The sequence below is a fragment of the Campylobacter sp. IFREMER_LSEM_CL2101 genome (assembly GCF_025771825.1).
In the GTDB taxonomy this organism is placed as follows: Bacteria; Campylobacterota; Campylobacteria; order Campylobacterales; family Campylobacteraceae; genus Campylobacter_D; species Campylobacter_D lari_C.
Window position 1 is genome coordinate 1 of the sequence record NZ_JAKMQZ010000002.1, and the last position, 57,671, is coordinate 57,671.

Consider the following 57,671-nt stretch of genomic DNA (forward strand, 5'->3'; position numbering starts at 1 on the left):
TCTTTTCTTGTATTTTATCTACATCAATACTTCCAACAATTATTTTGCTTATTGAGTTTTGCTAGCTTTTTTTCATCTTCTTTACAAGGTACAAGCCCTATAAATACTTTATTTTATCACAGTAACCACCCCTAGTTAAGTTAAAAATTCATCTTTAGAGCGACATCTATTATCTTTTTCCATTAAAGATAAAAATTTGTCCTCCACAAGAACCATCATCTTCCCAACCATTATTATTTTCATCATTAATACCAACTTGAGTATCTTCATCTTCGATATGGCTAGTACCATCTATACAAGGAAATGGAGTGCATTGATACTTATTATCCGTTAAAACCATCATTATTAGAATCTATCGCTAAATTATCTCTAAGCTTTTGGAATGGTAATTTCAATAAACGATATATTGTCACAACATATACTAAAAATCCAAAAGAAAGTAATATATTATAATGCAACATAACACTATTTAAAAAATTTTTAACTACATTTTTTATACTTCATTTGGTATTTGCACTTTTTGAATTTGTATTTTGGTTAATACTTGTGTTTTACTCCCACAGTCTATCAAGCATAGCATTAAAAAGCTTAGTGGTATTAGTTTCATTGCTTTTGGATATATAGTTTTTAACATCATCAACCCTTGTTTTGATTTGGTTTTTTTGAGTATTTACATGAAAGAGTGCTTTTAGCTCTTGTTCGTGTCTTGTTTTAAGCTCTTGAGTAATCCTCGTGAGTTCATTATTTACACTCAAAGCTAAATTTAAATCACTTTGACTTTTTTCTAATTTTGCGTTTGTGCTATCTAGCTTAAGATATAAAAATACATTAAGCATAAGCATTAATGCTAAAGCAATATAAAGCTTTGTATTGTTAAATAAAAATGACATATTGTTTGTAGTTTAAAGTAGGTTTTTGTATAATACTTTCAAGGGTTAGCCGTAGGTCTGACCCCCTCTATGGCTTAATCTAACCCTAGAAAGTAGGTGATTAAATTTGAGCTATATAATCCACATAATCTTTATAATTATACTACTAAGTATGATTATAGTCAAGGCTTATTAACCTTGTCCCCTTTTTTAGGGGGGGGGATTATGTGGTAACCTACTCTAAGCTTACTCCTTTCTAAAATTTATTCGTGATTTCTAATTTTATATTTGATAAATCTTGCTGATATAACAAGTCATATAATTTTTTACAAGCTTGTCTGCTTTGACCGATACTTTCATCACTCTTAGTTAAACCTAGTAAAATACAACCTTTTGTATTTTAATAATTACATATTTATCATCTTTTACTCTCAAACATTGTTTTCTAAATAAACTTTCATTTCCAAACTATAAGTTTTGCAGCGTTTATAAACTAGACTTTATTTGTTTATAAAGCAATTGTTGTTAATATTTTGAAAAAATTTAGAGAAAAATCATGAAAGATCTTAAAAAATACATTGCAAATTCCAAACTAACACGCCTTGAAGTTTTATATGAAAAATTAGTAAAGTCTGAAAATGGCATAACTATAAAAGAACTAGCCCAAGAACTCAATGTAAGCGCTAAAACCATAAAAAGAGATATGCAAGGGGTTTTTGAGCCTATGGGGCTTATTAAAAATGGAAGAAAATGGCGTATCGATACAAGCAAAGATACACAAGAGCAAAATGATGAAAAAATAATCCTTGAAGTGCTTGATACTATGGCAAAAAGTGCTGGAAACAGCTTTTATGCTAAGGCTCACCCTCTACTTTCTAAACTTTCTCAAAACATTTCTAATCCCATCCACACTAGTCTAGATGCAGAAAAACTAGAAGAAAAAGATTTAAGCAATTTTCAAATTCTCGAACAAGCCATCAACACCAAAACACAAATTGTCTTTAAATATGAAAATAAACTTTTCCAAGTAAAACCTCTAAAACTAGCCTTTTTTAGTGGGTTTTGGTATTTGCTTGCTTTTGATATGAAAAAACGTGATATTTTCAAAAAATTTTATTTAAAAAATATCCAAAACATCACCCTAACCCAAGAGCATTTTCAAACCGATGAGAGTTTAGAAGTAAAACTTCAAAGAGTAAATTCTATATGGTTTAGCCTTGATAAGCCTTTTACAGTAAGGCTTTTAATAGAAGAACCTATACGAAAATACTTTGAAAGAAAGCCTCTAAATTCACAAATCATCACCGGTAAAGACAAAGATGGCTCCATAGAAATAGAGCTTGAGATAACTCATGAAATGGAAATTTTACCTTTAGTGTATTATTACATACCTTATGTAAAAGTTTTAGAACCTGATTTTATAGCAAATAAAGTCAAAGAAGTAGTTGGAGAATACCTTGATCAAATAAGCAAATGATTGCTTATTTGTTTGGTTTTAATTCATTGTTTATATTTTCTAAAGCGCTTTTTATGGTATTCTTGTCTAAAAATTCTTTTAAAATTTCACAAAATTTTTTCGTCCATTCTCCATAATTTTCTATAAGCCAATACGCAAAAGCATATTTTTCTTTAAAGTTAAAATTTTCAAATTTATTATAGTAATAATGATCACCACTTCTGCGGATATTATCAGATTTTTCTACATTTGATTTTTGAAAATGCTTTATGCATTTATTGTATATTTTTTTATTTTTTAAATAATTCATTTTAAAAGTCAATCCAAAGCCACTATAATCACTTTTTCTAAAATAAACACCCACGCTAGGCCACACATCATTACCATCATCTTCATAAATTTTTGGATAAAAATCAAACCAATCGTAATTAACTCTTTTCTCATCAAGCTTACATCCAAACCATTTTATACCACATATAGTTCGTTCTTTTTCAAATTCTTTTTCAAGTTCATTAAAAAAATCACTTACTAATTCTTTGCAAATTTCATCCCATTTCTCTTCTACTATTTCTTTTGCTTTTTTATATTTTATATCTTTAGAATCACTTTCATCTTTTAATTTTATAGCATTGTTTAAATTTTCTTTACTCGATTTCAAAAATTCCATGACATAATCTTTAGCCACATAATCATCTATAGCTACATACCAAGTTAAAAGAGTTTTATACTGATTTAAAGTAAAAATCACATTTTGCATATCATTTTTAAATTTTTTATCAATTTCATTGTTTTTAACTTTATTCTCACATACACCTATACAAGCATTAATCCACTCTTTTATCCATTTATAATCTAATTTTAAATAAAAACTCATTTTTTTATCATAGCTATCATATATAAGATCATCATTTATTTTAAATCCATTTTTTGTGCCTAAGCTATATTTACTAGGCTCGGTATCTTCATTTTTATGCAAATAAATAGTAAGTATATTTTCATGAAAATCATCTATATTTTTAACTTTTTCTTTTATGTGTTTTATGTAGTCTTTGAGTTGATTTGGTTGATCTTTTGCATAAAGTTTATTTTCTATGATGATATATCTTTTATCTTTTAAACTTATAAGTATATCGATTTTTCTATTATCTTTAGCACAAGCTTCTGTTTCTACGCTTTCTATGTCATGGGCTGTAAGATTTTTAAATTTCTTAGCTTTTGTGTATCTTCCAAGCTTTTTTAAAAACTCATTTGCAAAAAGCTCTTGATAATGATCACCATGTGGATCTATCAAATAAGCTATAAATTTAGAATGATAGTTTTCTTTATACTCAACTCCCAAAGCTTCAAAAATATTTATATCACTCATGCCTTTTTTGGTATTTTCTTCAAATTTATCATTAACACTTAATAATTCTTCAATAAAATTTTTCATTCACAAAGCCTTTAAGTATTTTTCACTATTATACTACAAAAATATAGACTACCATTGTCTGCTTTTTTTAGCTATGATTTTTCAAATCATTCAAAAAAAGGATTAAAAATGCTTCAAACCATGAAACACATCCTAACTCACACCGATGAGACTTTACTTGCAAAGAAATTTGGCTATAACAATGTAGAAAAATTTACTAAAACAAAAACTTTGTTTTTAAAATGCGAAAGCATACAAGAATGGCTTTTGAAAGGACATTATGACATGGTAAATTCCTCTTTAGAATTTATACAAAAATTTGATTTTATTTTAGATAAAGAAATTTTAAATTCAATTTTAGAACAAAATGTTTTATTAAAAGATAAACACATAAAATTACAAGAAGCAAAAGCTATCATAAAAACAAATTTTAAACGCAAAAGCGAACCTTTGCATACTTTGATGTTTTTATCTCACTTACGCGTGCTTAAATTTCCTATTAGCAATGATATGCTCTATCTTGATAAAACACAAGTCATGCAAAAGCTCAAAGAACTAGCTATAAAGCATTATGAAAATTCACAAGGCAAATTAAAACTTTGGGGAGATATCTTACAATATGACATTATTTATGATGATGAGTTGTTAGTTTTAAGCATGCTAAAGAGCGATGAATGATAGCCATTTCTACACTTTTATCATCAAAACATAAAAGAATTTATCAAAATCTTGTGCGAAATTTTACTAAATTTAACATCGCTTTTAAAGAAATACCAAGTAATAATATATGGTTAAGAGATTTCATGCCTTTAGTGTATGAAAATACAGCGACAAGTTATATTTATAATCCTGATTATCTTAGAAACTATCCGCATTTAAAAACCACTATAAAACCTCTAAAAAATCACTTAAATTTAATCCTTGATGGAGGTAATTTCATAAGAAAACATGATGTTGCCTTTATGTGTGAGAAAATTTTTAGCCAAAATCCAACGCTTAGCAAGGAAAGCATTATCCATACTTTAAAACAAAGCCTAAATTTAAAACGCATAGTCTTTTTACCAAAACAAGCTTATGATAGATACGCACATAGCGATAGTATGGTAAGATTTATAAGCAAAGATCATGTGCTAATCAATGATTTTTCTTTAGAAAATGTGCAATTTTTTGAGAAATTAAACACCGCTTTAAAAGATTTTAAAGTTACAAAAATGAGCTATTCTAAAGAATTTATGCAAAAATACAAATGGGGTGCGTATTTAAATTTTTTAGAGTTTGATAAGGTGATTTTTGTGCCAACTTATGATATAGATGAGGATGAGAGAGTTTTAAGCTTTTTACAAAATATCTATAAAAATAAACAAATCATAGGTATATATCTAAAGCCTATTATCAAAAAAGGTGGAGCCTTGCATTGCATTAGTGCTAATATTTTACAATGATTAAATTTATTTAAAGGATTAAAAATGGAAAATCAAGAAAGAGTTGAATTTATCAATCGATTAAATGATGATACTAAAAAGAAATTTCTAAAACTTTATTTAAAAGGTGTTTTTGGAAGTAAGGAAATTACAAAAAAACTAATCAAAGCAAAATCATACAATCTTAACATTGAAGAAATAGTAAGAGAAGAATTAGAACCAAAATCAAAAGATAAAAACTATGTGGCAAATTTAAAAAATCATTATGAAGTGGTAAGAAAGAAGTATAGAATCAACAAAAAATGGAAAAATGAAAATGAAAAATTTAGTGCAATCGATAAAATGGTTGAAGAAAAATTTGAAGATATGAAAAAATTTGCCATGTGGTATGAAAAAGCGTATTTGAAAATCGATGAAAAAAATCGAACATGCCACTACTGCGGTATCGAAGAAGATAAGTTAAAAAAACTATTTGAAAACAAACTTATAAATTCCAAAAAACCATCTTTTAATAGCTCATTGCAAATTGAAAGGCTAGATCCAGATAAAGGCTACAATGAAGAAAATTGTGTTTTAGCCTGCTGTATTTGCAATAATGCAAAAAGCGATATGATAAGTGCTAGTGATTTTAAAGATTATTTTAGTGATAGTGTTAAAAATTTCTATAAAAACCTGTTAAAAAACATAAAACCCAAATAATTCTCATAACTAGACAACTAAAGTCTAGTTATTTTGTTTATAATTGCATTATATATCTTAGTTTAAAGGTTTATAATGCAAACAAATACTTCTACTCTTACTCACATTGCGGATTTTGATTATTACTCACATAATGTAAAAGTCATCTCACTACACGCACAAATGCTCTCAAACAGCAAACAAATCAAAAAAGATTTTTACAGCGAATTTGAAGATACACTAGAAAAAGATAGTAAAATCCCTAGTTTTATCTACAAACAATACTCCAAATTTATCTATCCTAGCTTTTTAAAGAAAAATCTAAGTTATCTTAAAAAATACTTAAATTTTACTCAAGCAGAATGTGATGTGTTTGCGTTTTTTTACTATGCAAACAAAGGTAGATTTGCTTTACACCAAGGTTATAGCACTGCTTTGGGCAAAAAGATCATAGAAAAAATTTTCAACCACACTTCAAAAGATGTCAATAAAGCTTTAAGTGATGATTCTATGCTTTTTAAACTAGATGCCTTGTGTTATTATGATAGCGATGCCTTTGGTATAGATATAAATAATTTTGATAGCATTTTCACTCAAGATATTAGCAAAACTACACTTATGAGTGAGTTTTCGTATTTTTTACCTAAAACTAGACTAAATTTGAGTGATTTTGACTATATACAAGAGGAATTAAATACTATCATTACTTTTTTAAAAAAACGCCAAAAAGGAAATATTTTTATATATGGAAAAGCAGGCGTAGGCAAAAACGAACTTAGCGCACTCATAGCTAAAGAGCTTAGTAAAGAAGCGTTGTGTGTTAAAGATTGCGAAAATGATAAAAAATCAAGTAGAATTTCAAATTTTTACGCACTTAAAAAGATACTCAATCCAAAAAAACAAATGATAGTCTTTGATGAGTGTGAAGATAGTCTTTGCTATGATTCTTTAAAAGAGAAATTAAAAATCAATAAAATCTTAGATGAAGAAAATGGCATTTGTGTATTTTTATCAAATTCTAAAGACATGGATGAGGCGTATTTGAGGCGTTTTGATGTGATTTTAGAGCTTGAAAGTATGCCTAAAGAAAAGAAAATTCAAAATATAAAAAAGTTATTTAATAAGAAAAATATAAAAATAGATGAAGCCATTATAGAAAATATAGCTTCTCATCCTGAACTTTCTCAAGGGGTTATTTTAAAATGTGCAAATAATGCTAAGATCTTTAAAAGCAAAAGCCAAGAAGTATTTGTAAGATTGATCAATGAAAATTTAAAAGCAAGATCACTTCAGGGCATTTCAATGCCAAAAAAAGACAAAAAATACGATTTAAGCTTGATAGAATGTGATTTAAATTTACAAGAACTAATAAACAATATCGATAAAAATTCAAGTTTGAGAATTTTAAGCTATGGCATAGCAGGTAGTGGAAAAAGCGAGTTTGGCAAAGAACTAGCTAATGTTTTAAACAAAACTTTACATTCTTATAAACTTAGTGATATTTTAGATCCTTTTGTGGGCAATAATGAAAAAAATATCGCAAACATTTTCAAAAAAGCTTCTAATGATAATGCTATCTTACAGCTTGATGAAATCGATGCGTTAATTTATAGTAGAGATGAAGCAAATAAAAGCTGGGAAAAAAGCTTAGTCAATGAAATGCTTATGCAAATGGAAAATTTTGAAGGTATTTTCATAGCTTCTACAAACTACCTACAAAACCTTGATAAAGCTAGCATAAGAAGATTTGATCTAAAGATAGAATTTCAAGCATTAAAGCAAGAAAAACTTTTAAAGGCTTTTGAATTTTTTGCTAAAGAATTAAATTTAAGCTTTGATAAAAAGCAAATTTCAAAAAGGCTCTTAAGACTTCAAAACATTTGTTTGGGCGATTTTGCGCTAATTCTTAGACAAAATAAAATTTTTAAAATCAAAAACGCCGATGAGTTTTTAGAAAAATTAGAAAAAGAATCAAAACTCAAATCAGATGATGAAAAAATCAATATGGGATTTTTATAAAAAGGATAAAACTATGAACATAACACTTCAAGGAACAATACACAAAAGCTTTGTATTTGGATTTAATGATATAAAAGCAAAAGAACACATTAAAGCATTATATAAAACAAACAATGATGAGTTTAATTTCCAAACACAAATTCAAAACGTAGAAAATATACAACTACTAAGCCAAAGTTATCATTTAGAAAATGGATATTTTTTAGATGTAAATACTCAAAGCAAACTTTTGTCTTTTGAAAATTTTTTAAGTCAAAATTATGTGGATTTTAAATATTTTTGTGTTGTTGATTTTATAAAACATAATGCAAAAATACACTATAAATTAAAAGAAACAAACACAAAAAGCAAACTCTATCATCTTGCAAGTGCATATGCCTTTCCTAAAAATGGCTGGATAGATAAAAAAGTGCTAAATATCAACGACATCTCACCTTATCAAAACATGCTTATAGAAGGGTTATTTTATATTAAAGAGCAAGAATTGCTAGAAATTATAAAACAAAATGAAAATTTGATAAGAAATAATTTTTATTTAAAAGATTATGATTTTTCAAAAGGTTTAAAAAAACTTTTAGATGTGAGTTTGGATATTTTATTTGCTAATATTAGCACGAAAAATTTTAAACCCTATAAACTAGAAATAAACTCTATCGCTCACGAGGATATAGAAAGAAAAATTTCTTTTGTTAAGCTACTAAAATGATTGTTTTAGTAGCTCTTTGATCCTTTCTATAAATTGCGTTTCTTTTTGGGTAATATACTCAAGAGTAATTTCTTTATCTTGACTATCTTCAAGAAAAATTCCATCAACTATAAATTTATACTCATCTGAAAGGATAGAATTTTCACTATGACATTTTGCTTTTTCAAATTCTTGCATAGGATATAAAAGTCCACCTAAAAGCACTTTGCCTATCTTTTGATAATACCCCATATAAGTATGAATTTGAAACAAATCATTTCTGTCTAAATCTCCCATGCCATTTTGGCTTCTACCTTCCATTTTCATTCTTTTATATTTAGTATCAAAAACCATGTATGTATCATCTTTAGACAAAACAATATCAGGTATTATATAGCGTTTATAAAAGCTATTTTTATAAATTTCAAGCTTTGGAGAATCAACCATATATTCTTCAAAATTATTTCTTAAAAGCTTGCTTATATAAATTTCAAAAAGCTCTGCTATATTAACGATAAAACCATAACTTTTTTGATCATTTTTATTTTTACTAGTAAAATTTTGACTTTCTATGATCATTTTTGCATATTTTAAAAGCTCTTTGTAGTTTTGATAGTTTTGATTTCTCAAGGCTTTGCTAGAAAAGGCTTTGTTTAAACTTTCTTTTATAAAACAATGCTCGCTTTTATTTTGCACTAAATAGGTTTTTATATGCTTTACATTTTTTAAAAAGCTTGAATTTTTCTTTTCTATGACTTCTAATGCTTTATATAATACATTAATAATATGCACATCCTCTATTTGCTCTCTTGTTTTTGTAGCAACCTTTGCTTTTAAAGGGATATTGTGTTTTATAAATTCAACCATATCGATATTTCCCTTAAAACGCAAGTCGTTGTATTTTTTACTTTGATAATTTTTAGGCAAACCTATCAAAAAACTTTTTTCAAGTTTTTGCACAAAGATGTAAAAAAGTATAAACTCACTTATATTGCTTTCTTTTTTTACATCTTGATAAATACTCACATCATCAACAAATACATCATTAGCATAATTTAGCATTCTTTCTAAGAACTTCTTGCCAAACCTGGAATTTATCTCAATTTCCAAACCATTATAAGAAATTTTTCCTATATAATTTCCACTAGCAATTTGCCTTTTATTTTCTTCAATCGTTCGTAATGAAATGATAGGATTTTTAGCATTTTTGCTTAAAATTTTTTCATCATCATTGAAAAAAGAAAAGAAATTTCCATTTTTTATAAAATCTTCAAAATACAGATCAAAATCTTGTATTATTGAAGATTTTTGATCTATTTCTATAAAGCTATTATCATTTATTTTTATCATCGTTTTTTTCTATAACAAAAAGTTTTTTTAATTTATCCAAGGATGCTTGTATGTCTTTTTCACTATATTCGCTTCTTAAATACTCTTTTAAAAGCGCTTCAAAGCGGTTGCTAAAAAGTTTTTTCATATCACTATCTTTAATCTCATCATTTTTAAATTCAATTTTTAGAAAATAAGAATGCCCAAGTTGATACTTTTCACCTATATCTTTACTAATTTTATCGTTTAATTTTTTACAAGCTTGTGCGTATTCTTCAATATTATTTGCATAAATTTCATCTCTTATTACATTATAATCACACTCCATTTCTTGCCATATAAAGCGTCTTCTAAGCGCTAAGTCAAAGCTATCTATACTTTTATCTAAATCATTCATAGTTCCTAGTAAAAACATATTTTCAGGCACATAAAAATCCTCATCATCTCTCATAGAGGCATATTGTGTTTTTATCTTGCCTTTTTCTCCTCTATACTCAAGTGCATAAAGTAATTCTCCAAAAACCCTAGATAATTCCGCACGGTTAATCTCATCAGCTATGAAAAAATACCCATGATCACTTAGAGCTTCATTAAAATTTCCTTTTTCTAGTTTTTCTAAAAATCCTTTTTCTTCTTCTTTTGCTTTATCACAAAATTCTCTAAAAATTCCATTTTTAAGCTCAAGTTTCAATTGTCCATTTTCAATCCCTGTAGGTTTAATACCTTCTATAAAATCCTCATAAGAAAAACTTGGGTGAAATTGAGTAATGAGCATTTGATTTTCATTTTTAATGATATTTTTTACATTATTTACTATAGTGTAGGTTTTTCCAGTTCCAGGAATTCCATGAAAAATGATGTTTTTATGCGTTTTTAAAAGCTTTTTAAAGCCTTCTAAATCATTGCTTTTTATATCTGCTTTGCCACATAAATTTGCAAAATCATAAGCTGCTTGATAAAGTTTATAATACGCACTTTGCTTTATATCTTTACTTTCATCTTTTTTATCTAATTTTTCTTTTGTAATTAAAGCCAAATCAGAATTTTTTATCTTATCAATCAAATTTAAAAATTGATCTAAAATATAGTATTGTGGAAGATTATCTGTTCTTTTTACATTAAGTTTTTTCAAAACAAAATCAAAATATACTTGTTCGTTATTTGAAGTATTTTCTTTTTTTCTTTTCTCAAGTTCATCTTTTGAATTTTTATTTAGCATTTCAAAGATATACTTAGCGGTATTTACAGAAGCATCATTTGCAAGTGGAAATTTATCATCTTTAAGTGGAAATTTATCATCTTTAGGTGGAAATTTATCATCTTTAAATTGCATCCAATACGCTAATTCTCTGGCTGTAGCTTTCATACCTTCTACATTTTCAAGCTTATCGAGTAATTGTGTCAAGTTTCCACTTTCATCTGAAGCATCATTTATTATTTTAAGATTATCAACTAATTTTTTTTCATCTTTTAATAAATTCGTAGCATTGCCTTGCATTTTAGCACTATTTATACTTTTATCCCACCATTTTTCAAAAATATCTTTTTTAAAATTACCTTGATTGAAATCTATCTCGTCTATTTTTTCTTTACCAAATGTTTCGCTAAAATTATCCACAATTTTGCTTTTTGTTTTTAAAAATTCACCATTTTCATCAAATTTAATATGCATAGTACTTTTATTACTATAATCGTTTAAATATTCCTCAAAAGCACCTTTTAATTTATAAAATACCTCACTATTATCTTCATAAATTTTCTTGGTTAAATCTTCAAATTTCGATTCAATATCATCATTTTCTAAAATTACACTATTTCTTTCTCTACCAAATTTAGTATGATAAATATAACATTTTCCATCTTTATCAAAAAAATAACCAAAATTTTTATCTTTAATTGCATTTAAACTAGTTTTTAAATCACTCATAGTTTTCCTTAGTTTTGATTTTTATAATTATAACTTAATTTTTGCATTGTTAATTATACCAAAATAAAAAATTTAAAATAGACAAACACAGTCCACTAAAATAAACTACAATTGTAAAATAAAAAATATCAAGTCATGGAGGTGTTAAAAAATAAAAATCAACATAAAAATTTAAAATAACAAATCAAAAAACAAAGGAATAAAATGAAAAAACTATTTTTAATTTTAAGCATATTAATGTGTATATGCTTTACTTTTACTAATGCTGAAGTAAATTATACAACAACACAACAAGATATAACAATAGAAAAAACCATAGATAACAATACAAGCACAAAAATAGCTCAAGAAGATTATACCAATACAATAATCATCACCATAGCTATCTTGATATATATCATCATAGCTGCAGTGCTTGTGTATTATGGATTAAAAGGCAAGGTAGTCATATATAGAAATACAATAGATCTTAGCTTGTGTGTTGGATTATTTGCTGTATTGCCTTTAGCCTTTATAATCTTTATGACATTATTTCTAATGCGAATAGAAAGAGATACTGCGCTAATGATTATGGGTGTCATTGCTTTTATATGGGCATGCGTTGTATTATATATAGCATACACAACACTAAGAGATAATCGTAATAATCCATCACTAATGATTTTAATACTACCTTTAAAAATAACATTAGGATTATGGTATGGACTTAGTATTTTTGCAGTTTTGAGAAAAAGCAATCTTAAAACCGTAGCGCAAAGAAGAGAAGAAAAACAAAATGCGTTAGCACGCTTTGCTTTTTCAAGCGGACTAATTTATGCTCTAATGCGAGATAAACCTTTGAAAAAATAATACTCTAGCCTATTTTAATAAAAATAGGCTAAAATTCAAACAAAACAACAAAGAAAGGTAAATAATGTTTTTTTCAAAATCAAGATACACAAGAGGCACACAATGTGCTAAGTCTTTATGGCTAAAAACTTACAAAGATGAAGTACTAAGTACCCCAGAGAATACTTCGGATAAATTTAAAACCGGTAACAAAGTAGGCGATCTAGCCTGTGAGCTTTTTCCAAATGGAGTAAAGATAGAATTTGAAGGTAGTTCTTTGAATGAAAAATGCGAACAAACTAGAAAACTATTAGAAAATAACCAAGAAGTGATTTACGAAGCTACTTTTTGCTATGATGGCATTTTGATCATGATAGATATTTTACAAAATACTAAAGATGGTATGATCATTAACGAAGTAAAAAGCTCTACATCTTTAACAAAAACACCTACTTCCAAAGTAATTAAAAAAACATATATAGATGATTGTGCTTTGCAATATTATGTTTTGTCAAATTTGGGTTATAAAATCAAACAAGTTAATCTAATCCACTTAAACAATAAATACTATAGAGGTGATTTTCTTGATATAAATCGACTTTTTAAGTTCAATGACATCACAGATAAAGTTATCCAAAACCAAGAAGAAGTTAGAAAAAATTTAAAATACTTTGAAGAAATTTTAAGTAAAAATGAAGAGCCAGATATAGACATAGGAACACATTGTTTTGATCCTTATGATTGTGATGGATATAAGTATTGTTGGGTTGAACAAAGAAATTTATGTGAAAATGAGAATATATTTAGCATTTCAAAATCTAATAAAATTTTTAATTTGTACCGTAAAAACATAATCAATTTTAAAGATATAAAAGATCTGTCTACTTTTACCGAGAATCAACAAATCCAAATCAAAGCTTCACTTAATAAAGAAATCTACATAAACAAAGAAAATATCAAAAAATTCTTAGATACACTAACCTATCCCATATATCATCTAGATTTTGAATCCTTTACGCAAGTCATACCTGAATACAGGGTAGTCAAGTCTTATATGCAAATTCCTTTTCAATATTCTTTGCATATAGACTATAAAAACAAGTTAGAGCATAAAGAATTTTTAAGCGAATGTGGGATCGATCCAAGATATGAACTTGTAAGAAATTTGATCAATGATATACCAAAAGATGTTTGTGTGCTTGCTTATAATGCAAGCTTTGAAAAAAGTGTTATAAGAAATTTAGCGCTTGCTTTTCCTGAATTTAGCGAGCATTTGTTAAATATAGAAAAAAATATCAAAGATCTTATGATACCTTTTCAAAATAAAGATTATTATCATTATAAAATGCAAGGGAGTTATTCTATAAAAAAAGTCTTACCAGCTCTAATCCCTGATATGGAGCAAGCTTATAAAAATTTAGGTTTAATCCAGAATGGAAGCGAAGCTATGAAAAGTTTTGAAACTATGCAAAATATGGATGAAAACAAAAGAAAAGCTCTCCGCCAAGCCTTACTAGAATACTGCAAACTTGATACTTTAGCTATGGTAAAAATTTTAAAGCATTTAGAAGAGCTTGTAAAATAATAACTATATTAAAAGTTACTGCTTAGAGTTTTTATATCAATCTCTAAGCAAAAATCATCAAACTAGACAGCAGTAGTCTATAAAAATACATTATAATAAAATATTATATCAATCAAAAAAGGAAAACATGTGAAAACAACACTTTTAAAACTAGATAAAAATCTTGCTAATAAAAAAATAATAAATTGTGGTGTTATAAAAAAAGATGAAATGTATTATGCAAGTTTTGAAGAAGATTCGATCTTATTTGACATCAATGGAAATATACTAAAAAAAATCGCTGGCAAGATTTATCACTTAAATGATGATTTATATGGACTTTGCTGCACAAAAGCAAAATGTGGTCTTATAGATAAGCAAGGAAATTTAGTCTTAGAAGCAAAGTATGATGATATTTATGATTTTAGCGAAGGTTTAGCTAGAGTTGAGCTTAATGGAAAATGGGGATTTATAGATAAGCAAGGAAATTTAGTTATAGAAGCAAAGTATGATGATATTTATGATTTTAGCGAAGGTTTAGCTAGAGTTGAGCTTAATGGAAAATGGGGATTTATAGATAAGCAAGGAAATTTAGTTATAGAAGCAAAGTATGATGATATTTCGTATTTTAACAAAGATTTGGATAAAGTTAATCTTAATGGAAAATATGGCTTTATAGACAAAAAAGGAAATTGTATCATAGAAGCAAAGTATGATGATATTTATGATTTTAGCGAAGGTTTAGCTAGAGTTAAGCTTAATGTAAAATTGGGATTTATAGATAAGCAAGGAAATTTAGTTATAGAAGCAAAGTATAAATTTGCTAAGAGTTTCAGCGAAGGCTTGGCCGGAGTTAAGATTAATAGAAAATGGGGATTTATAGATAAGCAAGGAAATTTAGTTATAGAAGCAAAGTATGATGATATTTATGATTTTAGCGAAGGTTTGGCTGGAGTTAAGCTTAATGGAAAATGGGGATTTATAGACAAGCAAGGAAATTTAGTTATAGAAGCAAAATATGATGATGCTTTAAGCTTTAACGAAGGTTTAGCTGGAATTGAGCTTAATGGAAAATGTGGTTTTGTAGACAAGCAAGGAAATTTAGTTATAGAAGCAAAATATGATAAGGTTTGGATTTGTAACGAAGGTTTAGCTAATGTTGTACTTAATGGAAAATGGGGTTTTGTAGACAAGCAAGGAAATTTAGTTATAGAAGCAAAATATGATAATGCTTTAAGCTTTAACGAAGGTTTAGCTGGAATTGAGCTTAATGGAAAATGGGGCTTTATAGATAAGCAAGGAAATTTAGTTATAGAAGCAAAATATGATGATGTTTTTCCTTTTGTTGAAGGTTTAGCCGAAGTTATGCTTAATGGAAAATATGGCTTTATAGACAAAAAAGGAAATTTAGTTATAGAAATAGAGTATGATGTTGTCTTGAATCTTGTTGGTGATTATGAATATGATTACATGGGTTTTGCAGATATAGATGAAAATTGTTGTTATAGTGAGATACTAAAATTTGGTACGAATTTATTTTTACTTAAAAAAGGCGAAGAATTAAAACTAAAAAACCTAAATTAATTTAAAATATTTGTGTGCTTGCTTATAATGCAAGCTTATAATAATTTAGATTTAATCCATAATAAAAGCGAAGCTATGAAAAGTTTTGAAACTATGCAAAATATGGATGAAAACAAAAGAAAAGCTCTCCGCCAAGCCTTACTAGAATACTGCAAACTTGATACTTTAGCCATGGTGAAAATTTTAAAGCATTTAGAAGAGCTTGTAAAATAATAACTATATTAAAAGTTACTGCTTAGAGTTTTTATATCAATCTCTAAGCAAAAATCATCAAACTAGACAGCAGTAGTCTATAAAAATACATTATAATAAAATATTATATCAATCAAAAAAGGAAAACATGTGAAAACAACACTTTTAAAACTTGCCAATAAAAAATCTATTATGCAACTAAAACAAAATAATAACAATTTAAACAATGCTCACCACTAAACAACCTAAAAGCACCTTCACATATCAAAACTTTGATATAGAATATCATGGTTTTGGAGTGCTAAATGCAAAGAAAATATATTATATAAATTTAAAAATACACAATACAAAAAATCAGCATATTGTTTTTAAATCAATTCTAATTGATTCAAACGCACAATTTATAAAAGAATTAAAAGGAAGTATCAATTCCAAAAGCTTTTATAATGGTTTATTTAGAATATATAATGGAGATGAAAATAGCTTTGTAAATAAAAAAGGAAATATTATAAAAATAAATTTTCCTTATAAAATTGATGAAAATATTACAACACAAACTAAATTTAAAAACATAAAAAAATATAAAGAAAATTTAACAACTATTTGTTTAAAAGATAAATGGGGTTTTATAGATAAAAAAGGGAATTTAATCATAGATGCAAAGTATGATAATGCTTATGATTTTAACGAAGGTTTAGCTAGGGTTGAGCTTAATGGAAAATGTGGTTTTATAGATAAAAAAGGGGAAATTGCTATAGATACTAAATACAATAAAACCAAAGACTTTTTTCAAGGAATGGCTGCAGTTGAAATTGATAATAAATGGGGTTTTATAGATAAAAAAGGGAATTTAGTCATAGAAGCAAAGTATAATTTTATAGATGGTTTAGATGATGATCTAGCTTTTTTTGACATACAAGGTGCTTCAAAAATTGGATTATATTTAATATTAAACAAAGAAAATATCGTGAGTTATTTTCACGATGGATTAGCTTCAATCTTGATTAATAAAAAATTTGGTTTTATAGATAAAAATGAAAAGCTAATTATCAAAGCACAATACGATGAAGTAGGTCATTTTAACAAAGGTTTTGCCAAAGTTAAACAAAGTGATAAATGGGGTCTTATAGATAAAAAAGGAAAGATTATTGTAAAAATCAAATATGATCAAATCATAATACTAGATAACAATCTAATATTAGCAATAAAAGATAAGATAGTTAATATGATAAATTTAAAAATCAAAAAAACCATAAAAATAAATGTTTTAAAATACATTAACTTTGATTGTTAAATGTATTTTAAGCACATTCTTTTAAGATCAAATTTTACTCTTTCAACTCTAGCAACCTTAAAATTCTCCAGCCTATATCCTTGCTTATACATGCAATTTGTCTTTGAGAAAAAGGATTAAGGGTTATTTTTCCGTTGTATTCTAAGTAAAATTTATGTCCATTTTTACTAAGCTCATAAATTCCATTGCCCAAATCATTTACATTTTCAAACTGCAAATCAAGCACAAATTCTCCATTTGTATCAATAAAACCCCATTGATTATCTATGCAAACTTGTGCTAAACCTTCTTTAAAATCAAACGCCTCATCAAAATGCTCTTTTATAACAATATTTGCATTTTTATCCACATAAATAAAACCATCACTTGTTAAAACTAATGCCAAACCACAGCTAAAACAGGACATATACTCATACTCATGCTCACAAAGTATCTCATCATTTTGATTGATCAAAAAATATCTATTGTCTTTTTTTACACTTGCTATGCCTTCGCTAAAGCTATTTGCCTCATCGTATTTTGCTTCTATGATGATTTTTCCTTTTTTATTAATATAGCCGTATTTACCATCTTTTTTTACTACAGCTAAACCTTCGCTAAAATTATTTACATCATCGTATTTTGCTTCTATGATGGTTTTTCCTTTTGTATTGATAAAACCCCATTTTCCTCTCACACAAAAGGCTGCTAAATTCTCACTAAAAAACCTAAGCTCATCATACATCACATCGATGATGATTTTGGCATTTTTATCTATAAAGCCGTATTTATTAGCTATCTTTACGCAAGCTAATCCACCAACAAATTCTCCAACTTCATCAAATTTAGCTTCACAAATTAACATCCCATTTTGATCCATGAAACCAAATTTAGAATTTTCTAAAAACAAAACAAGCTCATCATCAATAATCTTCATAAAATCAAAACTATTCTTACTAAGCTCATTTTTGTTTTTATCTACCAAAGTATATTTAGTCCCTACTCTCACTTTGATCATATCTTTGGCTATAAATTTCACATCCTTATACATAGGTTTAAAAATGCAATTTAAATTTACATCAAACAAACCATACAAAAACCCATCAAACACTAACAAATACGCATCATTTATCAAGCTAATATCATCAAATTTAGCCTCTAAAACAAGCTTTGCAAATTCATTTAAAACTCCGCATTTAACCTTGCCATTGATCTTTTGCTTGCATAAAAATAATCTTTCATTTAGTCTTTTTATACTTAAAAACTCAAAATCACTTAAAAAATTTCCATTCTGATCAATCAATGCAAACACATCGCCTTTTTTGATCTTAAAAAGCTTATCACTAAGTCTTATAATGCCATCATATTCAGTCTTTAAAATGATATTTGCTTGAGTATCTATGATGATATTTTCATTTCCTTGTCGCAAAAGCGCATAATCATTTGAAAAACTACAAACATCATCATATATAAGATCCACCACCACTTTAGCTTTAGTATCTATAAAACCCCATTTGTCATTTATCATAACACCTGCTAAATTTTGACTAAAATTTAAAACCTCATCATATAAAAAATCACAAATTAATTCTCCACTGCTATTTATAAAGCTATACTTACCAGCTTTTTTTACCGCTGCAAAGCCATTTTGAAAATCTCTTACATGATCAAATTCATCATCGATAATAATCCTAACTTCTTTCATCACTTTTCTTTGTAAAATGAAATTATATTAGAATTTTATAGACTAAGATTGTCTATAATTTATGCTAGAATATCATTTTAAAAATATGGAGGAAAACATGAAAAAGAAAAAAATACCAAATCAGGTTCCATTTAGTTTTGAAGAATCTCCCTTTGAAAGCAAAGAAGAGTATCTAGAATTTATCAAAAACATGCCTAAAATAGCTACTTTAGATAAGACTTTGATAAAAAAATCAAGAGAGAAAAATTTAGCAAATAAAGCCATTTCTTACATACAAAGAAAAACTAATCTAAGCTACAACAATGCTAAAATTTTAAAAGATATCTTATCAAAAGAGTATTTTCGTAAGATAAGAAGCAAAAACAAAGTCCTTGCTAAATTTATGAAAAGATAAAGCCTTAGGCTTTATCTTGATCGCTTTTGAAAGAATTTTTTAGAATTTTTAACATTTGGATTTTGTGTTTTTTAGCTTTTACAAAAGTCCAAGTAATTTCATCATTATCTTTAGCTAGTGCATATATAAGCCATAGTTTTAAAGATATAACTGCTTTTTTAGTATCATCTATATATCTTTTTTGAAAATCTCTATACTTACTTGGCACATCTTGGTTATTCAAAGATGAGTTAAAACTAGAGCTAATAAGAGCTAAATTTCCAAAATTGTCTACTTCTCCCCATCCTTGTGCTTTACTTTGCGCTTGCACATGCTCTATGGAATTTAAATTTCTAAAATAAAAATTATCAAATTTTTTCTTATCCATTTCTTTATCACATATTTTAACTTTATTATTATTAGCTTCAGCATTTTTCCACAAATAATACTCCAAACGATAAAACCAATAATGTAAAGTTGCAGTGCCTTGATCTAATATGCATTTTTGTGTTTCATGCTCTTTTATATAAAATTTATTTAAGTCAACATTGCCAGTTGCTTTCAAATTATTTTCCGAATTTAGAATTTCATTAACTTTATCAATTAAAACTTTATCTTGCAATTGCTCTTTAGCTAAAGCTGTGTCTAAAATTTCTAGGAAATGTATTAAATCTGATTGTGTGTTTTTATAAAATTCTTTTAGATTATCATTATTTATTAGTAATTTTATATAATATTCTACATTATTCTCAAATTTTTCGCTAGTAATATTAAAATCACTAGAAAAAAATTTTACAATTTCAGATATTATATTATTACTTTTGAAATTACTAAAATAATTATCTAATTTTTTCAAAAACGGAGTAAGCCAGTGATGATGATTATTAGACATACCACTTCTTGCTACACGTAGATAATTTTGCACCATAGCAAGTTCAGGCATGGCATTAGAATCTTCGCTGATTGTGTATGTATTATCGGTCAACCTTCTAATCTTATAAGAATTTTCCACATCATCTATACCCTTAACAACAAAATAATCAAATAAAATTCTATGTTTTAAAAGATTTTCTATGAATTTTTTAACTTTTTGTTCTATTTCTTTTTGTTCTATTTCTTTTTGTTCTATTTCTTTTTGTTCTATTTCTTTTTGTTCTATTTCTTTTTGTTCTATTTCTTTTTGTTCTATTTCTTTTTGTTCTATTTCTTTTTGTTCTATTTTTATAATTTCTAAAAGCTTATTTTTATCTATAGTAATATCTTGTTCATTACAAATTTTATAAACATGCAATAAAAAAGTAGGAAAATCCACTATAGATTTAAATTTACCTTGGTTTTCCTTGTCTTGATTTGGTTTGTCAAATGATTTTTTAGGTTGTATGATATTATTTATAGAATCTCCACTACTTTCATTTGACTTAGAAATCACTCTATCGCTAGCTTTTTGAAAGATATAATTATCCATTTGTGAGCAAATATCCCATATATGAGCATAAAAAGCTCTTTCGTTTTCATTAATATTTGAAAGCAGTCTTGCTTTTAAAATTTCATGTTTTTCTAATTGTTTGCCGCGGTTATTCATACGGATAAAAAAGCGATTTAAGTCAGTATTTTGGGTTAATTCTACAAAAACAAATTTTACTTTTTCATAAATAAAATTAGAAAACTTTACAATATCATCATTATTTTTGATATTCTCTTCAAACCAATTTACTATAGTTTCTAAAGCTTGCGGTATGTTTTGGCATATATCTTGTGGAAATTTTTTAATTTCTTGTAAAAAAATATCATTTTTTCTCTCATTATTTTGATTATCTTTACAAAATTTAGCAAATTCTTTTAGAACTTCTTCTTCTTTTTCTCTTATAGGCATGGAGATTCTAAGTTTATCACTTTGCATTATAAATTCTTTCCACTTTGGCTGATCGCTTGGATTTTTATAAGTTGGATTTTTATAAGAAAGAAAAAATCCTATCAAAAACAAAGTTGTTAAGCGTTGTTGGCCATCTATGAGTAGGTATTTATCATCTTTTTTACTTACTACTACATTACCGATAAAGTATTCTTTATTCTTATTTTCATCAAATTTAGTTTTTATATCATTAAGTAAGGTTTGTATTTGCTCTTTATTCCACTCATATAGTCTTTGATAAGGTGGAATTTCAAAAAAGATCTTATTATTATCCGCCACTTCACTAATATTTTTAATATTTGCTTTATTACTCATTGTTTATACCTTTATTTTTTATTTTTTTACATAATGTGATGGGATGTTTTTATATAGAGCATCTTCACCTTGATAGTATTTTTTAACAATTTCTATATAATCACCTCTTCCACCATCTAATTCTTGTGTTGATTTTCTTTCTTCTTCGTTTTTTATAGCTATAAAATCAAGTAAATTTTGCTCTAATTCCTCTTCAAAAGATACAAAATACACTTTTTCTAAAAATTCCAAAGCATAATCTCTTTGAGTAGCCCTATAAATACTTGGTCTATAAACTCTTAAGCTAAAAGCAGCTCTTGCAAGTAAGGCTAAGAAATAATCACTATTACCATTTGGAAATTTAGAAAAATAAATCATCACAGCAATGGCATAAATGTATTTGTTGTAAATAAATCCTGTGTAATATATTTCATCTAGCTCTTGGTATAAAGCATTATTTGATAACTTATCAAAAAACTCATTGTATTTAAACAAATACTCAAAAAAATCCACCCCATTAGCAAAACTACTTAAAATTCCTAAATCTTCCTTGCTATAAAGGAATTTATCGCTAAAAAATTCTTTACAAAACTCTTCGTATGCTTTAATATCATTAGCATTAATGCTTTTGTGCTTTAACCATGCTCTAGCAGGTGCTAAAAGCTCATCAAATAAAATAGTGATTTTCCTTTCATCTTTTGCAAGATTTTCAAATTTCCTTGCATAATAACCTAGCATACCACCTTGATTTTTCTCTAAAGAATGCAAATGAAAAGCCTTTATAAGATCGTATGATTTTAAGCCTTTGCCTTTTGAATTTGCACTATCAAAAAATAAAAACGCATCATCTTCGCTTGGAGCTAAAACACAGATAAATTCTATTTTATATAAAAGATATCTTAAAAATTTACATTTTTCATTATAACTTTCAAAATAAGCTTTTATATATTCGTAATTTTCTTTGATATGGTATTTTGACTCATTATGAGAGTAATTAACTTCACCTAAAAAATTACCTATTTTGCATTCTTTGCATTTTTCTTGATTGTTTTCGCATAAAACTCTTAAAACCAAAGCCAAGGTGGTAAGGCGTTGTTGGCCATCTACTATATTAAACTTTTTTTCTTTGTTTTCTTTGTTTTCTTTGTTTTCTTTGTTTTCTTTGTTTTCTTTGTTTTCTGTATGTAATATCAAACTTCCTAAAAGATATTTTTGGTTTTTAATATCTTGTTTATTTTGATCTTTATCTATTTGTTCGCTTATATCTTTTAAAAGAATTTTAACATGCTTTTTCTCCCAAGCATAAGGGCGTTGATAATCAGGTATGTTTAAAGAAAAAGCTTTATCAAAAATACCGCTACCATTAATTATATCTCCACACACCAACTCATTCAAACTCACAACACAAGATTTTACTTCTGTATTTTCACCACTCATTTATAGCCTTTCTAAATTTTAAACTTATTATATCAAACTATCTATCATTTCCAAAGCTTCCAAAGCTTTCATCTTAAGCCCTATGCCATTTCTAAAAAACTTTGGAAAATCACACTCATTTGGATTGATCCTTAAAAGTGTTCTAGCTTTGCTTTTTTTACAAAAATCCTCGCCAAACATACGCATACTAGGCACAGCTTTACCAGCTCCAAGCTCTATAAGCAAGATGTTTTTATCCTCTAAGGGTTTAAGCCAGTTTTTATAACTTTGCTTTTGTAAAAAATAACGGCTATCATTAAAACTACCATCATTAAACATTAAGATATTTGGCCTTGCTAAGCCTTGACATCTAGGACATTTTGGCAAAGATAAAGCTTTGAAATTTTCCATATCTATATCTAATTCTTCTTGCATTTGCCAAATCAAATCACCACATGCATAATTAAAACATTGTAAATAATTTATATTTCCATGAAATTCATAAATTTTATTCTCATCAAAACCAGCCTTTTTAAAATGCCCATCTACATTAGTCGTAACGACATAATAATCTTGTTTGCTTTTTGCAAGTTTTAAAAGTATCTCATAACCTTTATGTGGCTTAGTATCTTTGTATAATTTAAATCTATGTCCATAAAAAGCCCAAGCAAGCTGTGCATTTGTATAAAAATTTGTAGGATTAGCCATGCGTTCAAAGTCTATGCCTAGTTTTTGCAAATGCGGATAAGCTCTCCAAAAACCTTCTTTTCCTCTAAAATCAGGCAAACCACTATCTACTCCCATGCCAGCTCCAGCTGTGATGATGATTACCTCTGCTTTGTCTAAAGCTTCTTTTATATAAGTTTGTATTTGCATTTTTTACCTTTAAAAATTTTCATAATCAAATTTCCTAGCCTCATGTAGTTCTTTAGCTACTTCAAGGCCCATTTCCCAAAAAACTGCATTCATAGATTTTGGCATGCAATTTTCATCTTCGTATTTTTTGTTTATAGCCTTATAAACCTCATCATTTTCCTCACAATCAACAGCAAGACTACCTAAATAAGGATACGACAAATACCCCACCGGAGCCGTATCAAATACCATAGTTAGTTTTGTTTTTGGAAAATTTTCTTTCATAAAAGCTAAAAATTCATCTCTAGCTTTATAATCTGTCTTGTCTTTATCAAACAAATCACTATGTTTTGTTTTATTGACATGAAAATCATTGTTTGGAGTGTTAAAACACATCCAAAAAGATTTTTTACCTTTTTGGATGGTATAATCTTGAATAGTCTCAACCGCTAAAGCCATTTTTCATCCTTTTTATATTGTATTGATATAATTATACTATATAAAATGGACTTTTGCTGTCTATATTTTAACCTTTACATTTTTGAGCTATCACATCCATAGCTTCTTGCGAGAGAACAAAATTTGTATGATAAAGCAAGCAACTACCCATATCAAGCACTTTTAGCACAAGCTTTTTGTTATTAGTATCTTTTGGATTGTGCCTTGTATTAGCTAGATCATAAATTTCATACACCATATCTTTGCTAAGCTTGTTAATATCAAGTTCTATGATATTTTCTTCAAATTTCATAGGCTCTTGGGTAAATTCTTCTTTGTTTTCTTTTTTTGCAAAGCTTTTTTTCTTACTAAAAGATTTTAACTCATTTTCCTTTGCTTCTTCTAGGGTGTAAATTTCATTTAGACTAAAGCTCAAGTCATTGTCATTGTTTTTATATCTTAGTAAAAAAGCAAAGGCTTCATCTTTATTTTCTTTAAAAAGTGCTTCAACTTTTTCTACTTGGGCTTCAAAGATGATCATATCAAAAGTAGAATAAAAGTCTAAAACCACAGCCTTAGCATATCTTTTACCGCTTTTACTCATCATCGATTTAAAATCTTCAATCTTCCCTACAACCAAAAGCTCACCTTCGCCTTTGAGTGTTTCAAAATCCATACTTTTAAAATACTCTATGCCTTCTATTTGGCTTGCAAATTTATCTAAAGGGTGGCCTGATACATAAATTCCTAAGATTTCTTTTTCATAGCCTAGTTTTTCCATTAGTTCAAATTCAATTTTACTATCATGAAGCCCTACTTTGATATCTGCAGCTATTTCTTCTTCTCCAAAAAGTGAAGCAGTGGAGTTTCTTTTAACTTCAGCGATTTTTCTACTTGTTTCTGAAATAAGCTCAAGATTATCCACTAAACATTTTCTAGTATAGCCAAACTCATCAAAAGCGCCTGATTTAGCTAAATTTTCTATGGTTTTTTTGTTAATCTTAGTAGGATCAATCGAACTTATAAAATCATCAAAATCACTAAAGCCCTCTTCCTTGCGAATAGTCATAATATTTTCTATCGCAGGAATTCCCACACTTTTAATCGCTCCAAGCCCATAAATAATAGCTTCAGAACCATCTTCAAGCTTAGTTGCACTAAATTCTCTTTGAGCTTTGTTAATACTTGGTGGTAAAAGCTTGATATTCATTCTTTTCATCTCTTCGATATATTTTGCGACCTTATCTACATTACTTTCTTCACTTGTTAAAAGCGCAGCCATAAACTCACTTGGATAATAAGTCTTTAAATATGCTGTTTGAAAGGTTATAAGTGCATAAGCAGCTGAGTGAGATTTGTTAAAACCATATTCAGCAAATTTCAAAATAAGCTCAAACAAATCATCAGCCTTTTTCTCATCATAGCCTTGTTTTTTAGCTCCTTCTAGATACTCTGTTTTAAGATTATCCAAAATTTCTCTTTTTTTCTTACCCATAGCACGGCGCACATTATCAGCCCCGCCCAAAGAAAAACCACCGATTTTTTGCACTATTTGCATAACTTGTTCTTGATAAACTATAACCCCATAAGTATTTTCAAGTATAGGTTTTAAATCTTCAAATGCATAAGTTGCAGCCTTTCTACCATGCTTGATATCGATAAAATCATCCACCATCCCACTATCAAGTGGACCTGGTCTGTATAAAGCTAAAACCGCGATTAAATCTTCAAATCTTTCAGGCTTTAACCTAGCATTCAAACTTTGCATACCGCCTGATTCTATTTGGAAAATGCCCAAGGTATTGCCACTTTGTATGGTTTTATAAACCTTAGGATCATTCATATCAATCTTTTCCCAAATTACATCTTTACCATAACGCTTTTTCACTAGCTTAATCGCATTATCAATCACCGTAAGGGTTTTTAAACCCAAAAAGTCAAATTTGATTAAATCTACATCTTCAAGATATTCTTTAGAATACTGCGTAACTAAATGACGCTCATCGTTTTTGCTTTGTCTAAAAAGTGGAGCTTTATTCCACAAAGCTTCATTAGATATCACAACCCCTGCTGCATGCATACCTGCGTTTCTATTTAAACCCTCTAGTGCTTTAGCAAAGTCCCAAACTTGACGCCCTTTTGGATGAGAATTTACAAATTCAGCTATTTTTGGCTCTTGCTCATAAGCTTTTTCTAAAGTGATTTTTAGCTCTTCAGGAACTAATTTTGCCAAAGCATCCGCATCAGGTATGCTCATATCACAAACCCTAGCTACATCACGGATTACTCCCTTTGCTAAAAGCTTACCAAAGGTAATGACTTGCGCAACCTTTTCAGCTCCGTATTTATCAATAACATAATCAATCACTTCCCCTCTTCTATCTTGACAAAAATCCACGTCAATATCAGGCATTGATACACGCTCAGGATTTAAAAATCTCTCAAAAAGAAGATTATAAGGTATAGGATCTAAATCTGTAATTTTCAAACAATACGAAACCAAACTCCCTGCAGCACTCCCACGCCCTGGGCCAACTGGTATATCTTTTTCCTTAGCTGCGGCGATAAAATCATGAACGATTAACATATAACCTGAAAATTTCATATTTTTAATAATACTAATTTCTAAATCAAGTCTATCTTTATACTCTTGGTGTTTACTCTCATCGATAAATTGAAGTCTTTCTTCTAAGCCCTTTTTACAAAGATACTCAAAAACTATATCATCATTATCAAAGCTAAATTCTTGATCTTCTTGACTTAAACTTAAGCCATATTTTTTTGCATATTCACGGGTAAATTTAAAATTTGGTGGCGTTGGATCACCTAGTTTTAATTCTAAATTACATTTATTAGCTATTTCTTGAGTATTTTCAATGGCTTCAGGAATATCAGCAAAAAGCTCACTCATTTGCTCTGGTGTTTTCACATAAAACTCATGCACTTCATGTCTTAAACGCCCTGGATCATCAAGCTTAACCCCCATAGCTATACACATAAATACTTCATGTGCAGCTGCTCTTTCTTTGAAAGTATAATGCGTATCATTGGTTGCGATGATTTTTATATCAAGTTCTTTAGCAAGTTTGATGATAGAATCATCGATAAATTTTTGATCATCAATACCATGACGCATAATCTCAAGGTAAAAATCATCTCCAAAAACCTTTTTATACCAAAGCGCAGCTTCTTTTGCGCCTTCATAACCTTTTGCGCCAAATTTTAAATTTCTTTCATTTTTGGTATTTAAATGCCAATTAACCTCACCTTGCAAACACGCAGACGAGCAAATCAAACCCTCACTATGTGCTTCTAAAAGCTTTTTGTTAATCCTTGGGTAATAATACAAACCATGTATATAGCTTTGCGAGCTTAAATACATCAAATTTTTATAGCCAATTTCATTTTTAGCAAACAAACAAATATGAAAGCGTTGTCTTGAGCTTTTATCACTTAAATCATCATGATTATGTAAATATGCTTCAAGCCCTATGATAGGTTTAATCCCTTCAGCTCTCATTGTTTTATAAAAATCAATAGCCCCAAACATATTTCCATGATCAGTCATAGCAACACTTGTTGCACCTTGCGCTTTTAAAGTTTTAGCTAGCTCTTTGAGTTTATTTGCTCCATCAAGTAAAGAGTATTCTGTATGTAAATGTAAATGTGTAAATTGGCTCATATTTTCCCTTGTATTTTTTTATTATTATAAAAAAAAACCTTAAATTTAAAACTTACAAGCATAAAAAATGTATAATAGCTTACTTTCAAAAAAGGAGTAAAAAATGGAAGTAAAAATTTATTATTGTAATCTTTGAAATTACAAACCACAAGCTGCAAGGGTTGCAGAAGAAATACAAAATGAATTCAAAGATGCGCAAATTTCTACCATAGAAAAAGGTGGTGGGCATTTTATAGTAGAAGTAGATGGTAAAATCATTTACTCAAAAAAAGACTTGTTTAACTGCGAAGTAGATAGATTTCCTCATGAGGGTGAAATCACCAAGCTTATGAAACAAATGTAAGCTAAACCCTCATTAGCGAGGGTTTATTTTGTCAAAGGAACAAGCATACCTTCATAAAGTTTTTGATAAATTTCTTCTGAGCATAAATGCTTAGCAAGCTCTAAACCAAACAAAATAGCCGTAGCAGGCCCAGCTGCTGTGATGACATTTTCATTTACCACAACTGCTTTATTTACTCTTACACCTTCAATACCTACTTCACAACCAGGATAGCAAGAAAACTCTCCATTAATCACCCCTGCTTTTGCCAATACCATAGGTGAAGCACAAATAGCCGCTACGATTTTTTTCTTAGCATGTAAATCTTGTATGATTTTTATGATAGCTTGATTGTTTTTTAAATTCATCATACCTTCAAAGCCACCTGCGAGAGCAATTGCGTCTAAATTTTCTTGATCAACACTAGATAAACTCACATCAGCCCTTATACAAATTCCATTAGCTCCTTGCACTAAAAGCTCATCATCTAGCGAAGCAATAATTACTTCTAAATTTCCACTAACCTCCCCTGCTCTTTTTAAAACATCAGCTATACCTATAAACTCAGCTTCTTCAAAACCTTTTGCCAAAGGCACTAAAACTTTTTTCATTTTTTCTCCTTTTAGTCGATAAATCTTTTATTTAATTCATGAAAATACTCTATGCGTCTATCGCGTAAAAATGGCCACCATCTACGCACATTTTCACATCTTTGCATATCAATTTCAATGATTTTACAAAGCTCTTGTTTATCATCAGCTCTAAAAAGCTCTTCACCTTGAGCCCCAAAAACAAAAGAATTCCCCCAAAATCTTATGCCATCTTCCACACCACTTTCATCTTTTTCAAAACCCACTCTATTAATAGCTACTACAGGTAAGCCATTAGCTATAGCATGACCTCTTTGCACGCCTATCCAAGCTTCAAGCTGTCTTTGTTTTTCTTCTTTTTCATCCTTATCAAACCAACCTATAGCAGTAGGATAAATCAAAATTTGAGCTCCCTTTAAAGCCATTAACCTAGCAGCTTCAGGATACCATTGATCCCAGCATATTAAAACCCCAAGCTTTCCAACACTTGTTTGTATAGGCTCAAAACCTAAATCACCTGGAGTAAAATAAAATTTTTCATAAAAACAAGGATCGTCAGGTATATGCATTTTACGGTATTTACCTGCTATGGAGCCATCTTTTTCAAATACCACACTAGTATTATGATAAAGCCCTGCGCTTCTTTTTTCAAATAAAGAAGTTACCAAAACAACTTTATTTTCCCTAGCTACATTAGACCAAAACTTAACATCTTCTTCATAATCATTTGCCAAATCAAAAAAGTCTGTATTTTCACTTTGGCAAAAATACTGCGTTTGATGAAGTTCTTGCAAGCATACAAGCTCAGCCTTTTCTTTTGCTGCTTGTTTGATAAGTTCGCATGTTTTTTCTATAGTTTTTTCTTTATTTTGTTTAAATTCTTGCTGTATGAGTGCTAATTTCATTTTTACTCCTTTCTTCTTCTGAATCATCATAAGGGTCTAAGTGTATATGGATATTCCAAAAATCATCTTTAAAATGTTCTCTTATGCTATCTTCAATCTCATCGCCAATTTTATGAGCTTTTAAAAGTGATATTGTAGGTTCAAAAACTAAATGCACACTAACATAAAGTATATCAGGACTTTTTCTAGTTTTTAAATGGTGAAAGCTTTTGAGTTCTTTATTTGCGCTTATAATTTGCTTAATCACTTCAACTTGTTCTTTATCAATTGCCACATCTAACAAAATTTTAGAACTTTCTTTGATGATTTTAAAAGCTGAAAAAATCGTATATAAACTTATAGCTATACCAAATAATCCATCAATAAAATGATAATTTGTAAAAGCTATAATCACAAGTGCTAAAAGCGTTAGAGCATTAGTTAAAAAGTCTATTTTATAGTGCAAACTATCAGCTTTTATAATCAAGCTTTTTGTTTTTTTGGCAACATAATTTAAAAAAACCACCAAACACAAAGTTACAGCCATAGCAAAAGCCATGACAAAAATTCCAAGATCAAGTTTTTCTACACTTTCTTGATTGTGAATTTTTAAAACACTCTCATAAAAAATATAAACCCCAATCCCGCTAATCACAAGACCTTCAAAAAGCCCCATTAATGCTTCAATTTTACTAAGGCCAAAATTATATTCTTTACTAGATCCTTGAGAGCTTTTTTTCAAAGCTAAAAAATTTAAACCCGAAATCACACAATCAAGTAAAGAATCGATCGCACTAGAAAGCACCGCAACAGAACCTGAAGCTAAACCTACTATAAATTTAACAATAGCTAAAAAAATAGCACATACACTTGCGATGATGGTTGCGCTTTTTTGCAAATTCATCTTTGACCTTCATAGCGGTTTTGACAAGAACAATGTAAAGAACCATTTTGTCTTAAAAACACTCTTGCATCAACCCCTACTACTTTTCTATCTTTGCATGCTTTTTGTAAATTTTCTAATACCAAAGCATCGTTTTCATCATTATAAGTTGGCACTATCAAGCCACCATTAACAAAAACAAAATTTGCATAAGTAGCACCAAGTCTTTTACCTTCAAAATACAAAGGCTTAGGTAAAGGAAGCTCTAATAAATCAAATCCTGTTTTTCTAAGCTCCTCTTCCATAGCTTTTAAGGGCTTATAATGCTCATCATTTTCATCTTTACACACACAATAAGCAATGGTTTTTTCATTGATAAATCTTGCTAGAGTATCAATATGATGATCAGTATCATCACCTTTTATATAACCATGATTTAACCATATAATTTGATTTAAGCCAAAAATTTCTTTTAACTTGGCTTCAATTTGTTCTTTATTTAAATGTGAATTTCTATTTTCATTTAACAAACAAGCACTCGTTGTGAGCATTACTCCTTGCCCATTAAAATCAATACTCCCACCTTCTAAAATAAAATCAATTTTTTCTAATTTTCCAGATAATTTTTGTGCAAAAAGTTTTGAATTTACCGCATTATCTAAAGTGCTTTGAAATTTATCACCCCAAGCATTAAAAGTAAAATCAAGCCCTATGAGTTTATCATCTTCACACACATCAATTGCACCAAAATCTCTAATCCAAGTATCATTAGTATCACACTTAAAAAAATCAACATTTTTTATATACTTAAATCTTTGAAAATCTTTTTCACTTGGCGCTATAAGTAAAACTTTTTGAAAATTTGCCACAGCTTTAACAAATTCTTCATAGCTTTGCAAAATCTCTTCTAAATAAGGCTTCCAATCGCTATTTTCATGAGGTAAGGAAAGTAAAAGTAGCTCTTGTTTTTGCCATTCTGCTATGCTTTTTCTCATTAATATCTTTTAACTCCTTTTTTTAAATATTGTATAAAAAAGTAACATTAATTACATATTATATAAAAATACAAATCATACTATTTTTATCTTTAAAAACTGCATAGTAGTATTTTAAAGCTATTTTTACAATAAAAACATTTAATATTTTTTTAAATTTCAAGTTATAAGATGAAAATAAGACAAGTTCAAGGAGGGAAAAATGAATAAAATTGTATGTTCTGTCTTATCTTTATCTTTTTTAATAAGTTCTGCTTTTGCTATTGATCAAGCAAAACTTCAAGCAAAAAAGCAAACAGGTATCCATTTACAAAGCGCACAATGGAAAGTTCCTAATACTATAGAAGATGGTATTATCATTGAAGATAAACTTCCAAATTCGCCTTATACTCAAGCAGTTGTTTTGGGTAATAAAATTTTAAATTACACCACAAACTACATAGGACCTCAGGCAAAAGATCCTAAAAACCGCTATGCAGGTAATAATCTTTCTTGCTCAAGTTGTCATGCTAATGCTGGAACTATAAAAAATCAATCAGGTTTTGTAGGAATTTACGCACGCTTTCCACAATATAATGCAAGAGCGGATAAAATAATCACTTTAGAAGATAGGATTAATGGCTGTATGGAAAGATCTATGAATGGTAAAAAACTTCCAAACAACTCCCCGCAAATGAAAGCTATGCTTGCTTATATGCACTATATTTCTCAGGGTATAGAAGTAGGAGCAAAAACACAAGGACAAGGATTACCTAAAATAGCCTTTTTAAAAAGAGCTGCTGATCCTAAAAAAGGCAAAGAAGTTTATCAAGATAGATGTATGATTTGTCATGGAGAAAATGGAGAAGGGATAAAAAGTGATGATCCTAGCATGAGTTATTATATTTATCCTGCTTTATGGGGAAATGATAGCTACAATACAGGAGCTGGTATGTATAGACTTATCAAAGCTACAAGTTATATCAAAGCAAATATGCCAAAAGGCGATGCGACTTTGAGTTTAGAGCAAGCTTATGATGTAGCAGCTTATATAAATTCTCAACCAAGACCTATTAAAAAGAATAGAGATGAGGATTTTCCAGATAGAGATATCAAACCTGCAGATATGGACGTAAAACCTTATGCTAAACATGATAAATTTAGTATAGAGCAACATCGCTATGGTCCTTTTGAACCTTTATATATTAATACAAAATAATTTTTAAGAATAGCTAATTCTAGCTATTCTTTTTTTAAAACCCAAGCAAAATACCATATCGCAAAAGATAAAAGCAAAATCATAAAAAGCTTTTTATCATACACTCCAAAACCAATATAAAGCACAGAATACATAAAACCAAAACTTCCTGCATAAATGCAAATTCTACTCATTAAACCATTTTCCACCGCTTTAAAACATGGGCATTTGTGAAAAAATTTCTTTTTTGCTTCTTTGGGTTTAAAAAAACTCAAAACCGCACTTAAAATCAGCAAAAAACTTAAAAAATATAAAACCTTATCCATTAATGAAAATACCTTAACCAAGCAGGAATTGCATTTTGTTCTTCTTTTAAAGTGCTTTCCTCTCCATGTCCTGGAAGTAATCTAAAATCTTTTTCATAAGCTAAAACTTTAAGCAAACTCTCTTTCATCTTGGCTGCATCTGAGTAAGGAAAGTCCCATCTACCAATACTACGATAAAATAAAAAATCCCCACTAAAAAGCACATCTTCACCCAAAAGTTCTATCATACAACACCCTGGAGTATGCCCTGGAAAATGATGAAATTTAAACTTAAACTCATCTATACTAAGTTCATTTTCATTTTCTATCAACACATTAGCATCTGAATGCTCAAAACCATAATTAAAAGGATCTTTTAGCATAAAAGCATCATCTTTATGGATAAAAAGTGGAATTTCATAAGCCTTTTTAACTTTAGCATTATCATAAACATGATCATAATGACCATGGGTATTTAAAATAGCTAAAGGTTTGCTTACATTTTCTTTAATAAACTCATAAGCATTTTCACCTGGATCGATGATGATTTGCTTGTTATTATGATCTATAATATAACAATTTGTTTCATACATTCCGCATGGTTGTTTTAAAATACGCATATAAACTTCCTTTTAACTAAATCAAATATAATTTTAAAAAATTAATATTTAAAGATTTTTTATGAATTATACAAAATTACAAGAACTATTGATCAATTTTATAAAAGAACAAGCAAGAGATAAAAATCTCATCTTAGGTTTAAGCGGTGGGATAGATTCAGCTTTAGTAGCTCATCTTTGCAAAAAAGCAGTAGGTGAAAAACTTTTTGTGCTTTTAATGCCTACAAAACATTCTAAAAAAGAAAATTTAGATGATGCATTAATGCTTTGTAAAGATTTGCAAATTCATCATAAGATCATTTATATTGATGAAGTACTTTGTGCTTGTGAAAAAATTTGTCAAGACTTAAACCCTTTACGCTTTGGAAATTTAGCTGCAAGAGTGCGTATGAGTTTGCTTTATGATTATTCGGCTTTACATAATGCATTAGTAGTAGGCACTTCTAATAAAAGCGAACTTATGCTTGGTTATGGGACTATTTATGGGGATTTAGCTTGTGCTTTTAATCCTTTGGCTACGCTTTATAAAAGTGAAGTTTTTGAGCTTGCTAAATTTATAGGTGTGCATGAAAATTTCATACAAAAAGCTCCTAGCGCTGATCTTTGGCCAAATCAAAGCGATGAAAAAGATCTTGGCTATAAATATGAAGTTTTAGATGAAGTTTTAAAAGCTTTAGAAAATAATCAAAGCTTGGAAAATTTTGATGAGAATTTAAAAAATCTAGTCTTAGAGCGTGTGCAAAATAATGCTTTTAAAAGAAAACTTCCAACAACATTAAAGAATACATATGACTTGGCTTGATCGGTATTTTTTTAAACCTAATTTTTTGCAAAAAACTCTAGCCTTTTTGCTTTTGCCTTTTAGCTTTTTATATATGATTATAGCGATTTTAAACACTAAATTTAAAAAAGAACTTGATTTTAAATTACCCATTATAAGCATAGGTAATCTAACCCTAGGAGGCAATGGAAAAACTCCCATTTGTAAAGCCATAGCGACTGAGTTTGAAAATTGTTTTATTATCTTAAGAGGCTATAAAAGACAAAGTAAAGGCTTAATCATCGTTAAGCATAAAGATGAAATTTTATGCGATATTAAAGAAAGTGGCGATGAAGCTATGGAATATGCACTTACAAAGCACATTAGTGGAGTGATAGTAAGTGAAGATAGGGTTAAAGGCATACAAAAAGCTATCGAACTTGGAGCAAAAATCATACTTTTAGATGATGCTTTTTCTAAATTTCACATTAAAAAACTTAATATTTTATTGCAAAGTAAAGATGAGCCATTTTTTGGTTTTACCCTACCTAGTGGGGCTTATCGTTTGCCAAAATCTTTTGCTAAAAGGGCTGATTTTATAGCTAAAGAAAATGAAGATTTTGTGCGTTATTCTCATGTAAAAGAAAATCAAAAAGCAGTTTTAATAAGCTCTATTGCAAAGCCTTTTAGATTATATGAGCATTTTATCAAAGCTAGGGCTTGTTATTTTTTTGCCGATCATTATACTTTCAAAAAAGAAGAATTAGAAAAACTTTTAAAAAAACACAATTGTGATACCTTAATGCTAACCTTTAAAGACTATGTCAAGGTAAAAGATTTTGGCTTTAAAACAGAACTTATTCATCTTGATATTGTTTTAAAAGATAGCTTTAAGCAAGTTTTGCAAGATTATATTTATAAATTTAACAAAAAGGAAGAAAATGTTACTACACTCAACCCAAGATAAAAATCACCAAGTAAGCTTTTCAAAGGCCTTGCTTAGCCCTAGTGCACCTAATAATGCTTTATACGCTCCACTTAATCTACCAAAGCTTGATAATGAAGCTTTAAAAAATTTAAATTACAAAGAATTAGCCTTAAAAATCATCACAGCTTTTGATTTTGATTTAGAGCTTGAAGTTTTTGAAAAAGCTTTGAAAACTTATGAGGGTTTTGATGATAAAACCTGCCCTATTAATTTGAAAAAAATCAATAATAAGCTTTATATTAATGAATTATTCCATGGGCCAACAAGAGCTTTTAAAGATATGGCTTTACAGCCTTTTGGCGTGCTTTTAGAACACTTAAAAAAAGATGATGATTTTTTAATCATGTGCGCTACAAGTGGCGATACAGGACCTGCTACATTAAAAAGCTTTGAAAATAAAAAAGGTATAAAAGTAGTTTGCATTTACCCAAATGAAGGCACAAGTAAAACTCAAGCTTTACAAATGACACATTCAAATGCAAGCAATTTAAAATCCATAGCTATTGAAGGTAATTTTGATGATGCGCAAAATGCTCTAAAAGCGCTTTTAAATGATGAGGATTTTAAAAATACTTTAAAAGAAGAAAAGTTAAGTCTAAGTGCCGCAAATTCAGTTAATTTTGGAAGAATACTTTTTCAAATCATCTATCATTACTATGCTAGTTTGAAAATTGACAAAACAATAGATATCATCATTCCAAGTGGAAATTTTGGCGATGCTTTGGGAGCTTATTATGCTAAAAAAATGGGAGCAAATATAGGTAAAATTAAAATTGCTTCCAATTCAAACAATATCTTAAGTGAGTTTTTTAATACAGGCAAATATGATTTAAGAAATAAAAGCTTGCAAAAGACTATTTCTCCTGCTATGGATATACTTATATCATCAAATATAGAACGCTTGCTTTTTGATAAATTTAAAGATGAACGCACCAAAAAACTTATGCAAGCTTTAAAGAATGAAAAATATTATGAGCTTAGCCAAAAAGAGCTAGAGCTTTTACAAGAAGACTTTGAAGCTGATTTTTGCAATGATGATGAGTGTATGCAATATATCAAACAATACAGCCACTTAGGACTTTTAGATCCTCATACTTGCACTTGCTTTAAAATGCTTGATTCTAACACCACTACGCTTATCACTTCCACAGCACAATGGAGTAAATTTACCCCAAGTATGTATCAAGCAATTTATAATAAAGAATGCCAAGATGAACAAGCTTGCATGCAAGAACTTGCAAAAGAATTTAAACAAGAAATTCATCCAAATATCGCAAGCTTATTTACAAGCACACAAAAGCAAAATCAAGTTTGCAAACTTGAAAATCTAAAACAAACTATTATAGAATGGATAAAACAATGATAATCATACCCGCAAGATTAAAATCAAGTCGTTTTGAAAATAAAATTTTATGCGAGATTGATAATTTACCTATGTTTATTTATACAGCTAAAAAAATGCAAGAAGTTGATGAAGTGTGTGTGGCGCTTGATGATGAAGAGGTTTTAAAAATAGCACAAAAACACAATATAAAAGCAGTTTTAACAAGTAAAAATCACGAAAGTGGCACTGATAGAATCAACGAAGCTTGTCAAATTTTAAAACTAAATAAAAATGAGCTTATCATTAATGTCCAAGCTGATGAGCCTTTTATAGAAACACAAAATATTAAAGATTTTAAGGAATTTAGCCAAAAAGCTTTTAAAGATGAGCTTTGTTTTATGAGTAGCTGCTACAAAGAAGTAGATGCGAAAGCTTGTGATGATCCAAATTTGGTTAAAGTAGTTACTGATAGTAATGATTATGCTTTGTATTTTTCAAGATCTAAAATTCCTTATGAAAGAGCAAATTATAAACAAAGTTTTAAAGCTCATCTTGGAATTTATGCATATAGGGTTAAAAATTTACAAGAATTTTGCACTTTGAAAAACTCAGCTTTAGAAGAATGCGAAAAATTAGAACAATTAAGAGCCTTAGAAAATGGCAAAAAAATCAAAATGTTAAAAATAAAAAGTCAAAGCATAGGTATAGATACAAAAGAAGATTATGAGAAAGCTTTGGCTAAATTTGGAGTTAAAAAATGAAAAAAATACTTTTTTTACTAAGCTTGTTTTTTACACTTCATGCAAAAGAATTAATCGTAGGTATGGAACTAGCCTACCCTCCTTTTGAAATGAGTGATACTAAAGGTAATCCAAGTGGTATTAGTGTAGAATTTTTACAAGCCTTTGCCAAAGAAAAAAACTATGATTTAAAAATTCAAAACATAGCTTGGGATGGACTTATACCTGCCTTAAGAACTCAAAAAATAGATCTCATCATGTCTTCTATGAGTATAAGCGAGCAAAGAAAAAAAGTAATAGATTTTACCTTGCCTTATGCTAAGGCAAATTTAGCGATATTAAGCGCTAAAAAATCAAATATTAATTCCATAGAAGATTTAAATCAAAAAGGAAAAATCCTTGCCTTAAAAAGAGGTTCAAGTGCGCATTTATATGCTCAAAAAAATCTTAAAAATGCAAAAATCCTAGTATTTGATAAAGAAAATGCAGCCATTTTAGAAGTCATTCAAGCAAAAGCTGATGCTTTTATTTATGATCAAATGAGCATTTATAAAGCATGGAAAAAACATCCTGAGCAAACAAAAGCTATTTTTACTCCTTTTGAAAAAGCACCTGAGCAATGGGCCATAGCTTTAAATAAAAACAATACCAAATTAAAAGAAGAGCTCAATGAGTTTATTTTAAAATCTAAAGAAAATGGTCTTTTTGATAAGCTAAGTCAAAAATACCTCAAAGATATGCAAGAAGTTTTCAAAGAACAAAAGCTTGAGTTTTTCTTTTAAGAAAAACTCTTTTCAAGCTTTCTTGAAAACATAGAAATAGGCAAAGTTAAAACCAAATAGCAAAGCGCTAAAGGAATGTAAATTTCTAAAGTTGAAAAAGTAAAAGCATTGATTTCTTGAGCATTTTGTGTTAATTCTGAAATAGCTATAACGCTTAAAAGAGAGCTATCTTTAATTAAATTACTAAGCTGTCCGCTTAGCGGTGCTAAGATATTTTTTAAAGCTTGAGGAAAAATAACGCTTTTATAAATTTCAAACTCACTCAAACCCAAAGCCTTAGCACTTTCATATTGCATTTTATCAACACTTAAAATCCCTGCTCTAAATATCTCACAAATATAAGCACTAGCAAATAAAGCTAAAATCAAAACTCCACAAACATAGCGATTATCAAGCCCCAAATTATCCGCAAAAATGTAATAAATCAATAAAATTTGCACTAGCAAAGGCGTGCCTCTAATAAGCTCTATAAAAACTCTTGCAAACATATTAAAAAGCACGATTTTACAAAGACTCATATAGCATAAAATCAAAGCAAAAATCACACCTACAATCAAAGACAAAACACTAATAAAAAAACTCGTAAAAAAACCTTGTATCATTTTGTCTTTATACTCATAAATTGCCCCAAAATCAAAATTATAACTAGCACTTAAAAAAGACAAATAAAAAAATAAAAACAATAAAAAAACCAACAAAAAAGCATTAACCACAAACGCTTTTGGAGTGATTTTTTTATGTTCATTAAATTTACTACGTACTATAAAAAGATGATTCAATTCTATCCCTTATTTTTTATCAAATTTTTTAAGTTTTTCATCATTTAAACTAAGCTCCATTTTGCGAATTTCCTCCTCACCACTACGCACTAATTTTTTATCGTATTTAAAATACTTATTTTTAATTTTATTTGGATATTCTAAAATACTAAGTAAATACTTAAACAAATTGATTCTTGCTTTCTTTTTACTATCTGAATTAATAATTACCCAAGGACATTTTGGTGTATTAGAAGCTAAAAGCATAGAATATTTTGCTAGGGTGTATTTGTCCCATAATTCTTGGGATTTTTCATCAACTGGAGATAATTTGTATTGTTTTAGTGGATCTGTTCTTCTTTGCTCAAAACGTCTTTTTTGCTCTTGCTTAGAAACTGAAAAATAAAATTTAAAAAATAGAATTCCACTATCAAGCAACATCTCTTCAAAAGAAGACACCTCGCGCAAGAATTTTTTATGCTCATTTGGAGTACAAAAACCCATCACAGGCTCAACACCTGCTCTATTATACCATGATCGATCAAAAATCACTATTTCTCCTGCTGCAGGTAAATGTGTTACATAACGTTGAAAATACCACTGAGTTTTCTCTACATCACTTGGTTTTTCAAGCGCTACTACACGACAACCTCTAGGGTTTAAATGCTCAATTAATCTTTTAATAGCACCACCCTTTCCTGCCGCATCGCGTCCTTCGATTAAAATCAAAACCTTTAAACCCTTATCTTTAACATGATTTTGAAATTTCAAAAGCTCAATTTGCAATCTTTTAAGCTCGCTTTCATACTCAAGCGTTGATTTTTTTACCTTAATGAGAGTAAATTTGTCCTTGTCCATAACAGGCTCCTTAATTTAGGATAATTATTAACTTAAATTTACCACAAATAAGTAAAATAAAACAAATTTAATTTTCAATTTCAAGGAGAAAAATGCGTTTTTTAGCGGTATTTTTTATTTTTTTCAATTTAGCTTTTGCTAATAATGGAGTATTATCACTCAATGAAGCTTTTAAACTCAATACCCATAGCAACAATCAAGGAATTTTTTTAAAAATCAATCTTGCAGATAGAATTTATCTTTACAAAGATCAAATCAAAGTAGAATTAGACTCTAATGACATTACTTCTTTATTAAATTTCCCACAAACTCAAACTAGAGAAAACAAAGAAGTAATCTTTAGCCAACTTGAACTTTTTATACCTCAATTATTATTAGATGATTTTGTTAAAAATAACAAAGTAAAACTTTCCCTAGCTTATCAAGGTTGCTCAGAAGAAGGTTTATGCTATCGTCCTGTATATGTAAATTATGAACTTAATAAACAAAAAGGAATTTATACTATAAAATCAACCAAAGATCAATTTAAAAAGCAAAATGAAGATGAGCAAATTGCCAATGATTTAAGCACGCAAAATATATTTATCACACTTTTAACTTTTTTTGGTTATGGCTTATTATTAGCACTTACTCCTTGTATTTTACCAATGATACCTATTCTTTCATCATTAATCGCAATGAAACTCAAAGATAAACCATCTAAAAAACATAGCTTTTATTTATCTTTTATCTATGTATTTTTTATGTCTTTAGCTTATGCTATAGCAGGTGCTTTAGTGGGCCTTGCAGGGGCTAATGTGCAAGGTTTATTGCAACAACCTTGGATTATCATTACTTTTGCAGGTATTTTTGTATTGCTCTCACTTTCTATGTTTGGCCTTTATGAATTACAACTACCACTTAAATTTCAAAATTTTATCAATAAAAAAATAGAAGGCAAAAACGGGGTTTTTGGTATAGCTATCATGGGATTTTTATCAGCTCTTATTGTAGGACCTTGCGTGGCTGCACCTTTAGCAGGGGCTTTGCTTTATATTACTAATAGTGGCGATGTATTTTTAGGAGGACTTTCTTTATTTGTGATGAGTTTTGGTATGGGTATGCCTTTACTTTTAATAGGACTTGGAGGAAGTTTTTTAAAAAGCGGAGCTTGGATGCTTAAGATAAAGATTTTCTTTGGCTTTATCATGCTCATCATGGCAGTTTGGATGCTAGAAAGAATACTTAGTGCAAACATCATTTTAATGCTTTATGGGGTTATAGGGATATTTTTTACTAGCTTTATGGGGTTATTTGATGAAGCAAAAACTAATTTTGATAAATTTAAAAAAGCAAGTATGATTTTAATTTTAGCTTATAGTTTAAGTCTGATTTTAGGCGGCTCAATGGGCTCAAAAAGCTTGCTAAAACCTCTTGAACTTAACCTTGCTTCAAAAGAAAATAGCTCTAGTTTAAGTTTTAAAACCATCAAAAATTTAAAAGAGCTTGAGCAAGAATTACAAAATTCTACTAAACCAGTCATGCTTGAATTTACAGCCGCTTGGTGTGAAAACTGCAAACTTTTAGAAGAATATACTTTTACAGATACAAAAGTACAAAATTTGCTTGCTAATTACACGCTTTTAAAAGCAGATGTAACACACAACAGTCAAGAAGATTTAGCTCTTATGAAAGAATTTGGAGTTTTTGGGCCTCCTGTGATGATATTTTTTAACAAAGGCGAGGAAAAAGGACGTATTATAGGCTATGTAGATGCGAATGAGTTTTTAAATAGAGTTCCTTAAAAACTCTATTTAAAATTAATTTTATTTCAAAAAACCTTTCAATCCTTCAAGCTGATACTGCCATAGTTTTTCTATAAAAATTTTAAGTTTTATTGCTAAAAAACCACTAATTGGCTTATGTAAAACCGTGCCAACTGCATAATCCTTTCCGATGGAACAAACGGTATTTCCACTTATAAAAGAAAATTCTTGCTTAAATTCTTTCTCATCAATCATAGCCATTAAAGCTTTGGCTACATAAGCTCCTTCTCTTAATGCAAGCTGGGCTGTTGGAGGATAAGGAGTGTTAGTTTTAGGATTTTTAAATAAACTATTATCGCCTATAAAAAAGTATTTTGACGCATTTTCAACATTTAAAGGATGCATGAAAGCATCTACTTCTATACGCGATCTTGCACTTGGAAAATCTGAGCTATTTTCTATAACGCTATTACCCCTAACCCCTGCAGTCCAAATGATAGTATTAGCTTTAACAAATTCTCCCCCATCAAGCCTTATGCCATTTTTTTCACATTCTATGATTTTAGATTTTTCATATACTTTCACACCAAGTGTCTCTAACCTTTGCCTTGCTTTTAAAGCCAAACTTTTATCAAACATAGGTAAAATTTGATCCATAGCTTCAATAATAGAAAGTTCTAATTTCTCATAAGCAATTTGCTCTTTTTGGCAAAAGAATTTAAGCTCTTTAGCTAAAGAAGCTACAAATTCAACCCCGCTTAAGCCCCCACCACAAACTGTGATTTTTAAATCATCTTCATTTTGGGTGGTTTTATAATTTTTTATTTTCTCATATATTATTTCATTAATTTTTAAAGCATTTTCATAATTGTCTATACTCAAAGCATATTCTTGCATACCTTTAATGCCAAAAGTTTCTTTAGCAAAACCAAGCCCACATACTAAAATATCAAAGTCAAATTCATTATTTTTAGTATAAACTTTGTCTTTAGAAATTTTTAAAACTTCATCTTGGATAAAGTTGATTTTTGGATTTAATAAAGGCAAAAGATCATATTTTGAACTATAAATATCTTCATTAGAAGCTACTTTGTGTAGTAAAATAGTATGATAATGATAAGAATTGTTATTAATCAAACTCACTTGTGCTTTTTCAAAAAACTCATCAGGTAAGGCTTTTATAGCCGATAAAGTAGCATATCCTGCACCTAAAAACAAAATTTTCTTTTTTTGCATGGATTTTCCTTTAATTTGATAAAAAAATAAATAAAAATTTGGCATAATGGTATTATTTTTTATCTTAAAATATTTTTTATTTAAATTTAGCAAGGAAAAAGCATGCAAAGACAAACTTGGAGCAATACGCTAACTTATATCCTTACAGTAGCAGGAGCGACTATTGGTTTTGGAGCCACTTGGCGTTTTCCATACTTAGTAGGTGAAAATGGAGGCGGTGCTTATGTTTTAGCCTTTTGTATAGCTATGATTTTTATAGGAATTCCTGTGATTTTGGTTGAAAATGTTATAGGAAGACGCAGAATGCTAAATTCAGTCGATGCTTTTGGCGGAAAAACAAGTGATGGGGTTAAAATATCCAATTCTTGGCAAGGTGTTGGCTACATGGGACTATTAGGTAGTTTTGGAATCATGGCTTATTATATGGTAATAGGTGGATGGGTTTTAGCTTATATTTTTAAAATCATCATAGGTGATTTTAATCTTTCAAGTCCCATTAATGCTCAATATACAAGCGAATTTTATAGCTCTACCATAGAAAACAATCCTTTATTAATAGGAATTTTTACTACTATATTTGTAATAATTAACTGGATTATCTTAAAAAAAGGTGTGATTGATGGCATAGAAAAGTCAGTAAAATACCTTATGCCGTTTTTATTTATCTGCCTTTTGGTTGTTGTTGCGCGTAATTTAACTCTTGAAGGAGCAAGCGAGGGTGTGAAATTTTACCTTACTCCTGATCTTTCCAAAATCACTCCTAAATTGTTTATAGATGTTTTAGGACAAGTATTTTTTGCCCTATCTTTGGGTTTTGGCGTAATGATAACCTTATCATCTCACCTTAAGAAAAATGAGAATTTAATCAAAACTTCTGTTTATACAGGAATTTTAAATACCCTCATAGCAGTGCTTGCTGGTTTTATGATTTTTCCAGCTTTATTTAGCGTAGGTTTAACCCCTGATAGTGGGCCATCTTTGGTTTTTAAAACCTTACCTGTTGCGTTTTCACATATACCTTTTGGAAGTATAATTTGCGTGTTTTTCTTTTTACTTTTAATCATCGCTGCACTTACCACAAGCTTGCCAATTTATCAAGTAATCATCAGTGTTTTGGAAGAAAAATTTAAACTAGCTAAAAATACTGCTATTAATCTAACACTTGGAAGCATTTTTGTCTTGGGAAATTTACCATGCATACTTACTTATGGTCCTTTAAGAGATATTACTATCATCAAAGGAAAAAATATTTTTGATAGCTTTGATTTTATTAGTGGAAATATATTCTTTGTTTTAACAGCATTTTTTTGTTGTATTTATGTAGGTTGGATACTTAAAAAAGATGCTATTTATGAGCTTTCTAATCAAAATACCCTAAAAGGAAGTATTTTTAAACTATGGTATTACTATGTTAAGTTTATCATACCTTTGATTATCTTAGTGATTTTTTATTTTGGAATTTTTTAATTTATACTCATAACGCTTTAACATGCTTATATTTCCTTCAAGGCCTCCTTGATGGATATATAAGATTTTTCCACCAAATTGCTCTTTATGAGCTAATAAAGTTTTAAAACCCACCATATCATAAAGCAAATCAAACTCCACTCCACATTCTTTTTTTAAATCTTGATAAAGATCATAAAATTCCAAATAAGGCTTAGCAAAATGATATTTTTTAGGTGGATTTAGTATGGTTAAATTATTAAAATTATAATTTGGTTCTAAGTTTAAAATTTGTTCTTTTAAATACGCACTATCTCCCACACAAGCACATGTAAAAACTTTAAATTTACTATGTTTAGCCAAAAAAGCCGCAGAAGTTCCTGTGCCTGAGGGCAAAAAAATACTTACATTTTCACTCAACTGCTCACTAAGCTCTAAGGCTAGTTGTTGGTATCCAAATTCAGCTTCTTTTATAGCCACACCCTCTTCTATAAAAACATCATCATCTTTTTTTAAAGCTAAAGCTTGTAATCTTCTTGTAGGATAATTTATATTTTCTATCAACTCAACATTATGTTTTAATGCAAATTCTAAATTTCCATGGGGATTTTCTTTTAAAAAAGAACTCATTTTTTCACAAACAAAAATAAGTGAAAAATCATTTTCATAACAAAACTTAGCTAAAGCAACTAAAGCATTACTTTGAGAAGAACCAAAAGAAATAAATCTTTGTCCTTTTTTAAATAAATGTTTGTTTTTTTCAAATAAGGCTAGTTTTCTAGCCTTATTTCCATTGATATAACCTAGTAAATCATCTCTTTTGAGTAAAAATTCAAAATCTTTGTATTTTAAAACATCAATTCTACTTGCTATCAAGGTATTTTTCAACCTTTTCTAAAGCATTATTTGTATTGATATTAAACTTAATCTCTATTCTACGGCTTGCTTCTTTATCTTCTTTACCATCTTTCATAATTACATCAGAATAAGACCTACCACTTGCCATTAAAAGCTTTTGCAATCTTGGATCTTTGTAAAATGAGTGTATAAAACTCATCACAGCATAAGCTCTTTTTTGTGATAAATCAAGATTATATATATAAGAACCTGCGCTATCTGTGTGACCTTCTATGACTATATTTTCTATGCTATTTAAGATATTTTCATCTTTTAAAATATTGTCAAAATACTGCGTTAAAATCGCTTTTAAATTTTCTTTTGCATGTGCTTTTAGCGTAAAAGAATTTGTATCAAAAAGCACTTCAGAAGGTAAAACTATCGCCCCTGTATTAGAATCTAGAGTAATATTAGTATCAAATTTTGCTTGAAGATTTTTAATGGTATTTTCTTTAATTAAACCTAATTCTTTGATTTTACTTTTTGCCTCATCAAAATTACGCTCTAATTCTTTGATTTCTTCATCTTTTTTGTTTAATCTCTCAAGCAAAGCAAAAATTTGTTGATCTTTTTCATCCAAACTTGAATTTAAATCTTGATTGAGTTTAGTAATATTAGCCTCTAAAGCTTGTTTTTGCTTATTAACATCATCAAGCGTACTTGAAGTATTATTTAGTTTTTGGCTAAGATTTTTTAAAATATCTTCTTTTTGATTTAATTCTTCTTTGTTCTCTCTTAAGCGCTCTTCTTGTTTTTGTAGATTTTCTTTTATGATTTGCAAATCACTTTGAGTTAAAACATACTTAACAACTATAGCTCCAATAAGCAAAATAAATATAAAAAGCAAGCCCGCCATTAAATCTGCATAAGCTATCCAAAAATTATTTTCTTCATTGTTAGAATTATTTTTTATCATCTATTTTTTCATCTTCTTTTTGATTTTCAAGCTTTGCAATAACTTGTGTGGTTTGCTCGTCTAATTCTTTACTTTCTTCTTTAAATTCTTGCATTAGTGAAATTTTTTCATCGATATTTTTTTCATCTTCATAAGCTTCTTTAAAAGTGTGCATACCTTCTATAATACTTGCCCTAAAGCCCTCGAAAAGTTTAGTTTGATTATCAAGCATAAGATTTTGATATTTTTCAATATTATTTGAAAAATTATTCACTTTTTCATCTAAAGCACTCACACTTTTATCTAGATGGACAATCTTATCAGAACTCACATCTAAAAGTCTATTGTATTGCTCTGAAATTCTTAAAGTTAAATCCTTTATGTTTGAATTTAGCATATTTACCGCATTTGCGATTTCGCTGTAAGTTTTAACTATATCTTTTTGCTCTCTTTGGGTTTTAGATAAATCACTCATAGTTTGTTTTACATGCTCACTGCTTAATCTTACAGCTTTTTCCTCAGCATTTACAAGCTCTTGAAAAACTTTGAATTTTCTATCTATTGTATTATCTAGTTCTTTAAAAAATTCCTCATTGCTCACATGCTCAAAAATCGTGCCTATTTTTTCAAAATGTTGCAAACTTTCTTGAAGATATTTTCTATCAATTTCTTCTTTAGACCAGAAAAAATCGCTTGTTGCATTTTTTTGACGATTTAGAAGTTTTTGGAATTTACTACTACCGTATTTTTCAAAAAATATCCACCAAAGTGCTAAGAAAATTCCATAAATTGATACATAAAAGGCTGTTCCTACTCCATTTAATAAAACTGAAATTTCTTGTTCTAAACCTGCTGTGTCGCTTGAATTAAAATTTGGCATAGACATGGCTATACTTATAAAAGTTCCTAAAATACCAAGCATAGGAAAAATAGCTGCACCCACAGAAGCAAAATTTTCATTTCTTAAATCTTTTACATAAGCATAAGCAAAATCATCAAAACTAGCATTTGACTTTGTTTCTTTACCTATAACTAAAAAATGCTTCATAATATAGCGTTTTAATATAAGCTTAAACTCATCTTTTTGTTGCTCAAAAATACTTGAAGCATAATCAGCACTATGTCTAGCAAAGATCAAAGCCACTAAAAAAATAATCCCTATCATTACAACACTATGTAATTCTACTTTAAAATCAATCTTTCCAAAATATCCTAAAAGCACTAAAATATACAATATAGCAGGGATAAAAATAATCTTTAAATAAGCAACAATTCCTGTACTACCTTTTCCCTCAGGCAATACAAGATCAGAAAAATCATCAGTTGTTTTAACTTCCATTTTATAAACCTTTGTTAATTTTACTCTAAAAATTTAAAATCTTCACAGGAAAATCAACTAAGAGTTATAAAACTCTTAGTTTCTATCGATACAATTTAAATCACTAAAAGCACACTCTAAGCGTTTGATCATACTCTCTTCGCCCGCTCTAAGCCATACTCTTGGATCATAGTATTTTTTATTTGGCTTATCATCGCCTTCAGGATTACCAATTTGTCCTTGCAAATAAGCTTTATTTTTAAGTTCATACTCTCTAACACCATCCCAAAAAGCCCATTGTGTATCTGTGTCAATATTCATCTTAATCACACCATAGCTAAGTGCTGCTTTGATATCTTCTATATCACTACCACTGCCACCATGGAAAACAAAATTGATTGGTTTTTCTTCGCCAAGATTGAATTTTTCTTTTACATAATTTTGAGAGTTTTTAAGAATTTCAGGTCTTAAAATCACATTTCCTGGTTTATATACTCCATGTACATTACCAAAGCTAGCTGCGATTGAAAATCTATCACTAATTTTAGAAAGTCTCTCGTAAGCTAATGCTACATCCTCAGGCTGAGTGTATAATTTTGCATTATCGATATTAGTATTATCCACCCCATCTTCTTCACCGCCCGTACATCCTAGCTCAAGCTCTAAAGAAATCCCAAGCTCAGACATTTGTTTTAGATAATTTTCGCAAGTACTTAGATTGCTTTCTAAATCTTCTTCGCTTAAATCAATCATATGGGAGCTAAACAAAGGTTTGCCTGTTTCTTTTTTAAACTCAATATTTGCTTCAATCAAAGCATCAATCCAAGGAAGTAGTTTTCTAGCAGCATGATCTGTATGTAAAATCACTGGAACTCCATAAGCTTTTGCCATTAAATGCACATGTCTTGCACCACTTATAGCACCAAGTACATCAGCTTTTGGGCAAGCTTTTCCTGCTACAAATTTAGCTCCTCCATTTGAAAACTGAATAATCACAGGTGAATTAACTTTTTTAGCACTTTCTAAAACCGCATTGATAGAATTTGTCCCCACGACATTTACCGCAGGGATAGCAAATCCTTCTTTTTTTGCATGATTATATACGATATTTAGATCATCACCACTTAAAACACCTGGTTTAACAAGATCTAATACACCCATTATTTGTATTCCACTTTTGCTTTTTGAAGAAGTTCTTGAGCTTTTTTATTCATAAGTTCTTTAAATTCTTCCATTTTAATATTGCTTTCAATACCTGCTTTTACTTCATTATAGCTCATAGTACTTTTTGCTCTAGCATCTTCTTTTAAGATAACATGATATCCAAAATCACTCTTTACAGGTGTTTTAGAAATAGTACCTTTTTTCATAGAAAAAGCTGCATCAGCAAATGGTTTTACCATAGTTGATTCAGCAAACCAACCAAGATCACCACCTTGAGCTGAAGAACCTTTGTCGATTGATTTTTCTTTTGCAAGTTGAGCAAATTTATCATTTAAAGCTTTTCCACTTAGCTTACTAAGCTCGGCAATAATATCTTTAGCTTCTTTTTCGCTAGTTACCAAAATATGCTTAGCTTTCACTTGAGCTGGTTTAGTAAATTTATCTTTATTTGCTTCATAGAATTTTTTAGCTTTAGCATCGTTATTTTTAATTGAATCAAAAATTTTCTTTTGGTAGATATTTACCAAAATAGCTTCTTTAGCACGCTCTAATTCTTCTTTATATGAAGGATCATTTTCTATTTTTTGAGCTTTAGCATCTTTTAATACAAGTTGTTGAACAATGTATTGATCAATAATTGCTTTTTTTTGCTCAGCTGGTAAGTCAGTGATTTTAGCACCTCTTAACATAGGAGCAAAAAACTCATTCACTTCTGTATCGCTGATATTGTTTCCATCAAGAGTTGCAACCACCGCAGCATTTAAACTCAAACCTGTTAATAAAGCCGCAGCAACTAAAGAAATTTTTTTCATTGTTTTTCCTTTTGAAATAGTTTTGTTGATTTTATTATATCTAAACTTTATTTAAAGCCGATTAACATACAATAAGTTTATGAAAAGAAATTTAGAAATTAAAAAATTATTTTTAGAGCATTTTGGAGAGGCAAAAACAGAATTAGTTTTTAGTAATGCTTATGAACTTATAGTTTGTGTTATGCTTTCAGCTCAATGCACTGATAAAAGGGTTAATCTCATCACGCCGGCTTTATTTAAAGCTTATCCTAGTGTGCAAGATTTAGCTAAGGCAAATTTATCATCTTTAAAGCTTTTGATTAATTCTTGCTCATTTTATAATAATAAAGCACAAAATTTAATCAAAATGGCTCAAGCAGTTTGTGAGCAATTTAATGGCGAAATTCCTATGAATGAGCAAGATTTAAAAACTCTAGCAGGTGTAGGACAAAAAACCGCACATGTAGTGATGATAGAATGGTGTGGGGCTAATTGTATGGCTGTAGATACCCATGTATTTAGAGTTTCTCACAGACTTAATCTTAGCAAAGCCAAAACCCCTGAAGAAACTGAAAAAGACTTAACTAAAATTTTTCAAGATAATCTAAACTATCTTCATCAAGCCATGGTGCTTTTTGGACGTTATACATGTAAAGCCAAAAATCCTTTATGTAAAGAGTGTTTTTTAAATCATTTATGTAAGAGCAAAGATAAAAAATTAATCTAGCACCAAATTAGTGCTAGATGATTTTAATGAAAGAATGGTAGATACAAGAAAGCATTAATCACTAAAGCATTTACTATATCTATGAAAAATGCACCTACTAAAGGCACAATAATAAATGCCATATGGCTCATACCATAGTGATTTGTTACAGTTTGCATATTTACCATAGCTGTTGGAGTAGCACCTAAACCAAAACCACAATGTCCTGCTGCTAAAACTGCTGCATCATAGTCTTTTCCACATACTCTAAAGGTTACAAATATAGCAAAAGCAGCCATCATAGCAACTTGTACTACTAAAATTACTAGCATCGGTAGTGCAAGGGTTACTAGATCCCAAAGATTAATAGTCATTAGTGCTAAAGCTAAGAATAAAGACAAGCTTACATTACCTAAAACTGATACTTCTCTATCAAACACATGATGAATTTTTGTAGCTGATAAAACATTTCTTAAAACAACACCCACAAAAAGACAATACACAAAAGTTGGTAAAGTAAAACCTGTATTTGTTTTAATATAAGTAGATAAAGCATTACCTATTAATAAACATAAAGCAATCAATGCTAAAGACTCTATAAAAGAAGATGGGGTGATTAATCTTTCTTTTTCTGGAGATTGGAAATTTAAAATCGCATCTTTATCATCATTTTGTTTTGGAACTACTAATTTGTATTTATTAACCAAATATCTTGCAACAGGTCCACCTATGATACCACCTGAGATAAGCCCAAAAGTCGCACAAGCAATAGCAACAGTAGTTGCACTAGAATACAAATAAGGTTCTTTAATAAATTCAGCTGCCCAAGCTGCACCTGTTCCATGACCACCACTCATTGTAACAGAACCTGCTATAAGCCCCATTAGTGGATTTTGCCCCATAGCACTTGCCACACCTATACCAACTATATTTTGAGCAAAAAGCAAGCCTACAACTACTACTAAAAAAATTGCTAACTTTTTACCGCCTTTTTTTAATGAAGCAAAATCAGCCAACAAACCAATACTTGAAAAAAATGCAAGCATTAGCGGATCTTTCATAGATTCATCAAATTTAATATTTAATGAAAAAGAACTATGTAAAATTAAAAGAATAATCGCAGCTATTCCACCACCAACAACTGGCTCAGGGATATTATAATCACGAAGAAATTTTACCCTTTTAATGACAAAAACGCCCAAAAGCAATACTATAACCATAGTAACTAGCGTTGCATAAAAATCAAATTTCATACCTCTCCTTTGTTTGATTTATTCACCAATTGTATTCTAAATGACTTTAAAACAACGCAAATAAATATTATTCTTTACTTAAAATATTACAAAATGAAACATTTTTAAGTCTTTTCTACTCTGAAATTAATACTATATTATGATACAAATTAATATTTTTAAGCAAAGATAGTTTTGCTCTACTAAGCTCTTGGAATGAATTAATAAGCAAAGCATCCGCATCAAGATAATCTTTTAGCTCATTACGCCCTAGTTCGTATTTTTCAAAATATAATTGTGTAATTTTTGCTTGGTTAGTATTGATATCTTTTACTAAATTTAACAAATCATTATAGTATTTATCATTTTCATAACAAAGTTTAAACTCATGGATGGCTCTTTGCAATGCGTCTTTATACTCATATAAGCGTGCTTGGTATGTAAATTCAGAAATTTTTACATTTTGTCTTACTCTATAAAAGTCCAAAAATGGTAAGTCAATAACAACATTACCTCCTAAGATTAAAAATTTAAAACTCTCATCAATATTTTTATCACTCCCATCTAAATTTCCTAATATTTTTATACTAGGCAAAATACTTTTTTGCACACTTGCATAATCTTTATAAGAAGCCATAAGTTGATTTAGCTTTGCTTGAACTTGTGGTCTATAAGCAAGCATTTTTAGCTCTATATCAAAATTAATTTTTTGCAATGAAAAATCTTCAAGAGTATAATTTAGCATTTTATTAATCAAAAACTCATCATCTTTACCTAGCAAATCTTTTATATTTTTAAGTGTTAAATCTTTATTTTGCAAATTTGTAATGATATTTTGTTTAGTATTTAATAAAGACTTTTTGATATTTAAAAGATCAATATATTCAACCTTGCCATAATCAAATTTAGTAGTATAAATTTCTAGCATTTGCTCAAGATTTTTTAAATGATTGTTTAGTAAGCGATCTACATCGTTAAAATAAATCAATTCAAAAATACTGTTAATCGCTAAATTAATAGTATCAAGCTCCAAAGAACGCAACTCATATTCGCTTGCTTTTGCTAAAAATTCAGAACTAGCAACTTGATCTGAAATTTTGCCATATATATCAAGCTCATAATTTAACATAATGCCATTTGAGAAACTATGCATTTCTGTGCCATTGTTTAAATTTTTTCTTATATTAGCACCTAAATTTCCACTCAAAGTAGGATAAAGATCTAAATTTAAAAGCTTATATCTAGCTAAAGTGCTTAAAAAATTAATTCTTGCTACATTTAGATCTTTGTTGTTATCAATAATAGCTTTTAAGATATTATTTAAATCTTGATTATTATATTTTTCCCACCAAGCCTTGCTTGCATTAAAATCTTCAAAATATTCTTTTTTTATTTGCTCTTGAGATACTTGCTCTAATTTTACACCTACACAAGCATTTAAAAAAAAGGCTACAAAAAACAATAAAAATATTCTCATCTCATTCCTTTGATAAAGCACTAATAGGATTTAAATTTGCTGCATTTTTTGCTGGAAAAAATCCAAAAACCACTCCGATTAAAACTGAACTTAAAAGCCCTAAAAATACTGAATTTAATGAAAGTATCATCGTAAAACCAAAATTTAAAGAATTAAATACCTCAATGATAATAAAAGAAAGCATTACTCCAAAAATAGCTCCCAAAGAACAAATCAATACAGCTTCGATTAAAAACTGCATTAAAATATCTTCTTTTCTAGCTCCAATAGCCATTCTAACTCCAATTTCTCTTGTGCGCTCACTTACTGAAACAAGCATGATATTCATCACACCAATACCACCTACTATCAAAGATACCACCGCAATAGAAGAAATGAGTAAAGTTAAAGTAGCAGTATTTTCCTCAATAGCATTTTTAATCGCGTCAGAATTTATAGTGAAAAAATCTTTTTTTCCGCGTTTAATCTCTAAAATTTTTACCATAGCCTCCTCAGCTAAAGCAGGATTTACCTCATCTTTTACCTTAGTTACTATGGCTCTTATTTGTTTATCCCCTGTGATTTTATTCATCAAAGTAGAATAAGGAGTATAAATTTTAATAGTATTTTCATCAGCTCTAAAGCCTTTATTATCTCTTTCTTTTTTTAAAACACCGACTATGGTTAAAGGCTGTTTGTTAAAAATCACGCTTTTACCTAAAACATCTTTAGCACTGATATTATCAAATAAAATTCTCAAAGCATTTTCATCTATAATGCAAATATTAGTATTATCTTTTATATCCTCATTATTAATAAATCTACCATCTACCATCACAAAACCTCTAAGTCTTAGATGATTTGGCCCTACTCCATAAATTCTAGCTTGTAAAGAATTATTCTTATAAGTTACTACTCCTATTTTGCCTACATCTGCTTCTACTGCTTCTAAATAAGGCAAAGAGCTTAAGGTTTTTAAATCACTTAAATTTAGTCTTGTTCTACCTGATCTAATATCTCCCAAGCCACGCCCTGAAACAACTTCTATGGTATTAGTCCCAATAGAGCTAATAGAAGCAAGTATATTTTGTTGGGCTCCAAGTCCTAAAGCAACCACGCAAACTACTGAAGCTATACCTATAATAATACCAAGCATAGTAAGCAAAGAACGTAGCTTGTGTGCTACAATAGAAGCTATGGACATTTTTAAACTTTCAAAAAGCTGATTTTTAAGCAAATTAAAGCTTTTTTTCTCTTTTGGCATTAACTTAGCTTTTATTTCATCTGCTTTTTTTGCACCATTATCGCTTATAATCTTACCATCTTTAATTTCTATAACTCTTTTTGCTCTAGCAGCTATTTCTCTATCATGAGTGACTAAAACTACAGTGTGTCCTTGATCGTTTAGTTTATTTAAAATTTCTAAAACTATCTTACCGCTTTTAGAATCAAGCGCACCCGTTGGCTCATCTGCTAAAATAAGCTCACCACCATTCATCAAAGCTCTTGCTATGGAAACTCTTTGCTGCTGTCCACCACTTAGCTCATTTGGCTTTGATAATTCTTTGTGATCAAGCTCTAAAAAAGAAAGTAATTCTTTAGCCTTTTGTGATCTTTCATGTTTGTTTTTACCTGCATAAACAGCAGGCAAGGCCACATTATCTTTAGCATTTAAAAGACTAAGCAAATTATATCTTTGGAATATAAAACCAATTTTTTCGCGTCTAATCCTTGCTTTTTCATCTTTACTTAAATTAGTTACTTCATATGCATCTAAAAAATATTTTCCACTACTTGGTTCATCAAGTGTGCCTATAATATTTAAAAGAGAGGTTTTTCCACTACCTGATTGCCCTATAATGGCTACAAATTCTCCCTTTTGAATATAAAGATTAATATTTTCTAAAATAGTTGTATTATTAATCTTTTTTTGTATATTTTCTAAACATATCATTTTTTATTTTTACCTATAATAACTAAATCACCCTCATTAATACCATCTAAAATTTGAGTGTTTAAACTATCTTTAATACCTAATTTAACAGGTGTCTTCACGCTTATATTATTTGCTTTTAAAATTTCTACATAATAACCACTTGTATCGCTTTTTATAGCTAAAGTTGGTATAACTAAAGTATTATTTTCTGTTTTAATGGCAATTTCATTTTCTGTGCTCATACCTATGCGTAAAAAATTATTATCATTTTTTACAAAAACCCTTGCATAATAATACACAGCGCTAGTGCTAGTACTTGAGTTTGAGTTTAAATTTGTATTGCTTGTTGCATCACTTATGGTAGTATTTGCTGGATCTATACTTGAAATAGTTGCTTCATATTTTTTATCAGGCTCATTTAAAATGCTAAATTTTACCTTTTTTCCAACACTAATTTTATTAATATCAGCTTCAGCTATTTGCATACGAATTTCCATTTCACTTAAATCGGCCAAGCGCACTATACTTGGTGTATTTTGGTTTGCATTTACAGTTTGCCCCTCTTCAACCGCTACATTAATAATCTCACCCTTACTAGGTGCGGTTATAGTAGTATAAGCTAAATCTTTTTGAGCATTTTTTAAAGAAATTTCAAGTTGAGTAGTTTGAGCTTTTAAATCAGCCACATTTGCTCTTAAGGCATAAAAAGTATTTTTAAGATTTTCAAGATTTTCTAAGGAAGTAGCCTTTTTAGCATAAAGCTTTTGTTCTCTTTGGTATTGTTTAGTAGCTATATCAAGAGCGATTTTTTTACTTTCTAAATTTGCCTTTGCGCTTTCAAGCTGAGCTTTGGTAATATCTAAATCATTTTGTTGCTTATCTTTATCAATTTGTGCGATTAAATCACCCTCATTAACATGATCACCTAATTTTACATAAAGTTTAGTAATTTGCCCACTAACTTGTGCACCAACATCAACTTGGGTTTTTGCATAAACTTCGCCAATTGCTTCTATACTTTGAGTGATGTCTTGTTTTTTAACTTCATAAGTTAGATAATTATATTCTTCCTTATTTGCAAAAAAGAAAAAATACACCCCTATAATGAGTATAATCAAAAATATACTTAAATAAATTATTTTTTTCATTGTAATCCTTTAAAATCATATAATAAAACATTTGTATGAAGTAAAAATAAAATTGTAACAATAAAATATAATTTTAACAATTTTAAAGCTTATAAGATATAAGATAAATCAAAAAAAAGGAAAAATAATGCAAGATTATTTAAATTTAATGCAAAATCGCTCTTCTATTAGAGCTTACACCCAAGAAAAAATTTCTAAAGAGAAATTAGAATATATCTTAGAATGCGCTAGATTATCTCCTAGCTCCTTAGGACTTGAACCTTGGAAATTCTTAGTTTTTCAAAAAGATGAACATAAAAAAGAAATTGCTAAAATAGCTAATAACCAAAGCCATGTAGCAAATTGCGCTGCTATTATAGTTGTAATCTCAAGGGCTGATTTTAAGGATTATTTTAAAGAAAAACTAAAAAAGAGAGGTTTAAGCCAAGAAGAATTAAACAAACGCTTGCAAACTTATAAGCCATTTTTAGACGCAATGGATTTAGAACAAAGTTTTATTTATGCAAAAGAACAAAGTTATCTTGCTATTGCAAATATTATTAATGCTGCTTATAGTTTAAATTTGGGCTCATGTATCATCGGCGGCTTTGATAAAGATAAAATCAATCAATATTTAAATTTAAACACTACTAAACAAAGAGTATCTATGCTCATTACTCTAGGACATACCCAAGAAAATATTAGCACAGAAAAAGTTCGTTTTGCATTTGATGAAGTGGTAGAATTTAAAGATTAATCAAATATCAAAACTCCATTTAAATTTTATATAATAAAATAATATTTTTAAAATAAAATGGAGTTTTAAATGCAAGGAAATTTCTTAAAGATTTTTGGCGTATTGCCATTTTTAGCAGTGGCTTTTATTAACGCTTTTGTAGATTTAGGACACAAAATCATTATACAAAATACCATTTATAAATTTTATGAAGATAGCACCCAACTTTTTTTAACCGCTATTGTCAATGCTTTGATGCTTTTACCTTTCATCCTTATGCTTTCACCATCTGGATTTTTAGCAGATAAATTTCCTAAAAATAAAATCATGAAAATATCTGCATTATTTTCAGTAATATTAACTTGTATTATTTGTTTGTGTTATTATCTTGGAGCATTTTGGCTTGCTTTTGTAATGACTTTTATCATGGGAGTGCAATCTGCCTTATACTCTCCTGCAAAATATGGTTTTATAAAAGAATTAGTAGGAAAAGAGCTTTTAGCTATGGGAAATGGAGCTGTCAATGCAGTAAGTATTGTGGCTATTTTAGCGGGTATGGCGGTATTTTCTCTAAGCTTTGAAATGCTTTTTGAGCCAAATTTTAACACTCCTTCAGATATTTTAACGCAAATTGCACCTTTGGGTTTTGTATTAATAGCTTTTGCTGTATTAGAACTTTTTTTAGCTTATAAACTTCCTAGCTTAAAAGAAGAAGATAAAAATTTAAGCTTTGATAAAAAACAATATTTCCAAGGAAAGCTTTTAGCCTCTAATTTAAAAACAATATTTTCTCATAAAATCATTTGGCTTTGCATTGTAGGAATTTCACTTTTTTGGGCCATATCACAACTTTATTTAGTGAGTTTTCCTGTATATGCAAAAAACGATCTTTTCATAGAAAATACCTTTTATGTACAATGCTCTTTAGCTTTTTCTGGTATAGGAGTGATTATAGGATCGCTTATTAGTGGTAAGTTTTCTAAAAATTACATCGAATTAGGTCTTATACCACTAGGTGCTTTAGGGATTTTTCTAATGAGTATTTTAATGCCATTTTTAGAAAACTTACTAAGTTATAGTGTAGTGTTT

53 protein-coding genes (1 of these 53 running past the window's edge) are annotated in these 57,671 nt (G+C 28.9%); 24 read left to right on the plus strand and 29 right to left on the minus strand.

Annotated elements, in window-relative coordinates:
• Window positions 1-169: 169 nt before the first annotated feature.
• Both L8V88_RS01350 and L8V88_RS01355 read right to left on the minus strand, forming a co-directional pair.
• On the minus strand, window positions 170-343 hold the full coding sequence (locus tag L8V88_RS01350; RefSeq protein ID WP_263726473.1) for a hypothetical protein: 174 nt from the start codon (window positions 341-343) through the stop codon (window positions 170-172).
• Between the two features lie 208 nt (window positions 344-551).
• The gene (locus L8V88_RS01355; RefSeq protein ID WP_263726474.1) at window positions 552-890 is read right to left on the minus strand and encodes a hypothetical protein; all 339 of its coding nucleotides are present in this window, start codon (window positions 888-890) and stop codon (window positions 552-554) included.
• Between the two features lie 535 nt (window positions 891-1,425).
• Here L8V88_RS01355 and L8V88_RS01360 point away from each other — a divergent pair.
• Window positions 1,426-2,346 (plus strand): helix-turn-helix transcriptional regulator, encoded by a 921-nt coding sequence (locus L8V88_RS01360; RefSeq protein ID WP_263726475.1) that lies wholly within the window; start codon window positions 1,426-1,428, stop codon window positions 2,344-2,346.
• 4 nt (window positions 2,347-2,350) lie between these two features.
• Here the strand turns inward: L8V88_RS01360 and L8V88_RS01365 are convergent, their stop codons facing one another.
• Window positions 2,351-3,757 carry a PD-(D/E)XK nuclease family protein gene (locus tag L8V88_RS01365; protein WP_263726476.1) on the minus strand — a complete coding sequence of 469 codons (1,407 nt, stop codon included), beginning with the start codon at window positions 3,755-3,757 and terminating at the stop codon, window positions 2,351-2,353.
• Window positions 3,758-3,865: 108 nt separating this feature from the next.
• On the opposite strand from L8V88_RS01365, the gene L8V88_RS01370 reads away from it, so the two are divergent.
• The 5 genes from L8V88_RS01370 to L8V88_RS01390 all read left to right on the plus strand — a co-directional run bounded on the left by L8V88_RS01370 (window position 3,866) and on the right by L8V88_RS01390 (window position 8,560).
• A complete protein-coding gene (locus L8V88_RS01370) occupies window positions 3,866-4,414 on the plus strand; it encodes a hypothetical protein (protein WP_263726477.1) in 549 nt (182 codons plus the stop codon).
• Window positions 4,411-5,178, plus strand: a complete 768-nt coding sequence (locus tag L8V88_RS01375; RefSeq protein WP_263726478.1) for an agmatine deiminase family protein — start codon at window positions 4,411-4,413, stop codon at window positions 5,176-5,178. The genes L8V88_RS01370 and L8V88_RS01375 overlap by 4 nt, the downstream gene beginning before the upstream one ends.
• A 24-nt stretch (window positions 5,179-5,202) precedes the next feature.
• Entirely contained in the window at window positions 5,203-5,856 is a 654-nt protein-coding gene (locus L8V88_RS01380) for a hypothetical protein (RefSeq protein WP_263726479.1), read from the plus strand.
• A 75-nt stretch (window positions 5,857-5,931) separates the two neighbouring features.
• Window positions 5,932-7,854, plus strand: a complete 1,923-nt coding sequence (locus tag L8V88_RS01385; RefSeq protein ID WP_263726480.1) for an AAA family ATPase — start codon at window positions 5,932-5,934, stop codon at window positions 7,852-7,854.
• A 13-nt stretch (window positions 7,855-7,867) separates the two neighbouring features.
• Window positions 7,868-8,560: a hypothetical protein gene (locus L8V88_RS01390; RefSeq protein WP_263726481.1), complete on the plus strand. Its 693-nt coding sequence runs from the start codon at window positions 7,868-7,870 to the stop codon at window positions 8,558-8,560.
• Here the strand turns inward: L8V88_RS01390 and L8V88_RS01395 are convergent.
• A complete protein-coding gene (locus L8V88_RS01395; RefSeq protein WP_263726482.1) occupies window positions 8,552-9,889 on the minus strand; it encodes an McrC family protein in 1,338 nt (445 codons plus the stop codon). The genes L8V88_RS01390 and L8V88_RS01395 overlap by 9 nt on opposite strands.
• On the minus strand, window positions 9,873-11,795 hold the full coding sequence (locus L8V88_RS01400; RefSeq protein ID WP_263726483.1) for an McrB family protein: 1,923 nt from the start codon (window positions 11,793-11,795) through the stop codon (window positions 9,873-9,875). Before L8V88_RS01400 ends, L8V88_RS01395 begins: the two co-directional genes overlap by 17 nt.
• A 183-nt stretch (window positions 11,796-11,978) precedes the next feature.
• Between L8V88_RS01400 and L8V88_RS01405 the strand changes: the two genes are divergently transcribed.
• From L8V88_RS01405 to L8V88_RS01425, 5 genes are all read left to right on the plus strand, one after another.
• Window positions 11,979-12,644, plus strand: a complete 666-nt coding sequence (locus L8V88_RS01405; RefSeq protein ID WP_263726638.1) for a YIP1 family protein — start codon at window positions 11,979-11,981, stop codon at window positions 12,642-12,644.
• Window positions 12,645-12,708: 64 nt separating this feature from the next.
• Window positions 12,709-14,208, plus strand: a complete 1,500-nt coding sequence (locus tag L8V88_RS01410; protein WP_263726484.1) for a DUF2779 domain-containing protein — start codon at window positions 12,709-12,711, stop codon at window positions 14,206-14,208.
• 129 nt (window positions 14,209-14,337) lie between these two features.
• A complete protein-coding gene (locus tag L8V88_RS01415) occupies window positions 14,338-15,771 on the plus strand; it encodes a WG repeat-containing protein (protein WP_263726485.1) in 1,434 nt (477 codons plus the stop codon).
• Between the two features lie 27 nt (window positions 15,772-15,798).
• Window positions 15,799-15,984, plus strand: a complete 186-nt coding sequence (locus L8V88_RS01420; RefSeq protein ID WP_263726486.1) for a hypothetical protein — start codon at window positions 15,799-15,801, stop codon at window positions 15,982-15,984.
• Window positions 15,985-16,189: 205 nt separating this feature from the next.
• Window positions 16,190-17,257, plus strand: coding sequence for a WG repeat-containing protein (locus L8V88_RS01425; protein WP_263726487.1), 1,068 nt, complete (start codon window positions 16,190-16,192; stop codon window positions 17,255-17,257).
• 34 nt (window positions 17,258-17,291) lie between these two features.
• Here L8V88_RS01425 and L8V88_RS01430 read toward each other — a convergent pair whose 3' ends face one another.
• Window positions 17,292-18,941, minus strand: a complete 1,650-nt coding sequence (locus tag L8V88_RS01430; protein ID WP_263726488.1) for a WG repeat-containing protein — start codon at window positions 18,939-18,941, stop codon at window positions 17,292-17,294.
• 97 nt (window positions 18,942-19,038) lie between these two features.
• On the opposite strand from L8V88_RS01430, the gene L8V88_RS01435 reads away from it, so the two are divergent.
• Entirely contained in the window at window positions 19,039-19,335 is a 297-nt protein-coding gene (locus tag L8V88_RS01435) for a hypothetical protein (RefSeq protein ID WP_263726489.1), read from the plus strand.
• 4 nt (window positions 19,336-19,339) lie between these two features.
• Here the strand turns inward: L8V88_RS01435 and L8V88_RS01440 are convergent, their stop codons facing one another.
• The 5 genes from L8V88_RS01440 to dnaE form a co-directional block, all read right to left on the minus strand.
• Window positions 19,340-21,541 carry a DUF262 domain-containing protein gene (locus L8V88_RS01440; protein WP_263726490.1) on the minus strand — a complete coding sequence of 734 codons (2,202 nt, stop codon included), beginning with the start codon at window positions 21,539-21,541 and terminating at the stop codon, window positions 19,340-19,342.
• Window positions 21,542-21,559: 18 nt separating this feature from the next.
• Complete coding sequence (locus L8V88_RS01445; protein ID WP_263726491.1) at window positions 21,560-22,957, minus strand: DUF262 domain-containing protein; 1,398 nt, start codon at window positions 22,955-22,957, stop codon at window positions 21,560-21,562.
• Between the two features lie 27 nt (window positions 22,958-22,984).
• Window positions 22,985-23,812, minus strand: a complete 828-nt coding sequence (locus tag L8V88_RS01450) for an SIR2 family NAD-dependent protein deacylase (RefSeq protein WP_263726492.1) — start codon at window positions 23,810-23,812, stop codon at window positions 22,985-22,987.
• A 9-nt stretch (window positions 23,813-23,821) separates the two neighbouring features.
• A complete protein-coding gene (locus L8V88_RS01455; RefSeq protein WP_263726493.1) occupies window positions 23,822-24,250 on the minus strand; it encodes a hypothetical protein in 429 nt (142 codons plus the stop codon).
• A 67-nt stretch (window positions 24,251-24,317) separates the two neighbouring features.
• Window positions 24,318-27,911: a DNA polymerase III subunit alpha gene (gene dnaE, locus L8V88_RS01460; RefSeq protein WP_263726494.1), complete on the minus strand. Its 3,594-nt coding sequence runs from the start codon at window positions 27,909-27,911 to the stop codon at window positions 24,318-24,320.
• Window positions 27,912-28,014: 103 nt separating this feature from the next.
• Here dnaE and L8V88_RS01465 point away from each other — a divergent pair, with 103 nt between their 5' ends.
• Entirely contained in the window at window positions 28,015-28,254 is a 240-nt protein-coding gene (locus tag L8V88_RS01465; RefSeq protein WP_257396702.1) for a SelT/SelW/SelH family (seleno)protein, read from the plus strand.
• 23 nt (window positions 28,255-28,277) lie between these two features.
• Here the strand turns inward: L8V88_RS01465 and L8V88_RS01470 are convergent, their stop codons facing one another.
• Genes L8V88_RS01470 through L8V88_RS01485 form a run of 4 tightly spaced genes read right to left on the minus strand, consistent with a single transcriptional unit; the run spans window position 28,278 to window position 31,585 of the window.
• Window positions 28,278-28,844: a DJ-1 family glyoxalase III gene (locus L8V88_RS01470; RefSeq protein WP_263726495.1), complete on the minus strand. Its 567-nt coding sequence runs from the start codon at window positions 28,842-28,844 to the stop codon at window positions 28,278-28,280.
• Window positions 28,845-28,855: 11 nt separating this feature from the next.
• The gene (locus tag L8V88_RS01475; RefSeq protein ID WP_263726496.1) at window positions 28,856-29,728 is read right to left on the minus strand and encodes an N-carbamoylputrescine amidohydrolase; all 873 of its coding nucleotides are present in this window, start codon (window positions 29,726-29,728) and stop codon (window positions 28,856-28,858) included.
• Window positions 29,697-30,611, minus strand: coding sequence for a cation diffusion facilitator family transporter (locus tag L8V88_RS01480; RefSeq protein ID WP_263726497.1), 915 nt, complete (start codon window positions 30,609-30,611; stop codon window positions 29,697-29,699). The genes L8V88_RS01475 and L8V88_RS01480 overlap by 32 nt, the downstream gene beginning before the upstream one ends.
• Window positions 30,608-31,585 (minus strand): agmatine deiminase family protein, encoded by a 978-nt coding sequence (locus L8V88_RS01485; RefSeq protein ID WP_263726498.1) that lies wholly within the window; start codon window positions 31,583-31,585, stop codon window positions 30,608-30,610. The genes L8V88_RS01480 and L8V88_RS01485 overlap by 4 nt, the downstream gene beginning before the upstream one ends.
• Window positions 31,586-31,787: 202 nt before the next feature.
• Here L8V88_RS01485 and L8V88_RS01490 point away from each other — a divergent pair, with 202 nt between their 5' ends.
• Window positions 31,788-32,783, plus strand: coding sequence for a c-type cytochrome (locus tag L8V88_RS01490; RefSeq protein WP_263723683.1), 996 nt, complete (start codon window positions 31,788-31,790; stop codon window positions 32,781-32,783).
• Window positions 32,784-32,806: 23 nt separating this feature from the next.
• Here L8V88_RS01490 and L8V88_RS01495 read toward each other — a convergent pair whose 3' ends face one another.
• Window positions 32,807-33,088, minus strand: coding sequence for a hypothetical protein (locus tag L8V88_RS01495; protein WP_263673569.1), 282 nt, complete (start codon window positions 33,086-33,088; stop codon window positions 32,807-32,809).
• On the minus strand, window positions 33,088-33,687 hold the full coding sequence (locus L8V88_RS01500; protein WP_263723682.1) for an MBL fold metallo-hydrolase: 600 nt from the start codon (window positions 33,685-33,687) through the stop codon (window positions 33,088-33,090). Before L8V88_RS01500 ends, L8V88_RS01495 begins: the two co-directional genes overlap by 1 nt.
• A 61-nt stretch (window positions 33,688-33,748) precedes the next feature.
• On the opposite strand from L8V88_RS01500, the gene L8V88_RS01505 reads away from it, so the two are divergent.
• From L8V88_RS01505 to L8V88_RS01525, 5 genes are read left to right on the plus strand one after another with little or no spacing between them, the layout of a single operon-like run.
• Window positions 33,749-34,489, plus strand: a complete 741-nt coding sequence (locus L8V88_RS01505) for an NAD+ synthase (RefSeq protein ID WP_263723681.1) — start codon at window positions 33,749-33,751, stop codon at window positions 34,487-34,489.
• The gene (locus L8V88_RS01510) at window positions 34,476-35,414 is read left to right on the plus strand and encodes a tetraacyldisaccharide 4'-kinase (RefSeq protein ID WP_263726499.1); all 939 of its coding nucleotides are present in this window, start codon (window positions 34,476-34,478) and stop codon (window positions 35,412-35,414) included. Before L8V88_RS01505 ends, L8V88_RS01510 begins: the two co-directional genes overlap by 14 nt.
• Window positions 35,389-36,798, plus strand: a complete 1,410-nt coding sequence (gene thrC, locus L8V88_RS01515; protein ID WP_263726500.1) for a threonine synthase — start codon at window positions 35,389-35,391, stop codon at window positions 36,796-36,798. Before L8V88_RS01510 ends, thrC begins: the two co-directional genes overlap by 26 nt.
• On the plus strand, window positions 36,795-37,520 hold the full coding sequence (gene kdsB / locus L8V88_RS01520) for a 3-deoxy-manno-octulosonate cytidylyltransferase (protein WP_263726501.1): 726 nt from the start codon (window positions 36,795-36,797) through the stop codon (window positions 37,518-37,520). Before thrC ends, kdsB begins: the two co-directional genes overlap by 4 nt.
• Window positions 37,517-38,281 (plus strand): transporter substrate-binding domain-containing protein, encoded by a 765-nt coding sequence (locus L8V88_RS01525; protein WP_263723677.1) that lies wholly within the window; start codon window positions 37,517-37,519, stop codon window positions 38,279-38,281. Before kdsB ends, L8V88_RS01525 begins: the two co-directional genes overlap by 4 nt.
• Here L8V88_RS01525 and L8V88_RS01530 read toward each other — a convergent pair.
• The gene (locus L8V88_RS01530; protein ID WP_412175395.1) at window positions 38,278-39,060 is read right to left on the minus strand and encodes an amino acid ABC transporter permease; all 783 of its coding nucleotides are present in this window, start codon (window positions 39,058-39,060) and stop codon (window positions 38,278-38,280) included. The genes L8V88_RS01525 and L8V88_RS01530 overlap by 4 nt on opposite strands.
• Before the next feature lie 9 nt (window positions 39,061-39,069).
• Window positions 39,070-39,897, minus strand: coding sequence for a polyphosphate kinase 2 (gene ppk2, locus L8V88_RS01535; RefSeq protein WP_263726502.1), 828 nt, complete (start codon window positions 39,895-39,897; stop codon window positions 39,070-39,072).
• Window positions 39,898-39,989: 92 nt separating this feature from the next.
• On the opposite strand from ppk2, the gene dsbD reads away from it, so the two are divergent.
• Window positions 39,990-41,681: a protein-disulfide reductase DsbD gene (gene dsbD, locus L8V88_RS01540; protein WP_263726503.1), complete on the plus strand. Its 1,692-nt coding sequence runs from the start codon at window positions 39,990-39,992 to the stop codon at window positions 41,679-41,681.
• A gap of 21 nt (window positions 41,682-41,702) precedes the next feature.
• Here the strand turns inward: dsbD and L8V88_RS01545 are convergent, their stop codons facing one another.
• Window positions 41,703-42,878 (minus strand): NAD(P)/FAD-dependent oxidoreductase, encoded by a 1,176-nt coding sequence (locus L8V88_RS01545; protein WP_263726504.1) that lies wholly within the window; start codon window positions 42,876-42,878, stop codon window positions 41,703-41,705.
• A 102-nt stretch (window positions 42,879-42,980) separates the two neighbouring features.
• Between L8V88_RS01545 and L8V88_RS01550 the strand changes: the two genes are divergently transcribed.
• Window positions 42,981-44,345 (plus strand): sodium-dependent transporter, encoded by a 1,365-nt coding sequence (locus L8V88_RS01550; RefSeq protein WP_263726505.1) that lies wholly within the window; start codon window positions 42,981-42,983, stop codon window positions 44,343-44,345.
• Here the strand turns inward: L8V88_RS01550 and L8V88_RS01555 are convergent.
• From L8V88_RS01555 to L8V88_RS01575, 5 genes are all read right to left on the minus strand, one after another.
• On the minus strand, window positions 44,316-45,200 hold the full coding sequence (locus L8V88_RS01555) for a 1-aminocyclopropane-1-carboxylate deaminase/D-cysteine desulfhydrase (RefSeq protein ID WP_263726506.1): 885 nt from the start codon (window positions 45,198-45,200) through the stop codon (window positions 44,316-44,318). The genes L8V88_RS01550 and L8V88_RS01555 overlap by 30 nt on opposite strands.
• Window positions 45,187-46,137 (minus strand): OmpA family protein, encoded by a 951-nt coding sequence (locus L8V88_RS01560; protein WP_263672026.1) that lies wholly within the window; start codon window positions 46,135-46,137, stop codon window positions 45,187-45,189. The genes L8V88_RS01555 and L8V88_RS01560 overlap by 14 nt, the downstream gene beginning before the upstream one ends.
• Window positions 46,124-47,455 carry a MotA/TolQ/ExbB proton channel family protein gene (locus L8V88_RS01565; protein ID WP_039626332.1) on the minus strand — a complete coding sequence of 444 codons (1,332 nt, stop codon included), beginning with the start codon at window positions 47,453-47,455 and terminating at the stop codon, window positions 46,124-46,126. The genes L8V88_RS01560 and L8V88_RS01565 overlap by 14 nt, the downstream gene beginning before the upstream one ends.
• 75 nt (window positions 47,456-47,530) lie before the next feature.
• Window positions 47,531-48,595: a class II fructose-bisphosphate aldolase gene (gene fbaA / locus L8V88_RS01570; RefSeq protein WP_258107514.1), complete on the minus strand. Its 1,065-nt coding sequence runs from the start codon at window positions 48,593-48,595 to the stop codon at window positions 47,531-47,533.
• Window positions 48,595-49,410, minus strand: coding sequence for a peptidylprolyl isomerase (locus L8V88_RS01575; protein WP_263663212.1), 816 nt, complete (start codon window positions 49,408-49,410; stop codon window positions 48,595-48,597). Before L8V88_RS01575 ends, fbaA begins: the two co-directional genes overlap by 1 nt.
• A gap of 79 nt (window positions 49,411-49,489) precedes the next feature.
• Between L8V88_RS01575 and nth the strand changes: the two genes are divergently transcribed.
• Window positions 49,490-50,116 carry an endonuclease III gene (gene nth, locus L8V88_RS01580; protein WP_263726507.1) on the plus strand — a complete coding sequence of 209 codons (627 nt, stop codon included), beginning with the start codon at window positions 49,490-49,492 and terminating at the stop codon, window positions 50,114-50,116.
• Window positions 50,117-50,139: 23 nt separating this feature from the next.
• Here nth and gltS read toward each other — a convergent pair whose 3' ends face one another.
• The 4 genes from gltS to L8V88_RS01600 all read right to left on the minus strand — a co-directional run bounded on the left by gltS (window position 50,140) and on the right by L8V88_RS01600 (window position 55,867).
• Entirely contained in the window at window positions 50,140-51,348 is a 1,209-nt protein-coding gene (gene gltS / locus L8V88_RS01585) for a sodium/glutamate symporter (RefSeq protein ID WP_263677566.1), read from the minus strand.
• A gap of 115 nt (window positions 51,349-51,463) precedes the next feature.
• A complete protein-coding gene (locus tag L8V88_RS01590) occupies window positions 51,464-52,804 on the minus strand; it encodes a TolC family protein (protein WP_263726508.1) in 1,341 nt (446 codons plus the stop codon).
• 1 nt (window position 52,805) lies between these two features.
• Window positions 52,806-54,737 carry an ABC transporter permease gene (locus L8V88_RS01595; RefSeq protein ID WP_263726509.1) on the minus strand — a complete coding sequence of 644 codons (1,932 nt, stop codon included), beginning with the start codon at window positions 54,735-54,737 and terminating at the stop codon, window positions 52,806-52,808.
• On the minus strand, window positions 54,734-55,867 hold the full coding sequence (locus tag L8V88_RS01600) for an efflux RND transporter periplasmic adaptor subunit (RefSeq protein WP_263726510.1): 1,134 nt from the start codon (window positions 55,865-55,867) through the stop codon (window positions 54,734-54,736). The genes L8V88_RS01595 and L8V88_RS01600 overlap by 4 nt, the downstream gene beginning before the upstream one ends.
• 127 nt (window positions 55,868-55,994) lie before the next feature.
• Here L8V88_RS01600 and L8V88_RS01605 point away from each other — a divergent pair, with 127 nt between their 5' ends.
• Window positions 55,995-56,603 (plus strand): NAD(P)H-dependent oxidoreductase, encoded by a 609-nt coding sequence (locus L8V88_RS01605; protein WP_263726511.1) that lies wholly within the window; start codon window positions 55,995-55,997, stop codon window positions 56,601-56,603.
• Between the two features lie 69 nt (window positions 56,604-56,672).
• On the plus strand, window positions 56,673-57,671 hold the 5' portion of the coding sequence (locus L8V88_RS01610) for an acyl-[ACP]--phospholipid O-acyltransferase (protein WP_263726512.1). It continues 2,514 nt past the right edge of the window; 999 of the gene's 3,513 nt are visible here — the first part of the coding sequence; it begins with the start codon at window positions 56,673-56,675; the stop codon falls past the right edge of the window.

What these genes read in the sequence shown, in the direction of transcription:
- L8V88_RS01350 (WP_263726473.1), bottom strand. Translation starts at nt 343, where the DNA reads ATGATGGTTTTAACGGATAATAAGTATCAATGCACTCCATTTCCTTGT.
- L8V88_RS01355 (WP_263726474.1), bottom strand. Translation starts at nt 890, where the DNA reads ATGTCATTTTTATTTAACAATACAAAGCTTTATATTGCTTTAGCATTA.
- L8V88_RS01360 (WP_263726475.1), top strand. Translation starts at nt 1,426, where the DNA reads ATGAAAGATCTTAAAAAATACATTGCAAATTCCAAACTAACACGCCTT.
- L8V88_RS01365 (WP_263726476.1), bottom strand. Translation starts at nt 3,757, where the DNA reads ATGAAAAATTTTATTGAAGAATTATTAAGTGTTAATGATAAATTTGAA.
- L8V88_RS01370 (WP_263726477.1), top strand. Translation starts at nt 3,866, where the DNA reads ATGCTTCAAACCATGAAACACATCCTAACTCACACCGATGAGACTTTA.
- L8V88_RS01375 (WP_263726478.1), top strand. Translation starts at nt 4,411, where the DNA reads ATGATAGCCATTTCTACACTTTTATCATCAAAACATAAAAGAATTTAT.
- L8V88_RS01380 (WP_263726479.1), top strand. Translation starts at nt 5,203, where the DNA reads ATGGAAAATCAAGAAAGAGTTGAATTTATCAATCGATTAAATGATGAT.
- L8V88_RS01385 (WP_263726480.1), top strand. Translation starts at nt 5,932, where the DNA reads ATGCAAACAAATACTTCTACTCTTACTCACATTGCGGATTTTGATTAT.
- L8V88_RS01390 (WP_263726481.1), top strand. Translation starts at nt 7,868, where the DNA reads ATGAACATAACACTTCAAGGAACAATACACAAAAGCTTTGTATTTGGA.
- L8V88_RS01395 (WP_263726482.1), bottom strand. Translation starts at nt 9,889, where the DNA reads ATGATAAAAATAAATGATAATAGCTTTATAGAAATAGATCAAAAATCT.
- L8V88_RS01400 (WP_263726483.1), bottom strand. Translation starts at nt 11,795, where the DNA reads ATGAGTGATTTAAAAACTAGTTTAAATGCAATTAAAGATAAAAATTTT.
- L8V88_RS01410 (WP_263726484.1), top strand. Translation starts at nt 12,709, where the DNA reads ATGTTTTTTTCAAAATCAAGATACACAAGAGGCACACAATGTGCTAAG.
- L8V88_RS01420 (WP_263726486.1), top strand. Translation starts at nt 15,799, where the DNA reads ATGCAAGCTTATAATAATTTAGATTTAATCCATAATAAAAGCGAAGCT.
- L8V88_RS01425 (WP_263726487.1), top strand. Translation starts at nt 16,190, where the DNA reads ATGCTCACCACTAAACAACCTAAAAGCACCTTCACATATCAAAACTTT.
- L8V88_RS01430 (WP_263726488.1), bottom strand. Translation starts at nt 18,941, where the DNA reads ATGAAAGAAGTTAGGATTATTATCGATGATGAATTTGATCATGTAAGA.
- L8V88_RS01435 (WP_263726489.1), top strand. Translation starts at nt 19,039, where the DNA reads ATGAAAAAGAAAAAAATACCAAATCAGGTTCCATTTAGTTTTGAAGAA.
- L8V88_RS01440 (WP_263726490.1), bottom strand. Translation starts at nt 21,541, where the DNA reads ATGAGTAATAAAGCAAATATTAAAAATATTAGTGAAGTGGCGGATAAT.
- L8V88_RS01445 (WP_263726491.1), bottom strand. Translation starts at nt 22,957, where the DNA reads ATGAGTGGTGAAAATACAGAAGTAAAATCTTGTGTTGTGAGTTTGAAT.
- L8V88_RS01450 (WP_263726492.1), bottom strand. Translation starts at nt 23,812, where the DNA reads ATGCAAATACAAACTTATATAAAAGAAGCTTTAGACAAAGCAGAGGTA.
- L8V88_RS01455 (WP_263726493.1), bottom strand. Translation starts at nt 24,250, where the DNA reads ATGGCTTTAGCGGTTGAGACTATTCAAGATTATACCATCCAAAAAGGT.
- dnaE (WP_263726494.1), bottom strand. Translation starts at nt 27,911, where the DNA reads ATGAGCCAATTTACACATTTACATTTACATACAGAATACTCTTTACTT.
- L8V88_RS01470 (WP_263726495.1), bottom strand. Translation starts at nt 28,844, where the DNA reads ATGAAAAAAGTTTTAGTGCCTTTGGCAAAAGGTTTTGAAGAAGCTGAG.
- L8V88_RS01475 (WP_263726496.1), bottom strand. Translation starts at nt 29,728, where the DNA reads ATGAAATTAGCACTCATACAGCAAGAATTTAAACAAAATAAAGAAAAA.
- L8V88_RS01480 (WP_263726497.1), bottom strand. Translation starts at nt 30,611, where the DNA reads ATGAATTTGCAAAAAAGCGCAACCATCATCGCAAGTGTATGTGCTATT.
- L8V88_RS01485 (WP_263726498.1), bottom strand. Translation starts at nt 31,585, where the DNA reads ATGAGAAAAAGCATAGCAGAATGGCAAAAACAAGAGCTACTTTTACTT.
- L8V88_RS01490 (WP_263723683.1), top strand. Translation starts at nt 31,788, where the DNA reads ATGAATAAAATTGTATGTTCTGTCTTATCTTTATCTTTTTTAATAAGT.
- L8V88_RS01495 (WP_263673569.1), bottom strand. Translation starts at nt 33,088, where the DNA reads ATGGATAAGGTTTTATATTTTTTAAGTTTTTTGCTGATTTTAAGTGCG.
- L8V88_RS01500 (WP_263723682.1), bottom strand. Translation starts at nt 33,687, where the DNA reads ATGCGTATTTTAAAACAACCATGCGGAATGTATGAAACAAATTGTTAT.
- L8V88_RS01505 (WP_263723681.1), top strand. Translation starts at nt 33,749, where the DNA reads ATGAATTATACAAAATTACAAGAACTATTGATCAATTTTATAAAAGAA.
- L8V88_RS01510 (WP_263726499.1), top strand. Translation starts at nt 34,476, where the DNA reads ATGACTTGGCTTGATCGGTATTTTTTTAAACCTAATTTTTTGCAAAAA.
- thrC (WP_263726500.1), top strand. Translation starts at nt 35,389, where the DNA reads ATGTTACTACACTCAACCCAAGATAAAAATCACCAAGTAAGCTTTTCA.
- kdsB (WP_263726501.1), top strand. Translation starts at nt 36,795, where the DNA reads ATGATAATCATACCCGCAAGATTAAAATCAAGTCGTTTTGAAAATAAA.
- L8V88_RS01525 (WP_263723677.1), top strand. Translation starts at nt 37,517, where the DNA reads ATGAAAAAAATACTTTTTTTACTAAGCTTGTTTTTTACACTTCATGCA.
- ppk2 (WP_263726502.1), bottom strand. Translation starts at nt 39,897, where the DNA reads ATGGACAAGGACAAATTTACTCTCATTAAGGTAAAAAAATCAACGCTT.
- dsbD (WP_263726503.1), top strand. Translation starts at nt 39,990, where the DNA reads ATGCGTTTTTTAGCGGTATTTTTTATTTTTTTCAATTTAGCTTTTGCT.
- L8V88_RS01545 (WP_263726504.1), bottom strand. Translation starts at nt 42,878, where the DNA reads ATGCAAAAAAAGAAAATTTTGTTTTTAGGTGCAGGATATGCTACTTTA.
- L8V88_RS01550 (WP_263726505.1), top strand. Translation starts at nt 42,981, where the DNA reads ATGCAAAGACAAACTTGGAGCAATACGCTAACTTATATCCTTACAGTA.
- L8V88_RS01560 (WP_263672026.1), bottom strand. Translation starts at nt 46,137, where the DNA reads ATGATAAAAAATAATTCTAACAATGAAGAAAATAATTTTTGGATAGCT.
- L8V88_RS01565 (WP_039626332.1), bottom strand. Translation starts at nt 47,455, where the DNA reads ATGGAAGTTAAAACAACTGATGATTTTTCTGATCTTGTATTGCCTGAG.
- fbaA (WP_258107514.1), bottom strand. Translation starts at nt 48,595, where the DNA reads ATGGGTGTATTAGATCTTGTTAAACCAGGTGTTTTAAGTGGTGATGAT.
- L8V88_RS01575 (WP_263663212.1), bottom strand. Translation starts at nt 49,410, where the DNA reads ATGAAAAAAATTTCTTTAGTTGCTGCGGCTTTATTAACAGGTTTGAGT.
- nth (WP_263726507.1), top strand. Translation starts at nt 49,490, where the DNA reads ATGAAAAGAAATTTAGAAATTAAAAAATTATTTTTAGAGCATTTTGGA.
- gltS (WP_263677566.1), bottom strand. Translation starts at nt 51,348, where the DNA reads ATGAAATTTGATTTTTATGCAACGCTAGTTACTATGGTTATAGTATTG.
- L8V88_RS01590 (WP_263726508.1), bottom strand. Translation starts at nt 52,804, where the DNA reads ATGAGAATATTTTTATTGTTTTTTGTAGCCTTTTTTTTAAATGCTTGT.
- L8V88_RS01595 (WP_263726509.1), bottom strand. Translation starts at nt 54,737, where the DNA reads ATGATATGTTTAGAAAATATACAAAAAAAGATTAATAATACAACTATT.
- L8V88_RS01600 (WP_263726510.1), bottom strand. Translation starts at nt 55,867, where the DNA reads ATGAAAAAAATAATTTATTTAAGTATATTTTTGATTATACTCATTATA.
- L8V88_RS01605 (WP_263726511.1), top strand. Translation starts at nt 55,995, where the DNA reads ATGCAAGATTATTTAAATTTAATGCAAAATCGCTCTTCTATTAGAGCT.